The sequence below is a fragment of the Streptomyces sp. NPDC055078 genome (assembly GCF_053607985.1).
In genome coordinates, this window is the sequence record NZ_JBSGUP010000002.1 from 1 (window position 1) to 57,298 (window position 57,298).

General features: G+C 69.5%; 58 protein-coding genes and 4 pseudogenes (1 of these 62 cut by a window edge). 47 read left to right on the forward strand and 15 right to left on the reverse strand.

Annotation, left to right across the window (positions count from 1 at the left end):
* Positions 1-51: 51 nt before the first annotated feature.
* Together ACWF94_RS00310 and ACWF94_RS00315 are read left to right on the forward strand one after the other, a co-directional pair.
* Positions 52-720: a HEAT repeat domain-containing protein gene (locus ACWF94_RS00310; RefSeq protein WP_453483189.1), complete on the forward strand. Its 669-nt coding sequence runs from the start codon at positions 52-54 to the stop codon at positions 718-720.
* Between the two features lie 1,087 nt (positions 721-1,807).
* Positions 1,808-2,024 (forward strand): annotated as a pseudogene (locus tag ACWF94_RS00315) (transposase family protein); the annotation flags it as partial.
* 196 nt (positions 2,025-2,220) lie between these two features.
* Here the strand turns inward: ACWF94_RS00315 and ACWF94_RS00320 are convergent.
* The 6 genes from ACWF94_RS00320 to ACWF94_RS00345 form a co-directional block, all read right to left on the reverse strand.
* Entirely contained in the window at positions 2,221-2,943 is a 723-nt protein-coding gene (locus ACWF94_RS00320) for a hypothetical protein (RefSeq protein WP_453483191.1), read from the reverse strand.
* 60 nt (positions 2,944-3,003) lie between these two features.
* Positions 3,004-3,681, reverse strand: coding sequence for a hypothetical protein (locus ACWF94_RS00325; protein WP_453483193.1), 678 nt, complete (start codon positions 3,679-3,681; stop codon positions 3,004-3,006).
* A gap of 50 nt (positions 3,682-3,731) precedes the next feature.
* On the reverse strand, positions 3,732-4,349 hold the full coding sequence (locus ACWF94_RS00330) for a DUF3631 domain-containing protein (RefSeq protein WP_453483195.1): 618 nt from the start codon (positions 4,347-4,349) through the stop codon (positions 3,732-3,734).
* Complete coding sequence (locus ACWF94_RS00335) at positions 4,346-4,831, reverse strand: hypothetical protein (protein ID WP_453483197.1); 486 nt, start codon at positions 4,829-4,831, stop codon at positions 4,346-4,348. The genes ACWF94_RS00330 and ACWF94_RS00335 overlap by 4 nt, the downstream gene beginning before the upstream one ends.
* Complete coding sequence (locus ACWF94_RS00340; protein ID WP_453483199.1) at positions 4,828-5,490, reverse strand: DUF4913 domain-containing protein; 663 nt, start codon at positions 5,488-5,490, stop codon at positions 4,828-4,830. The genes ACWF94_RS00335 and ACWF94_RS00340 overlap by 4 nt, the downstream gene beginning before the upstream one ends.
* Before the next feature lie 167 nt (positions 5,491-5,657).
* Positions 5,658-6,413, reverse strand: a complete 756-nt coding sequence (locus tag ACWF94_RS00345; protein ID WP_453483201.1) for a DNA-methyltransferase — start codon at positions 6,411-6,413, stop codon at positions 5,658-5,660.
* A 528-nt stretch (positions 6,414-6,941) separates the two neighbouring features.
* On the opposite strand from ACWF94_RS00345, the gene ACWF94_RS00350 reads away from it, so the two are divergent.
* From ACWF94_RS00350 to ACWF94_RS00385, 8 genes are all read left to right on the forward strand, one after another.
* The gene (locus tag ACWF94_RS00350) at positions 6,942-8,063 is read left to right on the forward strand and encodes a C40 family peptidase (protein WP_453483203.1); all 1,122 of its coding nucleotides are present in this window, start codon (positions 6,942-6,944) and stop codon (positions 8,061-8,063) included.
* A gap of 78 nt (positions 8,064-8,141) precedes the next feature.
* Positions 8,142-8,450: a DUF6112 family protein gene (locus ACWF94_RS00355; RefSeq protein ID WP_453483204.1), complete on the forward strand. Its 309-nt coding sequence runs from the start codon at positions 8,142-8,144 to the stop codon at positions 8,448-8,450.
* Entirely contained in the window at positions 8,450-9,136 is a 687-nt protein-coding gene (locus tag ACWF94_RS00360) for a hypothetical protein (protein WP_453483206.1), read from the forward strand. The genes ACWF94_RS00355 and ACWF94_RS00360 overlap by 1 nt, the downstream gene beginning before the upstream one ends.
* A gap of 37 nt (positions 9,137-9,173) precedes the next feature.
* The gene (locus ACWF94_RS00365; protein ID WP_453483303.1) at positions 9,174-10,571 is read left to right on the forward strand and encodes an SCO6881 family protein; all 1,398 of its coding nucleotides are present in this window, start codon (positions 9,174-9,176) and stop codon (positions 10,569-10,571) included.
* 94 nt (positions 10,572-10,665) lie between these two features.
* A complete protein-coding gene (locus ACWF94_RS00370; RefSeq protein ID WP_453483208.1) occupies positions 10,666-12,138 on the forward strand; it encodes an SCO6880 family protein in 1,473 nt (490 codons plus the stop codon).
* The gene (locus ACWF94_RS00375; RefSeq protein WP_453483309.1) at positions 12,135-12,728 is read left to right on the forward strand and encodes a hypothetical protein; all 594 of its coding nucleotides are present in this window, start codon (positions 12,135-12,137) and stop codon (positions 12,726-12,728) included. The genes ACWF94_RS00370 and ACWF94_RS00375 overlap by 4 nt, the downstream gene beginning before the upstream one ends.
* Positions 12,729-12,804: 76 nt before the next feature.
* The gene (locus ACWF94_RS00380) at positions 12,805-13,263 is read left to right on the forward strand and encodes a DUF6238 family protein (protein ID WP_453483305.1); all 459 of its coding nucleotides are present in this window, start codon (positions 12,805-12,807) and stop codon (positions 13,261-13,263) included.
* A 29-nt stretch (positions 13,264-13,292) separates the two neighbouring features.
* Entirely contained in the window at positions 13,293-14,798 is a 1,506-nt protein-coding gene (locus ACWF94_RS00385; protein ID WP_453483209.1) for an ATP-binding protein, read from the forward strand.
* Positions 14,799-14,938: 140 nt separating this feature from the next.
* On the opposite strand, the gene ACWF94_RS00390 is transcribed toward ACWF94_RS00385, so the two are convergent.
* On the reverse strand, positions 14,939-15,355 hold the full coding sequence (locus tag ACWF94_RS00390; RefSeq protein ID WP_453483211.1) for a hypothetical protein: 417 nt from the start codon (positions 15,353-15,355) through the stop codon (positions 14,939-14,941).
* 319 nt (positions 15,356-15,674) lie between these two features.
* On the opposite strand from ACWF94_RS00390, the gene ACWF94_RS00395 reads away from it, so the two are divergent.
* The 8 genes and pseudogenes from ACWF94_RS00395 to ACWF94_RS00430 all read left to right on the forward strand — a co-directional run.
* Positions 15,675-16,244 carry a hypothetical protein gene (locus ACWF94_RS00395; protein ID WP_453483212.1) on the forward strand — a complete coding sequence of 190 codons (570 nt, stop codon included), beginning with the start codon at positions 15,675-15,677 and terminating at the stop codon, positions 16,242-16,244.
* 375 nt (positions 16,245-16,619) lie between these two features.
* Complete coding sequence (locus ACWF94_RS00400; protein ID WP_453483214.1) at positions 16,620-16,784, forward strand: hypothetical protein; 165 nt, start codon at positions 16,620-16,622, stop codon at positions 16,782-16,784.
* A 64-nt stretch (positions 16,785-16,848) separates the two neighbouring features.
* Positions 16,849-17,703: a hypothetical protein gene (locus tag ACWF94_RS00405; protein WP_453483216.1), complete on the forward strand. Its 855-nt coding sequence runs from the start codon at positions 16,849-16,851 to the stop codon at positions 17,701-17,703.
* Between the two features lie 50 nt (positions 17,704-17,753).
* Positions 17,754-18,299 carry a hypothetical protein gene (locus tag ACWF94_RS00410; protein ID WP_453483218.1) on the forward strand — a complete coding sequence of 182 codons (546 nt, stop codon included), beginning with the start codon at positions 17,754-17,756 and terminating at the stop codon, positions 18,297-18,299.
* Positions 18,300-18,568: 269 nt separating this feature from the next.
* Positions 18,569-18,820 (forward strand): annotated as a pseudogene (locus ACWF94_RS00415) (glycosyltransferase); the annotation flags it as partial.
* A 291-nt stretch (positions 18,821-19,111) separates the two neighbouring features.
* Positions 19,112-19,978: a glycosyltransferase family A protein gene (locus ACWF94_RS00420; RefSeq protein ID WP_453483220.1), complete on the forward strand. Its 867-nt coding sequence runs from the start codon at positions 19,112-19,114 to the stop codon at positions 19,976-19,978.
* Between the two features lie 254 nt (positions 19,979-20,232).
* Positions 20,233-21,156 (forward strand): hypothetical protein, encoded by a 924-nt coding sequence (locus ACWF94_RS00425; RefSeq protein WP_453483222.1) that lies wholly within the window; start codon positions 20,233-20,235, stop codon positions 21,154-21,156.
* A gap of 18 nt (positions 21,157-21,174) precedes the next feature.
* A pseudogene (locus tag ACWF94_RS00430) lies at positions 21,175-21,279 on the forward strand (YnfA family protein); the annotation flags it as partial.
* An 88-nt stretch (positions 21,280-21,367) separates the two neighbouring features.
* Here the strand turns inward: ACWF94_RS00430 and ACWF94_RS00435 are convergent.
* The gene (locus ACWF94_RS00435; protein WP_453483223.1) at positions 21,368-22,081 is read right to left on the reverse strand and encodes a cation transporter; all 714 of its coding nucleotides are present in this window, start codon (positions 22,079-22,081) and stop codon (positions 21,368-21,370) included.
* On the reverse strand, positions 22,081-22,416 hold the full coding sequence (locus ACWF94_RS00440) for an ArsR/SmtB family transcription factor (protein WP_453483225.1): 336 nt from the start codon (positions 22,414-22,416) through the stop codon (positions 22,081-22,083). Before ACWF94_RS00440 ends, ACWF94_RS00435 begins: the two co-directional genes overlap by 1 nt.
* Positions 22,417-23,077: 661 nt before the next feature.
* On the opposite strand from ACWF94_RS00440, the gene ACWF94_RS00445 reads away from it, so the two are divergent.
* The 6 genes from ACWF94_RS00445 (at position 23,078) to ACWF94_RS00470 (ending at position 29,398) form a co-directional block, all read left to right on the forward strand.
* Positions 23,078-23,302, forward strand: coding sequence for a hypothetical protein (locus tag ACWF94_RS00445; protein ID WP_453483227.1), 225 nt, complete (start codon positions 23,078-23,080; stop codon positions 23,300-23,302).
* A 38-nt stretch (positions 23,303-23,340) separates the two neighbouring features.
* Positions 23,341-23,796, forward strand: coding sequence for a hypothetical protein (locus tag ACWF94_RS00450; protein WP_453483229.1), 456 nt, complete (start codon positions 23,341-23,343; stop codon positions 23,794-23,796).
* Positions 23,793-24,974 (forward strand): hypothetical protein, encoded by a 1,182-nt coding sequence (locus ACWF94_RS00455; protein WP_453483231.1) that lies wholly within the window; start codon positions 23,793-23,795, stop codon positions 24,972-24,974. Before ACWF94_RS00450 ends, ACWF94_RS00455 begins: the two co-directional genes overlap by 4 nt.
* Before the next feature lie 23 nt (positions 24,975-24,997).
* Entirely contained in the window at positions 24,998-26,263 is a 1,266-nt protein-coding gene (locus ACWF94_RS00460; protein WP_453483233.1) for an MFS transporter, read from the forward strand.
* Between the two features lie 602 nt (positions 26,264-26,865).
* Entirely contained in the window at positions 26,866-28,659 is a 1,794-nt protein-coding gene (locus ACWF94_RS00465) for an Hsp70 family protein (protein ID WP_453483234.1), read from the forward strand.
* Between the two features lie 10 nt (positions 28,660-28,669).
* On the forward strand, positions 28,670-29,398 hold the full coding sequence (locus ACWF94_RS00470; RefSeq protein ID WP_453483236.1) for a hypothetical protein: 729 nt from the start codon (positions 28,670-28,672) through the stop codon (positions 29,396-29,398).
* Positions 29,399-29,719: 321 nt separating this feature from the next.
* On the opposite strand, the gene ACWF94_RS00475 is transcribed toward ACWF94_RS00470, so the two are convergent.
* The 3 genes and pseudogenes from ACWF94_RS00475 to ACWF94_RS00485 form a co-directional block, all read right to left on the reverse strand.
* A complete protein-coding gene (locus tag ACWF94_RS00475) occupies positions 29,720-29,899 on the reverse strand; it encodes a hypothetical protein (protein WP_453483238.1) in 180 nt (59 codons plus the stop codon).
* A gap of 37 nt (positions 29,900-29,936) precedes the next feature.
* A complete protein-coding gene (locus ACWF94_RS00480; protein WP_453483240.1) occupies positions 29,937-31,253 on the reverse strand; it encodes a hypothetical protein in 1,317 nt (438 codons plus the stop codon).
* A 104-nt stretch (positions 31,254-31,357) separates the two neighbouring features.
* Positions 31,358-31,744 (reverse strand): annotated as a pseudogene (locus ACWF94_RS00485) (hypothetical protein).
* 291 nt (positions 31,745-32,035) lie between these two features.
* On the opposite strand from ACWF94_RS00485, the gene ACWF94_RS00490 reads away from it, so the two are divergent.
* From ACWF94_RS00490 to ACWF94_RS00575, 18 genes are all read left to right on the forward strand, one after another.
* Positions 32,036-32,422 (forward strand): hypothetical protein, encoded by a 387-nt coding sequence (locus ACWF94_RS00490; protein WP_453483242.1) that lies wholly within the window; start codon positions 32,036-32,038, stop codon positions 32,420-32,422.
* Between the two features lie 99 nt (positions 32,423-32,521).
* Positions 32,522-32,947 carry a hypothetical protein gene (locus ACWF94_RS00495; protein WP_453483244.1) on the forward strand — a complete coding sequence of 142 codons (426 nt, stop codon included), beginning with the start codon at positions 32,522-32,524 and terminating at the stop codon, positions 32,945-32,947.
* The gene (locus ACWF94_RS00500) at positions 32,944-33,789 is read left to right on the forward strand and encodes a relaxase/mobilization nuclease (RefSeq protein WP_453483246.1); all 846 of its coding nucleotides are present in this window, start codon (positions 32,944-32,946) and stop codon (positions 33,787-33,789) included. The genes ACWF94_RS00495 and ACWF94_RS00500 overlap by 4 nt, the downstream gene beginning before the upstream one ends.
* Before the next feature lie 13 nt (positions 33,790-33,802).
* A complete protein-coding gene (locus tag ACWF94_RS00505; protein ID WP_453483247.1) occupies positions 33,803-34,495 on the forward strand; it encodes a hypothetical protein in 693 nt (230 codons plus the stop codon).
* 23 nt (positions 34,496-34,518) lie between these two features.
* Positions 34,519-35,283 carry a hypothetical protein gene (locus ACWF94_RS00510; RefSeq protein WP_453483249.1) on the forward strand — a complete coding sequence of 255 codons (765 nt, stop codon included), beginning with the start codon at positions 34,519-34,521 and terminating at the stop codon, positions 35,281-35,283.
* Positions 35,284-35,575: 292 nt separating this feature from the next.
* Positions 35,576-35,806 carry a hypothetical protein gene (locus tag ACWF94_RS00515; protein WP_453483251.1) on the forward strand — a complete coding sequence of 77 codons (231 nt, stop codon included), beginning with the start codon at positions 35,576-35,578 and terminating at the stop codon, positions 35,804-35,806.
* 168 nt (positions 35,807-35,974) lie between these two features.
* Positions 35,975-36,400: a hypothetical protein gene (locus ACWF94_RS00520; RefSeq protein WP_453483252.1), complete on the forward strand. Its 426-nt coding sequence runs from the start codon at positions 35,975-35,977 to the stop codon at positions 36,398-36,400.
* A 287-nt stretch (positions 36,401-36,687) separates the two neighbouring features.
* Positions 36,688-37,074: a hypothetical protein gene (locus ACWF94_RS00525; protein ID WP_453483253.1), complete on the forward strand. Its 387-nt coding sequence runs from the start codon at positions 36,688-36,690 to the stop codon at positions 37,072-37,074.
* The gene (locus tag ACWF94_RS00530) at positions 37,071-37,874 is read left to right on the forward strand and encodes a DUF317 domain-containing protein (protein WP_453483255.1); all 804 of its coding nucleotides are present in this window, start codon (positions 37,071-37,073) and stop codon (positions 37,872-37,874) included. Before ACWF94_RS00525 ends, ACWF94_RS00530 begins: the two co-directional genes overlap by 4 nt.
* 246 nt (positions 37,875-38,120) lie before the next feature.
* On the forward strand, positions 38,121-38,669 hold the full coding sequence (locus ACWF94_RS00535; protein ID WP_453483257.1) for a hypothetical protein: 549 nt from the start codon (positions 38,121-38,123) through the stop codon (positions 38,667-38,669).
* Between the two features lie 43 nt (positions 38,670-38,712).
* The gene (locus ACWF94_RS00540) at positions 38,713-39,552 is read left to right on the forward strand and encodes a DUF317 domain-containing protein (protein ID WP_453483259.1); all 840 of its coding nucleotides are present in this window, start codon (positions 38,713-38,715) and stop codon (positions 39,550-39,552) included.
* A gap of 61 nt (positions 39,553-39,613) precedes the next feature.
* Positions 39,614-40,132: a hypothetical protein gene (locus ACWF94_RS00545; protein WP_453483261.1), complete on the forward strand. Its 519-nt coding sequence runs from the start codon at positions 39,614-39,616 to the stop codon at positions 40,130-40,132.
* Complete coding sequence (locus tag ACWF94_RS00550) at positions 40,129-40,899, forward strand: DUF317 domain-containing protein (RefSeq protein ID WP_453483263.1); 771 nt, start codon at positions 40,129-40,131, stop codon at positions 40,897-40,899. The genes ACWF94_RS00545 and ACWF94_RS00550 overlap by 4 nt, the downstream gene beginning before the upstream one ends.
* Positions 40,900-40,930: 31 nt before the next feature.
* Positions 40,931-42,718 (forward strand): type IV secretory system conjugative DNA transfer family protein, encoded by a 1,788-nt coding sequence (locus ACWF94_RS00555; protein ID WP_453483265.1) that lies wholly within the window; start codon positions 40,931-40,933, stop codon positions 42,716-42,718.
* Positions 42,719-43,037: 319 nt separating this feature from the next.
* Positions 43,038-43,913 (forward strand): hypothetical protein, encoded by an 876-nt coding sequence (locus ACWF94_RS00560; protein ID WP_453483267.1) that lies wholly within the window; start codon positions 43,038-43,040, stop codon positions 43,911-43,913.
* Positions 43,910-45,196: a DNA cytosine methyltransferase gene (locus ACWF94_RS00565; protein WP_453483269.1), complete on the forward strand. Its 1,287-nt coding sequence runs from the start codon at positions 43,910-43,912 to the stop codon at positions 45,194-45,196. The genes ACWF94_RS00560 and ACWF94_RS00565 overlap by 4 nt, the downstream gene beginning before the upstream one ends.
* Positions 45,196-46,320: a DnaB-like helicase N-terminal domain-containing protein gene (locus tag ACWF94_RS00570; protein WP_453483271.1), complete on the forward strand. Its 1,125-nt coding sequence runs from the start codon at positions 45,196-45,198 to the stop codon at positions 46,318-46,320. Before ACWF94_RS00565 ends, ACWF94_RS00570 begins: the two co-directional genes overlap by 1 nt.
* A 25-nt stretch (positions 46,321-46,345) precedes the next feature.
* A complete protein-coding gene (locus ACWF94_RS00575; RefSeq protein ID WP_453483273.1) occupies positions 46,346-47,743 on the forward strand; it encodes a DUF317 domain-containing protein in 1,398 nt (465 codons plus the stop codon).
* 71 nt (positions 47,744-47,814) lie between these two features.
* On the opposite strand, the gene ACWF94_RS00580 is transcribed toward ACWF94_RS00575, so the two are convergent.
* A complete protein-coding gene (locus ACWF94_RS00580; protein ID WP_453483275.1) occupies positions 47,815-48,396 on the reverse strand; it encodes a double-stranded RNA binding motif domain-containing protein in 582 nt (193 codons plus the stop codon).
* A gap of 355 nt (positions 48,397-48,751) precedes the next feature.
* Here ACWF94_RS00580 and ACWF94_RS00585 point away from each other — a divergent pair, with 355 nt between their 5' ends.
* Together ACWF94_RS00585 and ACWF94_RS00590 are read left to right on the forward strand one after the other, a co-directional pair.
* A complete protein-coding gene (locus ACWF94_RS00585; protein ID WP_453483276.1) occupies positions 48,752-52,984 on the forward strand; it encodes an SNF2-related protein in 4,233 nt (1,410 codons plus the stop codon).
* Positions 52,981-53,616, forward strand: a complete 636-nt coding sequence (locus ACWF94_RS00590) for a hypothetical protein (protein WP_453483278.1) — start codon at positions 52,981-52,983, stop codon at positions 53,614-53,616. Before ACWF94_RS00585 ends, ACWF94_RS00590 begins: the two co-directional genes overlap by 4 nt.
* 129 nt (positions 53,617-53,745) lie before the next feature.
* Here ACWF94_RS00590 and ACWF94_RS00595 read toward each other — a convergent pair whose 3' ends face one another.
* Positions 53,746-54,720: a DUF6602 domain-containing protein gene (locus ACWF94_RS00595; RefSeq protein WP_453483280.1), complete on the reverse strand. Its 975-nt coding sequence runs from the start codon at positions 54,718-54,720 to the stop codon at positions 53,746-53,748.
* Between the two features lie 284 nt (positions 54,721-55,004).
* Here ACWF94_RS00595 and ACWF94_RS00600 point away from each other — a divergent pair, with 284 nt between their 5' ends.
* The gene (locus ACWF94_RS00600; RefSeq protein ID WP_453483282.1) at positions 55,005-55,130 is read left to right on the forward strand and encodes a hypothetical protein; all 126 of its coding nucleotides are present in this window, start codon (positions 55,005-55,007) and stop codon (positions 55,128-55,130) included.
* Between the two features lie 119 nt (positions 55,131-55,249).
* Here the strand turns inward: ACWF94_RS00600 and ACWF94_RS00605 are convergent, their stop codons facing one another.
* A complete protein-coding gene (locus tag ACWF94_RS00605; protein ID WP_453483284.1) occupies positions 55,250-56,122 on the reverse strand; it encodes a hypothetical protein in 873 nt (290 codons plus the stop codon).
* 635 nt (positions 56,123-56,757) lie between these two features.
* Between ACWF94_RS00605 and ACWF94_RS00610 the strand changes: the two genes are divergently transcribed.
* Positions 56,758-57,036: a type II toxin-antitoxin system Phd/YefM family antitoxin gene (locus ACWF94_RS00610; protein ID WP_453483286.1), complete on the forward strand. Its 279-nt coding sequence runs from the start codon at positions 56,758-56,760 to the stop codon at positions 57,034-57,036.
* A protein-coding gene (locus ACWF94_RS00615; RefSeq protein ID WP_453483288.1) for a PIN domain-containing protein crosses the window boundary here: on the forward strand, positions 57,026-57,298 show its 5' portion. The gene runs 183 nt beyond the window's last position; only the first 273 of its 456 coding nucleotides appear in the window; its start codon is at positions 57,026-57,028; its stop codon lies beyond the right edge, outside the window. Before ACWF94_RS00610 ends, ACWF94_RS00615 begins: the two co-directional genes overlap by 11 nt.

Below are 57,298 nucleotides of genomic sequence, written 5' to 3' on the forward strand. Positions count from 1 at the left end.
GGACCCGCTCCGTCGGCGGGTCCAGACTCGTCACTCGTTCACAGGAGAACCATGGAATATCTTGACCTTTCACCCTACGAGTACACGAAATTCCCCCTGCTGATGCTTTGCATTGGATGGCTAGGCCGCGAACACGGCACGCAAGGCGCGAATGAACCCCCAATGGAGCCTAATTTTCTCGACCGCTTCAGAAGGGCCTCACGTCGCGCAGGCAGCATCATGCTCGGTGTGCACGATTGTGAATTCTGCCCACAAGGTGACGAATTTGTGGGAAACGGTGAATTTCGATACTACATGAGCGACGGTTCCGTGTACTCCGCTCCAGTCATGGTTCTGCATTACATCGAGAAGCATAATTATCACCTCCCCGCCCAATTCCGGGAGAGCCTGACGGTCACCGATGGGCTTTCGTGGGATTGGCGCGCAAAACTCCTTGCTAAAATCGTGACAGACGATTCTCAGGACCTAGACTTTCGATGCGAGGCAATTGTCGACATCGCCAACTGGAAGGACCCGAGGGCCCTAGACGCCCTAATGAAGGCAGCTAGGGATGAGGAGCTAGTCGACGTTACGGGGGAAGAGATCGGCCGTTCCCTAGGGCTTACCATTCTTGGGTGCCCCAGCGAAAGTGAGAATATTAACACAGCGGGCCTCGCCCCTCGGGTGCATGCAGGAATATCCCAAACACTCGAAGAGATCGCAGCAGATAGTGAGGGGTAGAAGTGGCGCGAAATCGGTGGCGAACTATCCCGGTTTCGCGTTAGGCGACTGAGGTTCACCGAGGACTCAGGTACGAGACACGACAGCGGTTGACGTTGCCCTCCGTAGCCACTTCACCTCCACACCCGCCAGGTTGGCAGAGGACCAATGGCCGCCTACTCGCACAGATGAACTCGCCGCACCCGATCCATCGCCCGTCACCACTCCGCACTACCGCTGTCCTGGCGCGTTCGGGGAAGTGTGCTGCTGGTGGTGAGACTGCTGCTGCGCGTGCCGGTCCGCGCGGCCCTGGTCTGTCTTCGTGGGCGTGGCTGCCTTTCCTGAGCGGGGGCGGCCGGGCACTGCACCGAGCCGGTGGCCTTCACATCTGCGGTCCACGCACCCTGCACTACGTCCTCCGGCAGGGCAGCTCCCTTGGCTGCCGCATGGGCTCGCAGAGCGGCGAGGAAGGGCTCAGCCATGAGGGGTGTCCTTGTCCGGTGGGACTGTAGGAGACTGGCTACTCAGCTCTTCCGCCGCGGCACGTGACTTGTCCGCCAGATGGAGGAGGCCCTGGGCCTACTTCTGCTCTGCGTACGTCTGAATGGCGAGGAGCGTCTTTGCGGCGGTTCACTGGTCGAGCGTGAGTGCCGGTGGCTGCTGTGTGATGGCAGGTGGGGCCGGTGTATCCGCAGCGGTGTTCCTGACGTGTCCTCCGCCGCGCTGCCGTCGGACACGGTGGCGTGTACGTCCTAGCGTGTGCTGTGCCCGGATGTACGCGAAACCCCCGTCGGCGAGCATGCCAGGGACCCCGTTTTGCCACGGCCGCTGAGGTAGAGCTCCATTGCGCGGTTGGCTCGCTGCCCGGCTTCTTTCCTGTCTGTTTCCCCGCCGACGAGTCGCTGGTTCTCTCAGAACAGGAGACTGATCATGTCACTGCGTGAAATCTCCCCTTGCGGTTGCAGTCACGTGGGAGTGCGGCACGTACTTCATCGAACCACTGAGCCTTTCCAGTCTGAGGGCGTTGGCCAGGTGTTGGAGGGGTCTGCGGAACGACGAAGCTGCCGTGTTCTCGACCAAGATCACCTGCACTCACCGGGAGGTTCGCGTGTTTGTCTGCCCGTTGTCGATCGACTTGTCCAGTCGTACCCGGCGGTGCCTGACCGGAGACGACTCGCAGTCCGGCGAGGCGAGATCGGGACGCGATGGTGGCGCTTGACCGCAGGTCGTCAGGCTCTCGTCGCTCTGGCCCATCTGCGGTGCGGTGATACCTCGCCCAGCTCGCCGCAGGCTTCGCTATCTGCTTCACGACCGTTTACCGCTACAGACGCTGCGTCGGCGAGCAGGCCATGGCCACCCTGAAGTGCTGGCGACTCCTTCGGAAGCTCCGTTGCAGCACCAACCGCATCGCAGCAATCGTCGCTCCTCGTCCTCCATCACGCGTCAGCATGAGGTTGGAGAGGGCTCAATGACGCCCTGAACTCCCCCGCGAATCAGGGCAAAAGGTCCGGGAGTGGGGATTCAGCGGGCACGGCCCGGCAGGGGTGCGGTGGACGGTCCGGGTGGCAGACTGGGCGCCGTCGTACGTCGCGCGGGTGGTGGAAGGGCCGGCAGTGGGACGTCCGCGCCTCTCCAGTGGTCCTCCCACCAGGCGGTGGCCTCGTCGAAGGTGGCGAAACCCCCTTCAACGAGTGTGTGCGTCCAGGCGTCGGTGTCGGCTGTCTCCAGCAGCACCCGGAACGGCAGTGGTTCCTTCTCGTCCACGGCGCGCAGCAGCACCGTGGTCTGCGGTGCGGTGGGGCCGTCGTCGGTGTAGCTGGTGAGGAGGGCGAAGTGGTCGCCGTCGGCCATCAGGCGGTCTTCCAAGGCGCGGGTGGCGTCGTCGGCGGGTGTCGTGCCCAGGTCCGTGGGCAGGCGGACGGCGTCCTTCGGGCAGCCTCGGGCGATGAGCCAGGACTGGGCCATGGACGGCAGCGGCAGCCTGGCGTGCTGGAAGCGGAACGTCCGCGCCTCGGGGTCGCGTTGCAGATGGAGCGCGATGAGCTGGGGCTCTCCGGGGAGGCCCCAGGTGGCGGTTCTGTCGTGGAGGACGTAGTGGCTGTGCCGTCCGTCGTCGCTGTGATGGTCGGCGAGCTTCGTGAGGTCGTTCTGGTTCATGGCAATGTGCTGCCAGAAGGCTTCGTCGGCCAGGGGTTTGACGGCCTCGTAGCCGTCGACGCGGAAGTCCGGCGTGAGGGAGGGCATAGGCGTTTCCGGTTCGGCAGCGGAGGAATGCCGCCACGGTGAGGGGGCGGGCGTGCGGGTTCAGCGGCGGGAGCGGGCTGCGGCGGGCCAGGCTCCCGCCCGCGGAGCGGGCCGGCCGACGACAGGAGTCTGCGGGTGCCGCGTTCCGGCGAGGGCGCTGCGGCCGGTGTCGGTGAGGGTGACCGGCTGCCCGGCGAGGACCGGATGGGTGGCGTCCCGGGCGACGAGTCCGGTCTGCTCCAGCCGCTGAAGCTGCTCGTATCCGACACGGGTTCCGGAGGCGGTGGCCACGGAGAGCCGCTGCGTGAGGAGGTGTTCGTGGAGTTTGGCGCCCTGGGCGATGGCCAGCAGGGCGGCGATGTCCCGTGCGGGCAGGTCCGCACCGGCAGGGAACTGGGGCCGTGCGGCCTTCTCGACCGGCTCCAGTGCAGTCAGCACGCTCTTGTTCTGCGCGTCGCGGGTGGCCACAGCCTCCGACAGTTGGCCGACCGTGCGGTCGATCCGCTCGAACAGCGCGGAGTCGACCGGGAACTCTCCGCTCGCCAGGCGGTGGAGCAGGACGCGGTAGAAGGTCACCGAGGTCTCGGCCGCCGCGAGGGCACGGTGGGCGTCGGCCAGGCGGGCGCGGGGCTGGTCGAGAAGACCGCGGTCGCGGTGGTTCCACAGAGTGCCGACGCTGTGGCCCACGGCCGCTTCGATACGCTGGTCCAGCGCTGTCAGAGCCTTCGGCACCGGCATGGACCCAGGGCTCGCAGGTCTGGCGGAAGCCTCTTTCAGGTCGGCGCGCATCAGCAGCCCGCCATCGCCGCGGCGAGCGCGGCGCGGCGGTAGGACTTGCGGCGGCGGCCATCCGGCAAGGTGACATCGCGGGTGGATATCTCGTACGGGGCGAGCAACTGGGCGAGCCGTGCCTGGGTCAGGTCGGCGTAGCGCCAGCGGCCCTCCGCCACACCGGGCTGGCGCCGCAGCGCGGCCACCATGTCGGCGGAGGCGAGGGCGTCCGGATCGCCGAACTCGGCGAAGGCCTCCAGCGCGGCGTGGAGGATGCCGGACGGACGGGGATGCTCGCCAAGGCAGGACAGGAAGTCCTCGTCATCGCCCTCCTCGTCATCCTCTTGGGCAGTGTCCGGGCGGCAACAGCAGTGGGAGGAGAGCAGGAGGGCGAGTTCGTGACCGGCGGCGAGGCGTTCGGCGAGTGCTTCGGTGAGCTGCTCCAGCTTCTCCCCCGTACGGTCGAGCGGGTCGAGGGCGCGGTTGTCCGGGCCGGTGAGCTGCTCGTCCAGCCGCTGGACCTCAAAGAGGGCGTCGAGGATGGCGCGGTGGTGCGGGTTCTCCGGGGGCAGTTCGGCACCGCGCAGGGTGGCGGCGAGCCGGTCGATGAGGGTGGGGAACGTGGTCGTCGTCAACGGACGGGTCCCTTCGCAGTCGGTGCAGGGTGAGGGAGGCCGGGCAACGCGGAGGAGGGCGGGCCCGGCTTGGGAATTCGGCCTCGGCTGGTGACCAGTTGAGGGGATCGGGTGCGGGCAGCGTGCGTCAGAGCGCTCATGGGGCGGCGGGTGATGCCGAGGCGGGCGCGGGCAGTGTCGTACGCGTTCTGCCGGGCGCGGGGCCGGACCGCCACCACGTGGATCTCGGTGCGGTGGGCCGATGTCGGCGGTGCCGGGCGCTGGGCGTAGACGATGCGCCACTCCGCGCGGTGATCGACGTAGAGCTTGCGGAACCCGGCCAGGTCACCGGTGAGCTTGCCGCCGAACAACTGGGCGGTGACGACGTCCTGGAGCTGGGCGAGCGCCAGGTCGCGGATGTCGCCGGGGGCGGTGAGGAGATCGGTCAGGGCGCGCGGGTCGAAGCTGAGGCCGAACGCCGGTGGGTGCGGTTGCCCGGTCATGAGCCGGCCTCGCCCGGCACTGCGGCTGTTGCCGGTGTTCCGGCTTCGGTCTTCGAGCGGTCGGAGGGGCTGGGCCCGGCCAGCAGGCGGTGGGAGGGCCGGTCCGGGTCGGTCATGCACGCGGACAGCGGTCCGCCCGGGGCGCGGACGGCCGCCATGGCGTGGGTGAGGAAGTCCCGGTGCCAGACAAAGAGGCCGGCGAGCCCTGCTTCGGGGTCTTTGTGCTGCTGGTAGGCCATCCACAGGGCGTGCAGCCAGGCGACGATGTCCTGGTGTTCCTGCCACTGCTCGCACCACGGGGAGGCGGTGGTGACCTCGGCGCCGTAGGCGGGCATGAGGAAGTCGTCCACCCAGTCGGAGAGCGAGTCGAGTTCGTTCTCGTACTCCTCGCCGGCGAGTTCCAGGATCGGTTTCGGCTCGGGTGGCGTGGGCGGGGGCATGCCGGGCATCGCCGCGAAGCCGGGCATGCCGAAGCCCGGGAACGGGGCCGGGCGGGGGGCGTGGCCGGGGGCCGTTGAGAGGCTGTCGAGCTGCCGGGCCTGCTCCGCCGTCTGGTCCAGCAGTTTGCGGACACTTGCCTCGATGGATTCCAGGCCGGAATCGGGCAGCGGTACCGGCGGAATTGCCCCGTCGTCGCGGGACTCTGTGGATTCGGGCACGAAAGAGATCTCCTTGAAGCCGCGGCCGGTGAATCTGGATTGCGGCATCAACGATCCGAGGATTCCCCGGTTTCGCTAACCGGGGAGCGGGTGCTATATGTGCTCCGCGGGCGGTCCGGACGGGCCAGTGGGCACCAGCAGGCCCGTCCGGAACGTAGCTGCGCGGGCTATGCGGTGAGGCCGAAGTCGTCCTGGGTGCGGGTCTGCTGCAGGGTTTCGGTGAGCCGGTCCGCGGCGACCTGGGCGTAGTGCCTGGTCTTCTCGACGCCGATGAAGTCGCGGCCCTCCAGCAGGGCCGCCACCCCGGTCGAGCCGGAGCCGGCGCAGAAGTCGAGGACCGTGCCGCCGTCCGGGCAGATGTGCACCAGCTCACGCATCACCGAGACCGGCTTCTGCGTGATGTGCTGCCGGTTCTTCCCCGACGGCTGCGAAGCGCTGTAGAGGCCGGGCAGGTAGACGGGGTTCCGGGCGGCGTCGATCGGTCCGTTGCTGGCCCAGACGATGAACTCGCAGTTCTGGGTGAAGCGCCCTTTCTGTGGCCTGGCCTGCGGCTTGTGCCAGGCGAGGACCCCGCGCCACAGCCAGCCGGCCGCCTGGATCGCGTCCGTCGTGACCGGCATCTGCCGCCAGTCCGTGAACAGCAGCGCCGTGCCACCGGTCTTGGTGAGGCGGTGGGCTTCGGTCATGATCTGCGTCAGCCAGAACCCGTACGACCTCTGGTCCATGTTCTCGCCGGTGAAGTCCGGCAGGTCATGGCCGGCGTCGGCGGAGGTGTACTTCTGCCGGGCGCTGCGGGACGTGCGTTCCTTCGCGGTCCGGCCGCCCGAGTTGTACGGCGGGTCGGTGATCACGCTGTCGACACAGTCGTCCGGCAGCCCGGCGAGGACGGTCAGGGCGTCGCCCTGGTGGAGGGAAAAAGGCAAAGGGGGTACCCCAGTGTTCGATTCGGGAATGGGGGAGAGAAAGTCACTCCGGCTCGCCGCCTGGCCCTGCACGGTGAATGCGGGCATGCCAGGCGTCCGCGTTCGAGGCGGGTTGCGAGGGGGAGGTCTCAAAACTCTAGGGCACGATCCCCGGTTGGCCGCTATCGCCGCCCGAACCCATCCGGCGAGCAGCAGCTGAGGTGGCCGGCTATTTCGCCAACCGGGGATTGGGGTTTACTGTTTTGGAACTGCCCGGCGAACACCGCCGACGGCCCGACCCCCCGCTCACGCCTTCACGGAACCTTCCCATGCCCCGCTGCACCTGACGCATGCCCTCCGGGAAGCGAGCGGCAACTCGCATCCCGTGCCGGGGCTCCCGTTTCACCCACCACCGGCCACCCGCGCCCTCTCACACACGGACACCGCGCGGCCGGACCTCACTTCAAGGACACCCGCTGTGACACACCCCTGCCCTGCTCCGCCCGCAGACCGGCCACCGGCTGACAAACCTGCGGGAGGCGGCACCGGTTGAAAGGCGCAGCCGCCGCCATCGGCGTCTTCTGCCTTTCCCCCCTTCTCCTCGCCGGAACCGCCGTCATCGCCGCGGCCGGCAGCGGCGCAGCCCTCAGCACCGGTTCCTGCCTGTCCGGATCCGATATCGACGCCGACGCGGTCGCCCAGCAGGTCACGGCCATCCTGGGCGGCGAGGGCGCCGACCAGGACATCAAGGTCGAGGGCCTCGACCTCCCCGGCGAGCAGATCCCGCACGCGAAGACGATCGTCGCCACGGGCATCTCCCTCGACGTTCCCGAGCGCGGGCAGGTCGCGGCACTGGCCACCGCCCTGCAGGAGTCCCGGCTGCGGAACCTCGACTACGGCGACCGCGACTCCTTGGGGCTGTTCCAGCAGCGGCCGAGCATGGGCTGGGGCACCCCCGACCAGATCCGCGACCCCGTCTACTCCTCCACGAAGTTCTACGAAGGATTGCTGGACACACCGGGCTGGCAGCAGATGACCATCACCCAGGCCGCCCAAGCCGTCCAGAAGTCCGGGTATCCCGACGCGTACGCACAGTGGGAGCCGCTGTCCCGCGCCCTGCAGAAGGCGATCGTCCAGAACCTTCCCGACCAGGGCAACGACCCCGGCGGGACTCCCGGCGAGCCCGCCGGGGGCGGTACCGGGTGCGTGCCCGGCGAGGACGGTTCCGGGTTCGGGCCCATCCCCGACGGTGCCGTGCCCGAGGGGTATGAGATTCCGAAGGACGCCGATCCGAAGGCCCGCAGGGCGATCACCTGGGCGATGGGGCAGCTCGGCACCCCCTACCAGTGGGGCGGGACCTGCACCGACCCGCGCGGTCCCGACCCGATGGGCCGCTGCGACTGCAGCTCGCTCACCCAGCAGGCTTATCGCGCCGCCGCCGTCACCCTCACCCGCACCACGTACACCCAGGTCAAGGAAGGCAAGGCCGTCTCGCCGAAGGCCATGCGTCCCGGCGACCTGATCTTCTCCCGCGGCACCGCCGCCGTGCCCGAGCACGTCGGCCTCTACCTGGGCTCCGGACTCGTGATCAACGCCCCCCGGACGGGAACGAACGTCCGGGTCGAGGCGATCAAGGACTGGCGCATCCTCGCCGTCCGCCGCGTCCTGTGACGACCGCCCCCCTTCCTCCGCTTCCCCGTTTCCCGCAGACCCGGGTGGTCTGTGTACGCAAGGAGTTCCGCCATAGCCATGTCTCTCGCCGACCGCGTCGTCCCTTTCGCCTTCGACCCGGGCATCACCCCGAAGGGCGGCGGACTGCCCGGCCTCGACGTGCTCCGCAACGTCGTCTCCTCGATCAACCTGTTCGGGATCATCGCCGTGGTCGGCGCCCTGGCCGTCTCCCTCGGCGTGTGGGCCTGGGGCCACCACTCCGGCGGCCACCAGGCCGAGGCAAGCGGCAAGAAGGGCGCCCTCGTGTCCGCCGGCGCCGCGCTGGGACTCGGCGCCGCGAACGGCATCGTGGCCTTCTTCTCCGCGCTGGGCACGCAGGTCGACTGATGAAACGACCCCGCATAGCGCTCCACCGGAGCACCGCCGGCTGGTCGGCCAACCGCCGCATCGCGGTCGTGGCCTCCGTGATCGCCGTCCTGGTCACCGTCGCCGGCCTCGCCGCCTACGTCACCGGCCGGGGCGACCAGCGCGCCGAGCCGACCTCGCCGTCAGCGCCCGCGCGTCCCTCCGCCCCGTCCGCAGAGGGGGAGCGCAACCCTTCGCCGGACCGGGGTTCGGTGGCTTCGCCGCCGCAGATCGCCGATCCCCTCGCCTACGGCAAGGCCGCCGCCGCGATGCTCTGGTCGTACGACACCCGCACCACGAGCCGGGAGCAGCAGCTCGCCGGGATGCGGGCGTGGATGACGCGCGAGACGAAGTACAGCGACTGGTCGTCGATCCGGGCCCAGGTGCCGGATCCGGTGCTGTGGTCGCGGCTGCGGGACAACACCCAGCACGCCACGGCGCAGATCACCCGGGCCACGTTCCCCTCGGCGTTCAAGCAGGCCCTCGCCGACGACCCGGCGGCGCTGACCGAGGCGTACATCTACGCGGTCACCGTCACCGGCAAGCAGACCATCGCCTGGAAGAGCGGCGGGGGCGGGGCCGAGGACCGCTCGGTCACCCTCGCCGTCCAGTGCCGCCCGGGTGCGGACTGCGCGCTCGTGTCCATCGCTCCCCGCGTCGCCCCGTAGCCGACCGTCACCATGAGAGGAGGGGGTGTCACCCCTCATGGACTTCTGTGATCTTCCACTCGCTTCCACCGTGTGCGGTGCCGCCGACGCCGCCAAGTTCGTGTCCGACCCGGGCGCGGCGATCGGGAACTGGATGGCCAAGAGCACCGGCGAACTGGCCGCCGCGGCGGCTGATCTCGCGGCGGACGCCGTCAACGCCACCACGGACATCGACCTGAACGCGGGCTGGTTCCGCGACAACTACGAGACGTTGCTGCCCATCGGTCTGATCGTGCTGGTCGCCACGTTCTCCGCGCAGCTGATCCGCGCAGCGTTGAAGCGCGACGGGCAGGCCCTCACCCAGGCGTTCACCGGCACCGCCTCCGGCGTGATCTTCGCGTTCGCCGCCATCGCCCTGACCACCGTCGCCATCGAGGTCACTGACGCCTTGTCGGACGGGCTGTTCAGAGCGGCGAACTCCTCGATCGAGGACGCGGTGCGGCGGATGGTCAAGGTGAACCAGATCGGCGCACTGTCCGGCCTGGGCTGGCTGGTGACCGTGTTCGCCTCCCTGGGCGCCGCCGTCGGTGCGTTCCTGTACTGGTGCGTGATGATGGTCCGCAAGGTCGGCATCCTCGTCCTCGTCACGTTGGCCGTGTTCGCCGCGGCGGGCGGCGGCTGGGAGGCCACCCGCCGGTGGCGCCGCGGCTGGATCGAAGCCACCGCCACCCTCATCGTCAGCAAACTCCTGATGACCGTGGTCTTCCTGCTCGGCATCTCCGCCATGGGCAAGACCGAAGCCAGCGACGGGCTTGCCGCGCTCTCCGACGTCATGGCCGGCATCGTCATCATGATGCTCGTCCTGCTCTGCCCCTACGCGACGTTCAAGTTCGTCCACTGGGCCGCCGAGGGCACGTCCGGCGAGGACATCCACCGTGCCGGTGGCGCCGGTGCCCAGCTCGCCCGGCAGCACGCCGAACACGCCGGCCGGAAGGCCGCCGCGATGGCGGCCACCGCCGGAACCGGCGGCGCAGCCGGTGCCACAGGGGATGCGGGGAGTGCCGCGCCGCAGGGTCCCGACTTCGCCGACGGCCAGTTCCCAGGCGATATCGCCTCCTCGTCCGCCAGCGCAGGCAGCGGCGGGGAGCAGGGTGAGGGTCAGGACAGCGGCGGCCTGGCTGTGTCGCCCGCTGCCGACGCGATGGCCAAGGGCGTGGCGCAGGCCGTGCAGGACGCTCCCGTCAGCCCCGGAGCAGGCGGCGGATCCGGCGGGCGGCAGGGCGGCCCGGCGTCGCCGACGGCCGCCGAACAGGACGGCAGCAGATGGTCGGCGCCCCCGGCCACTGCCGCACCGCCGCCGCAGGGTGCCCAGCCCGCACCGGACGCCGCAACCGGCACCGGTCCGAGCGTGACTGGCGGGCCGGCAAGCCCGCCGCCCTCGCCCACCGGCTCCTGACCCCTTTCCGTCCGCTGCCGGGCGGAGCACCACAGCACAGACTGCGGATGCTCCGCCCGGCCCCCGCCCCGCGCTTCCTGGAACGGTTCCCGTCTTGTCTGAACTCTCCGCAGCCCCAGCACCGGTCACGGTGAAGTTTCCGCACCGCTCGCGGCGCGGCATCCTCCTGGGCCTGTCCCTGCCCCAGCTGACCCTGGTCTCCGCCGCGCTCGCCCTGCTGATGGTCACCGTCGTGTCCACCGGCCTCACTGGCGCCCTGATGCTGACCCCGCTGTGGGCGACGGTCACCGCCCTGGTCCTGGTCCGCCACCGCGGACGCTCCCTCATCGACTGGGCGCCCATCGTCCTGCGCCACGCCCACCGACGGCGCACCGGGCAGACGATGTGGCTCGCCCGCCCGGTCTCCCGGCCCCGGCAGGACGGCGTCCTCCATCTGCCCGGCACCGCCGCCTCACTGCGGGTCGTCACCCCCCACGGGTCGCAGGCCGCCGCCGTACACGACCCGCACCGCCAGACCCTGACCGCCGTCGCCCGCATCTCCTCCCGTGCGTTCGCCCTGCTCGACCCCGCGACGCAGAACGCGAACGTCACCGGGTGGGGCAGGGCCCTAGCAAGCGTCTCCCGCACCGGACACATCGCCGCGGTCCAGGTCCTGGAGCGCACCGTCCCCGACTCCGGCGACACTCTGACCCGGCACTGGGTCCAGCAGGGCCGCCCCGACACCCCGGTCGCCGGGCAGGTGTATGCCGACCTCGTCGCCTCCGCCGGCCCGGCCGCCGCCCCCCACGAGTCCTACCTCGTCATCAGCCTCGACCTGAAAGCCGCCAGGAGACTGATCAGCCAGGCGGGCGGAGGGCTGCCCGGGGCGTTCACGGTGATGGAGCAGACCACCTCCTCCGTCACCCAGGCCGCGCGCGGTGCGGGGCTGACGGTGAACGGGTGGCTCACCGCTCCGGAGATCGCCGCCGTCATCCGCACCGCCTACGACCCGGCATCCCTGTCCCGGCTGCAGCAGTGGTCCCAGAACGGACGCGCCGAAGCAGCCCCGGCAGCCGCCGGGCCGGTGGTCCAGGTCGAGGAGTCCGACCGGGTGATCACCGACTCCGCCCGGCACGCCACCTACTGGGTCGAGGACTGGCCCCGCACCGAAACCTCGGCCGGGTTCCTCCACGGTCTGATGTTCACCGCCGGCGTACGCCGCAGCCTCTCCCTCATATACGTGCCCAAGACGCTGGAAGCCGCGCTGCGCGACGTCCAGCGCACCAAGGCGACGATCATCGCCGACGCGGCCGAACGGCGCCGCCGGGGCATGGTCGACTCCGAGGCCGACAGCATCGAATACGCCGACGCCAAGCAGCGTGAGCGGCAGCTGATCGCCGGGCACTCCGACGTCGACCTGACCGGCCTGCTCACCGTCTCCGCCCCCACCGACGCCCTGCTCGACGCCGCGTGCGCGCAGATCGAAACCGCCGCCGCATCCGCCCAGGTCGATCTACGGAGGCTCGACTTCCAGCAGCCCGACGCCTTCACCACCGCCGCCCTCCCCCTCGCCCGGATCGCCCTGTGACCACACCACCCCCGGACCCGACCTCGCCACCGGACCTCGCCGAGGAAATCCGCACGCTCCTCGGCCCCCTGCACGAGATGCACCGCCGCCACCAGGCCCAGCTCGGTGAACACCGCACCCCGGACGGAGAGGTGTTCGAAGACCGCTACCCGCAGTACGAGGAAGCCCGCCTGGACACAGCCATCGAAGCCAGCGACACTCTCGACCTCATCCGCAACCGGCTCGAACAACTCGTCAGCGCTCCCATTCCGGGCCCGTTCACCATCGCCCTCAACGGCCTCGAACGCCACGACGGCGAGCGTCCATCCCTGTGGGTGGTCAACGGCACCGACCTCGCCAGCGCACGCCAGAACCTCACCCGGCTTCCGTCCTTCCGGCAGTGGCTGGAGGACACCCGCGCGCCAGGAGACCCCGCCGACCGGAGCGACGTGGTGTTCATACCGGAGGAGAGCCACCCCGGAACACCCCCACTCGGTTCGTACACCGACCTGCGGCACGAACAGAACCCAGCCCGAACCGCCGCCAGCGCCCCTCACACCGGCCTTCCCACACCCCGCCCGGCCGGGACCACGCCACGGCATTCGCGCTGACCACGCCCAGGAGCGGCGCTCCCACCGACGCGAGCCGGACCGTCCGATCACCGGCCACGTCGTCCCGGCGATAAGGATCCACTTGCCCTCTTCCCCCGACGCATCCCCCTATCTCCGGGCCGCGACCGCCGGCCTGCGCCACCACACCCGGGCCCTCACCACCGGAAATCCCACCGCGCCCCAGGCGGCGGACCGCGCCCACCTGGACACCCTGCACGCCCACCTCACCGCGCTGCACCGCCTCCTCGACCAGCTCACCGAGCAGATCAGGCCCCCGCATCCAACCGCGGGACGACACCTCGCCGCCGCGCACACCCGCCTCTGGCAGGCCAGCACGGCAGTCCACGACGCCTTCCACACGCTCCCCCCGGGGCCCGGCGGCACCGGTTCGGACTGCGATCCGGAACGGCTGCCGGAAAGCCCGCCGGTGCTGACCATCTGCCAGCGCCACCTCACCGCCGGACACGCCGTCCGCCGCAAGACCACCCCCGCCGACCTCACCCCGCTCCACGGCCACACCACCCGCGCCTCATGACCGGACAGCACCGCCGAAACGAGCCCTTGATGTCCCACCGGCCCGCCCGCCAAGCTCGCTCCACCGCCAGCCCTCTGTTCACCCCTCACGGCACCGACCGCGCCACCCGCAAACAGGCCCGCCGCCAGCTCACCGAAGCCACCGCCCAGGCCCGCTCCACCGCCCACCCCGAAGGAAGCGAACCGACCGAAGAAGACATGCCTCCCCCGCTCTACGGGCCGGGCGGACGACCGGGCCCCGCGTCCGCCCGCGGCAGCAGGCTCAAGCTCCCCGCGCACCGCATGACCACCGCCACCGCCTCCGGGGCCTACCCGTTCCTCGCCGAAGGAGGGCTCGGCGCCGACGGCATCTACATCGGCCGCGACGTCCACGCCGAAGCCGCCTTCAGCTTCGACCCCTTCACCCTCTACGGGAGGATCGACGGATTCACCAACCCGAACGTGCTCCTCGCCGGGGTGATCGGACAGGGCAAGAGCGCACTCGCCAAGTCCTTCGCGCTCCGCAGCATCGCGTTCGGCTACCGCGTCTACGTCCCCTGCGACCCGAAGGGCGAGTGGACCCCGGTGGCCACCGCGCTTAGCGGCACCTCCATCGCGCTGGGCCCCGGGCTGCCCGGCAAACTCAACCCCCTGGACGCAGCGCCCCGCCCGGCCAGCGTGCCGGAGCGGGAATGGGCGGGCGAGATCCGCAAACGACGGCTCCTGCTGCTCGGTTCACTGGCCCGGACCGTCCTCGGCCGGGACCTGGCCCCGATGGAGCACACCGCGCTCGATGTCGCCCTCGACGCGGTCGTCAGCCACGCCGCCGCCACCGTCCGCACTCCGCTCCTCGGGGACATCGCCACCACCCTCAACAACCCCGCCCTGCTGGACATCGCGGGCGGCACCATGTCCGGGCGGCTCGGCGACGCCGCCCGTGACCTCGCCCACGCCATGCGCCGCCTCGTCCACGGCGACCTGGCCGGCATGTTCGACGCGCCCTCCACCGTCGCCTTCGACCCCAGCGCGCCGATGCTGACCATCGACCTGTCCCGGCTCGGCGGCTCCGGGGACGACACCGCCCTCGTCCTCGCCATGACCTGCGCGTCCGCCTGGATGGAATCGGCCTTGACCGACCCGGACGGCGGACGCCGGTGGATCGTCTACGACGAAGCCTGGCGCCTCATGCGCCACCCCGGTCTCCTCCAGCGCATGCAGTCCCAGTGGAAACTCTCCCGCGGCCTCGGCATCGCGAACTTGATGGTGATCCACCGGCTGTCCGACCTGCTGACCGCTGGCGACGCCGGCTCCCGCGGACGCGCCCTGGCCGAGGGCCTCCTCGCCGACTGCTCCACCCGCATCGTCTACCGGCAGGAAACCGACCAGCTCGCCGCCGCGGCGCAGCTCCTCGGCCTCACGAGCGTGGAGTCCGAGGCCATCGCCCACCTCAACCGCGGGCGTGGCCTGTGGAAGGTCGCGGGCCGGAGCTTCATCGTCCAGCACATCCTCCACCCCCATGAGAAGCAGCTCTTCGACACCGACGCCCGGATGCGCTGAAAGATCCGTGAGTTCACGAACACCGACGCGCTGATCCCCATGAACCCGAGGAGGACGGGCCGATGACGACCGTCACTCAAGGGTCGGTTCGGCCAAGCCGAGGCGCGACATGCGAACTACGCCCCCGCTGTCGGGATATCTCACACCCGTCCCTCGTCGACGGCAACGCCATCGACGAGCCGGTGGATCCGCTTCTGTTCCGCGCGCTCATCGGTGGCGTCGTAGTGCCGCACTTGGTTCCACCAGCGGTCGTGATCGAAACCGTCGCAGTGGTTGAAGGGATGCGCGGTGCTGCGCAACCGCTGCCACTCCCGCACAATCGCGGCCCGCTGCCACGGATCGGGCCGCCCCAGCCGGAGGAGGGTGTGCAGGAACCCGGCCGAGTCACTGACCAGGATGAGCAGGGACTGCATCGCGAAGGACGTCTCGCCAGTCTTCCCCACTACCTCGTATACCCGCCCCAGCTGCGTGTTGAGGAACGCCTCCAAGGCGATGACGTCATCGCGCGTGAGGTCGGCGGCGTAGGTGAGAGTGCGCTCGGATTCGGAGCCTGTCACGCGGGTCGATCCTCCTGCCGGGATAAGAGCAACTCGGACGGTCACCGCCGAAACAAGATCTCAAGGACTCGCGTAAAGGGCCAACGGGCTATCGAGGTGGCCACTGGCCAGGTTACGGACGACGGCAAGGGTCATCGGCCGCTCGGTTCACAGAACTGGCGCGTGCCTCAGAGATACAGCCAGGGCTTCAGGATTCCCGACGGAACGACGGATTCTTCATCCCGTCGATTGAACCCCCGCCGACCTGCACCTGCAGGTCACACCAACGGGCCCGCGGGAATCAAACCCGCGGGAGTAGAGACAAAACAGCAGGAGGCTCATGAAACCCGATGTACAGCGCGAACTGATACCCCGCGACGACACCCTCCACCTCATCGGCGCGCTTAACGCGATGAAGGCCAAATTCCGCGACTCCGCCCAGCAGTGGCAGCTGCTGGACGAGAGCGGACACGTGCCGGCCAGGCCCTCCTACGCCGAGCTGCTTCAGCATGCCGCCGACGCACAAGACCTCTCCCGCGACGTCGTGCGGCTGACTGCCGAATTCGCCCGGAGCCCGCACAGTGCGAACCGTGCCGGCCGAGCCATCCTCGCCCACCTCGCCACAGCGGCCACCCTGTCCAGCCACACAGCACCGCGCTTCATCGACACCGCAGTGACCGCCCTGACCCTGTCCCCACCCGCCAGCCCGATCACCAGGCGATACCTGGAGAACTCCATGGTCGTCGACCATGCCGCGGGGCGCTCCTACCTGCGGCGCACGTCCGAATCTCTCCGGAATGCGGCCAAGGAAATCGACGACCACCTCGACTTCCACCGCTTCTTCCCAACGCCTTCCCGTCAGGAGAGTCCGGCGCCCCCGCCGCCCAGGCCGAGCGGTCGCCACCGCTAGGGCCTCTCGTCTGGAGCTTTCTGGGCGCGCGTGCCCTGGCCCCGCGCCTCTCCCCTGTAGCCCTTCGGGCACGGGAGGTGCCCCCAGCGTTGTCGTCCGTCGCCTATGGCCCCCTCGGCACTGCGGCCCGGGTGGCGGTGCCCCTGACGGAGCCGGAGGAGTACCCCCACCGGAGTGACTCCCTCCTCAGCCTTGCGATCTATGGCAGGAGCCCCCACTCCCTCATCCAACCTGATCCAAACGAAGGACCCTCGCCCGCGCCGAGGAACCCGAACCGACATCACCAGCTAAAGGAGCCCCCTGAACCGCCCCGCCCACTTCAGCGACGCCGACTGGGCCGAGTACCAGCAGTGCCAAGCCGAGCACGACGATCTCATGGCGCAAGTTGCCGAACGCGAAGCACAGATGGAGCACGACCTGATCGCCACCTACGACGAGTACGAACTCGACTTCGCCCCGGTTCCGGAGCCAGAGCCAACTCACCGGACACCACCGCTGCACCGCCAACCCCCCTCCCGCACGAGGAACCGTGGCCGCTGACGGCGAAATCCCCCCAGAGACCCGTCGCACGCATCGGCTTGCTGCACTTCCCGACCACCGCCACATGACTACCCCGTTGTGGCAGGAGCTGTGGCGCCGCCACGCGCACGTCACCACGCCGCTGCGGCAGCGAGGGCTGCAGTGCGACATCGAGTTCGGCCTCAGCGCGTACATCGTGCGCGTATCACTCCCCGACGACAGCTACCTGATCATCGGCCCGCCGCAGGAGCCCTCCTCCGACCGTTCACCGGGGGACCCGGAGGGGTGGATCGTGACCCGCGAGCACCATGACGACCAGGCGCTGTTCGAGGTGATCTACGACTCCGCGCCCCCAGCCGACCCCGGTGCCCCTGAGCGGACCGAAGCCCGCCACGGCGGCAGCGCCTCGCCCCTGATCGAGGCGATCGACCAGCGACTCACCCAGCTCGGGCTGCTGCCCGCTCCCTTCCCGCCCGCCGGGAGCACGCTCGTGAACACCGCCACTCCGACGCTCCGCGGGCCCAAGGCCCCGAACCTCTCCGACACCGCGGACCACACCTCCCCCTACGTCTACGGCGACGCGCTCCTCGCTCTTACCGATCAGCTCAACGGAGCTGAGACGCATGCGGACGCCGCCGCCCTGCTGCACCAGATCCTGGATCCGACCAGCGGCCTCCTGGAGCGGCTCGGCGATTTTTTCGAAGCAGCCGGGGAGAAGGCCCGGGAAGCCGAGACGGACGACGGCTTCGATCTGCGGGACGGTCTCGACGAGGCCGCAGCAGACCTCCGGCAGCTCGGCGAACGTCTCCACTTCGCCGTCGAGCAGATGCGCGACCTGGGCGTTCCGCAACAACCGCAGCCGTCGGCGCACACCACGGCCCGTAGCGCCTTCGCCCCTGTTCCGCGCCCTGCATCCCCGCAGTCCGGCCGGGCCCGCTGACACCCCGGCCCCTGCCATCGCCAGAACATCTCTCCCCCTGGAGGAATGGGTTGTCCCATCCCGATTCCGAGCTGTACGACAACGTCGGCCGCGACGCAGAACAGATCGCCGCAGCCCGCTACGGCATCGCCACCCGCGACGATCTGTTCCGGTGGGCGAGCCGGGACGCCGAGCCCTTCCTGGCCGGGCACCCGCTGCCGGACGAGCCCCTGCCGAGCCCTGACCTCGCCCCGTACCAGACCGCCCTCTCCGCAGCCGAAACCCCTGCCGAGGCCAGCACCGTCACCCAGCACTTCCTGAACGCCGCCGAACCCGTACTCCGCGCCGTGAGCGACTACCTCCTGACCGCCGCCCGGTGGCACGGCCAGAACCGCGGAGCAGCGAAGGGATCACCGCCCAAGCTGCTGATGGAAGCGGCCGGCCGCAGCCTGTCCGTGCTGGCCATCGCGGACGAAGCCGATCGGACGATACTCCGCGCCGAGTACGACCCCGCTCCCCCTCCGCACCTCCCGCCACCGGGCCAGACCCGGGCGTCGTCCGGCCTCCCCCCGACTCCACCGAACTCCCCGCCGACCGGCCCTGCGCCCGGCCAGTAATCCCGACCTAAGGCCCCTTCTGACCACCCGTCCCTTCATCGCCCGCCCTACCAGAAGGAACACCAACGCCCGTTCGGGTGCCTGCTCGTGCCGCACGCCGATGCACGAGCCGGAGACCGCTGACCTGGCCCGCCCACCGACCGAACCAGAAGCCCCGTTCCTGCCTCACCCCGAGCCCGGAGAGACCGCTGCACCCGCACACCCGCCCCGAGATCACGATCGTCATCGCCACCCAGCTGCGAGAAGACCGCCTGGACCACCTCACCGCGATGCACGCCAGCCTGACACGGCAGAGCGTGCCGTGGGAGGCCGTGATCGCGCTCGACGGAGCCGACCCCGCCCGGCTCCCCGCCGCACTCGCCCGTGATCCCCGCATCCGCCCCCTGGTGCTGCCCCGCCCCGTCGGCGCCGCCTGCGCCCGCAACCTCGCCCTCACCACCGTCCGTACCCCGTACGTCAACTGGAGTCTGAGGGTGCGGCTGCGCGCGCTGAAGGCCACCGGGGTCGGCTGGGCCGCCGGATAGAGCCTCGACCTCTACCCCGACGGGAGGACTACTGCGCTTATCCCGGCGCTTCCCGTGTCCCTCGCAGGTTGTGTCACTTAACTGCCGCCTGACGCAGACAAGTTGTCGCATACGCGAGCCGCAGCATGAGTCCCATTTTATCGGACTCCGACCATCACTACGTGACGCACATCACCCACGTCTATATCGCCCATTCGTGGAGTTCCCTGGCCGAGTTCGTTCGAACCAGCTCGTCGCTTTCGCCCCGGCGGGGCTGTCCGAACGTCGCGTTCAACTACGCGTCGTCACATGAACTTTGCCGCCGCCATCTGTACGGAGAAGACTTTGCGCGACCAGCACCAGCCGTCCGTCGCGGTGATCACCCCGACCGGCCTCGCCCCGAGTCGGCTGCCCTTCCTTGAGGAGCTGTACGACAGCCTGTGCGCCCAGGGGGACATCTCGCTTGAGTGGATCATCGCCCCCAACGGGCCGAAGGCCGATCCCGACCTCATTCCGCGCGGAATTATGAAGGACCGAAGGGTCACTGTGGTGGCCCGGACCGGACCGGGACCCGCTCCCGCCCGCAACACCGCGTTGAACTACGTCAGCGCACCGCGTGTCGCCTTCGCCGATGATGACGACCGGCTTCCGCCCGGTTCGTTGGCCGTGCGCAATGAGAGGGCCATCGCCACCGGCCTGGGCTGGGTCGCGGGCCGGTCGGCCGACTGGGACCCGGTGTCCGGAAGCCTGAACACCTGGGTGTGCCGGACCCCCGTTGGACGCCACGCGCCGGGCGATGTCTGGACGTTCTGGCCGGACCCCGAGGCCAGCAAGCCGCCCCTGGGCCACTGCATGCTGCTGACCGACACCCGCCTCGCCCAGGCGGTCGGCCACGGCGGCCTCCACAAGGGGGAGGACTACTCGTTCCTGATGGGTGTCTGCGCGAGATCGGCGGGCGAACTGCTGCCCAACGTCGTGTATCACCGCAGGGTCCACGCCGGTCAGTGGACGGCCGAGGACACCTACCGCGATCAGGCGGAGTTCGACGCGCGGAGGCACTCGTGGCTCAAGGGAAAGGCGGAGCGCGAGTTGCAGGTCGAGCACCCGTGTGTGGGTTCCGCAGTTTCGCAAGTACTTCCGCGTGATCATGAGCACCGATCGAGCATTTCCGCGTGATCATGGGCTCTTGGGCGCGTTCTCACCTTCACCCGATCGGGGACTTTCGGCTGCGTATCCTTGCTTTCCCGGCATGCGTGAGGTGACATCGACGCGGGCATGGTGACGCCCGGCCGCGTGATGGGCAGTGCCCCCCCGTACGCTCCCTCGCTGAGTACCGGCCAGAACGTCCACCTTTCACCGAATGAGCGCCTCGCAGCACCGGAACACAGCGCCACCGCCGGGGGGGGCCGGTCCGGCGCGGAAAACAAATCATGACTCAGGCCGCCCTGACATTCACCAAGGACCGCCGGCGCTGCACCGGGGAATCGCACCAAGCGCTGTACCCCCTTCTCAAGGACGGCCAGCGCCCGCTGGGCATCCCTGCAGCTGACCAGCCAGAACAGGCCCTGCTCGAAACCGCAGTCTTCCTGGCATGCTGCAAACTCGGTGGCTTTTGCGAGCACCCCCTGGGTATCGCCCAGGTCCGCCCCGGCCCCGACCAGCTGTTCCTGCGCCTGGTGAATGAGCCCTATGTGATCAAATACTGGGCCGAGTTCCTCCTCCCCCGCCCCAGCCAGGACACGTTCGTCGGCCCTCAGGACCAGGTCATCGGTGTGCCCGGACTCCGATACCGCCACGAGCGAGGCGGCATCTGCCTGTATCGCCCCGGGCAGCCAGCCGACATCGTGCTCACCGGCTTCAACCCTCAATGGTGGACCCGCACCGCCAAACGAATGGCCCGCGATTACGGACCGCTGCTGGTCGCCACCGCGGACTGGACGTCAGTGGAACGCGCCGCCTACGAGGTAGCTGCAGCCTCGCCCTGCGATCCCCCGAGCATCTACTCGCCCCTGCTGCGACGCATCCGAGCAACGGCCGGGGCCGGCCCTATCAACGGCACTGACGCCTGGCACGCCGTGAACGGCAACGTACGACTGGAGACCACCGACGGCCCGCCTTGCCCGGACCTCATTCACCTTTTCGGTGACGGCCCCACCGGACTCGGCTGGCAGGTCGACCACAAACAATGCACCTGCTTGTGCGACCACATCCACACGGGCACTGGATGCAACGTTGACTTCCGCGACCCTGTCTCGGGGCGGTCCGTGCACTACTCCAACGGCAAGTGGGGCCGCACTCTCGACGACCAGCGCAGCAGGCGGGTACGGGAAATGAACCGCACCGCGTTCACGTAAACGGAGCCAGTCACCCGGGGCATGGTCGCCGACGGCTGCCTGCCCGACGGCTTCGACGTCATCGGCGCGCTCGTCTGCCTCGCCGGGATGGCGGTCATCATGTACGCCACGCGCGGCCACTGACCGGCCGCGCGACTCAGTCACCAGCCCGCGGGCCGAATCCCCTGTCGGCGGTGGCCCGGGTGCGGGCGGGACGGCGCGGATTCTACGATCAGCAGGTGCAGCCCGGCTCGCAGCCGCACGCGTCCGCCTCAACCGCGGCGGTCCCGACGGGAACCGAGGCGTGGGCGGTGGGTGCGCAGCAGCCCTTGCCCTGCCGGGCGTCGCGGCCTTCCTTGACGGCGATGGCGGCGATGACGAGGGCGGCGATCGGGTCGGCCCAGGACCAGCCGAGAGTGGCGTTGAGGACCAGGCCGGCCAGAAGGACGGCGGAGAGGTACGTGCACAGCAGGGTCTGCTTGGAGTCGGCGACCGCGGAGGCGGAGCCGAGTTCGCAACCGGCCTTGCGCTGGGCGGCGGAGAGGAACGGCATGATCGCGAGGGACAGGGCAGCGATGACGATGCCGGGGACCGAGCGGTCGGCCTCGCTGGTGCCGGCCAGGGCTCGCACGGCGTCGAAGGTGACGTAGGCGGCCAGCGCGAAGAAGGAGGTGGCGATGATCCGCAGGGTCGTCTTCTCCCGGGCGTCGCGCACGGTGTGGTCGCGGGCGGAGAACTGCCAGGCGACCGCAGCGGCGGAGGACACCTCGATCACCGAGTCCAGACCGAAGCCGATCAGCGCCGTCGAGGAGGCCATCGTGCCCGCGGTGATCGCGACGACCGCCTCAATGACGTTGTAGGTGATCGTCGCGGCGACCAGCAGCCGTACGCGCCGGGCGAGCGCGTCACGCCGGGCCGGGGACGGCCCGAGGGATATCGCGGTCATCAGCAGCAGTCCTTGGTGGCGGCGTCCGGGCAGGTCTGGTCCGACTCGACGGCGACCACAACGGCGAGCAGGTCGTCCAAGGCGTGGCCGAGGCGTTCGTCAGCAAGCTCGTAGCGGGTGCGGCGCCCGTCGGGCACCGTGACGACGAGGCCGCAGTCGCGCAAGCAGGCCAGGTGGTTGGACAACCGGGTCCGAGATACGCCGAGCGTCTCGGCGAGATCGGCGGGGTAGGCCGGCGCCTGACGCAGGGCGAGCAGGACGCGGCAGCGGATCGGGTCGGCGAGCGCGCGGCCGAAGCGGGCCAGCACCTCGATGTCGGAGACAACAGTCAGCACCCCACGACAGTACATGCAACCCTGAATTCAGGGACTCTTGTACTCAGGTGTGCGGCTGGATGGCCGCGACGTAAGGAGCTGCGGTCAGCAGATGCCACCGCATGATGCCGTTGCCGAGCACGCCGAGACGCTGCCGCCAACGGCCGTCGGCACCTGGCCAGAGGCCGTCAACATCAGCGGCGACCGTCCGCCCGGCGGCGCAACATAGCCCGTGATCGCCGGTTAGGGAAACCGGCCTTCGTCGCGATCATTGAAGGATCCCACCCACCACACAAGGAGGGCATCAAACCTGTTCTCAACCGCTCCGACCACACCGGTCCGCCGCCACTACAGAGAGCGGCACTCGCACACCACCGGGGTCGGACTTCTGCTCATGATCACCCGTCAGATGCTGTGCTCACAGATCGCGGAAACCGTAATCCTCCCCGGCACGAGTGCTCATGAGAATGCGGAACCTACACGAGAACCTGGTCCATGGCTGAGGCGCAGATCATCCTGGCGCGCAGCCGGGAGTCCGTGATCGTCGCCATCGCCTCGGGCGAGCAGTACCCGTGGGCGCACACCGCCCTCGCGGAGAGCGGCAGCGCTGATGGACCGGTACCGCCCGGTCAGCAGCCCGTGGCCCGACGACGCCGCAGCGCTTTCCCACCTGACTGGAACCTTGACCGATGCCGAGAATCTGCTGGCCGACGTGGTCCACGGCAGTCCGATTCCGCCCCGGGAGCGCAACACCCGTGCGTGGCCGGCCGTCGAGACCTGGTTCACCAGCGGGGAGACCTTCCTGCGCCAAGCCCGCCTGAGCGCACCGCACCGCCGTCCGGCCCTCGCTGTTTCCGCGCCGTTCCGCTCCCTTGCCGCGGCCTGCCCCACGCACCGCAGCCGCTGACCAGCTCCACCACCGACCATGTAAGGAGATCCCCGCCCTTGGAACCCGGGACCCAGTTCGCCTTCGGCAGCCACGAGGAACACGGCTTCGTCGCCGCCTTCACCTCCTCCATGCCGTCACACCTCGCCCACTGGTATCTGGAGCGCGAGCAGTTCGAGCCCGTCCCCGGGGAACACGGGCTGTACCGGCTCAGCGAGCCCGAGCGCGACGGCCCCCGCCGCACCCGCCAGGCCGTCCACGATCTGCGCCGCCAGGGGTACACGGTGCAGGCCGACATCGCTCTCGACCCCGCCTCGGCCGGCCGGCCGCGTCCGGACCGGCCGAACGGACTCCAGGAACGCCGCAGCCGTCTCGCCCAGGCCGCCGCCGGACGGACGACGCAGCGCGCCGCATCGCCCACCACCTCCCCGCCGTCGGCCCGGCAGATCCCGCCGAAGCCCCCCTACGCACCGACCGTCCACCTGACGGTCGCCGGTGGCGGACGGTCCCGATGACGTCCGGCAGCGACCCGAGTCCCGACGGCTCCCCGCCGGTAGCACCCGACCTCGCGCAGCGGGCCCGCGACTTCCGGCTGCGGATGTCGGCCATCGACCGCGAGACCGAGACCGCGCTCGACATGACACGCGACCGCTACGGCCGCACCGTTCACGCGGGCGCCGCGGCAGCCGCGCAAGCTCACCGCGACAAGCTGGCCGTGGAGGCGTACACCGAGCACCTCGCCCCGTACGCCGTCCTACTGCTCGATGCTGCCCGCCGCGCGCTCGACGAGCTGCCACCCGCCCGGCACCTCACCGGATGGCGGAGCGTGCTGGACGGCCTCTCCACCTCCGCCGCCGAGATCCGGCGGGCGCTCGACCAGCCCACCGCCCCCGGCTCCTCGCCCGAACGCGCGCAGCGCGCGGCCCTGTGGCCCCACCTCGCCGCCTGGGCGGACCACGGCTTCATCGCCGGCAACCTCGCCGACCAGAACCAGAACGACAGGATCCCGCTGACCGACGAGGAACAGCAGGCGTGGACCGAGCGGGCCCAGGCGGCGCGGAGGCGCGGCGAGCTGGAACTGACCGAGTCGTGGTATGCCGCTGACGGCCGGCCGATCACCCTCGCGTATCTGGTCGAGGACGACGCCTCGACGGTGGTCGCCCTCAGAGGCGACCCGGATGCACCGGGCTGGCAGGTGATCGGACATTACGCCCACGAGTACGAGGCCGGACAGGCGCTGCCCGCCCCGGTCCCGCCCGGTGTGCTGCGCGCGGACGTCTCCCGGTTCAACCGCCCGGAACCCGCCCCCGAGGTGTCGCTACAGGAACTCATCCGGGACGTCGTCGAGGCCCAGGCCGCCGGTGACGCGTCCAACGCGCTGCTCACCGCCACCCAGCGCGGCTACGACGCAGGCCCGATGATCCGTCTCCAGGAACTCCTGGAGACCAGCGGCCAGTTCGCCACCGCACTGGAAACCGTGCAGGGCCAGCAGATCGCCGCCCGGCTCGCCGTCCTCGGCCGGCAGATCGGCTATCTCACCCGTGAAGTGCACGAGGCAGCCGAGGACCTCGGCGCGACCGTCGCCGTCCTGCCCCCGCACCGCACCCCCCGGCCACGGCCCCGACCACGCCCCGCCCTGGACACCACAGCCCCCGCGCCGCCCCGCGTCACCACGACCGCCCGTCACCGCTAGGCGCTCCCGAGAGAAAGCACCCGTTGTCCCCGACCGCACCCCCGGCCCCGGCGCCGCGCATCACGTACGGCGCGGTACTGGGCAGCCCCTACGTCGCCCGCCTGCTCGGCGGCACCCTCACCGGCCGCCTCCCCAACGGCATGGCACCCGTCGCCATCCTCCTGTGGACCACCACGTCCGGAGGCAGCATCGCCTTCGGCGGGCTGCTCAGCGCCCTGTACGGGCTGTCCTCCTCGCTGGCACAGCCGGTCAAGGGACGCCTGATGGACCGCCACGGACAGACCCCGGTGCACCTCCCTGCCGCCCTGCTCAACTCCGCGCTTCTGGTGGCCCTGCCGCTGGCCGACCCGCACGGTGGGCCGGCCCTCGCCACGGCGATCGTCGTCACCGCCGGCCTGACCACCCCGCCCCTGGAGTCCGGGCTCCGAGCCTTGTGGCCGAGCGTGCTGCCCGACCCCCGGCTGCGGCACGCCGCGCTCGCCCTCGACACCGGCACCCAGGGCCTGCTGTACATCGTCGGCCCCCTGCTCGTCGCCGCGCTCGCCTCCGCGTACAACCCGTCCCTCGCGCTGGCCGTCGCCGCCGCCCTCGGCCTGGCCGGCACCGCCGCGGTCGCCCTCGCGCCGCCGTCGCGGCGCTGGCGGCCCGAACGGTCCGGGAGCCAGGACGCGGCCCCGGCGCGGCGGCTGGCCAATCCCGCCGTGCTGCTGTTCGTCTCCCTCACCGGCATCGGGTTCGCGATCGGAGCCATGAACGTGTGGTCCATCGCCCTGGCCGAACAGCACCGCCAGGACATGCTGTCCGGGATCATCCCCGCCGCGTTCTCCACCGGCAGCTTCCTCGGCGGCCTCCTCTACGGAAGCCGCACCTGGTCGGGCACCACCTTCAGACGGCTGATCATCGCCGGTGCCGCGTTCCTGACCGGGTGGCTCCCGCTCCTTGCCCTTCCCGTCCCGTATGCGGCCACCGCCGCGGTCACCGTGCCCGGCGCGTTCCTCACGGTCGTGGTCGCCTGCGCCTACGTGACCACCGATGCCCTCACCCCCGCGGGCCGCACCAGCGAGGCGTACGCGTGGCTGATCCTGTCGATCGGCGTCGGGCAGTCCGCCGGTACCGCCCTCGCCGGACGCCTCGCCGAGCAGCCTCTGGCCAGCGCTGCGCTCCCCGCCGCCGGCGCGGCCTTCGCTCTCACCGTTCTTCTCGCCGCACGCCGACGTCTCCGCCCCACCGGACCCGTGCAGCGCGGCCGGCATCGCCGCCCGCTCCGAGGCCGGCACAAGACGCCCTGATCACGGCGCAACACCCCCTACTTTCCAACCCGTTTGAGGAGATCCATTTATGGCCGTTGTTGGTAAGGCGTGCTGTTCCAACCTGCGGAATGGTTATTGCTAGTGCTTGATCACGAGATCCCGTGTGCTTTCAGGACGCTCCGCACTGTGTTGCGAGAGTGCCCGGTGAGATCTGCGATGGATACCTCGGAGAGGCCCGCCTTCTTCGCTTCAAGGATCAGGCGGTCGCGTTCCTGGCACATGCGCCGGTACTCCGTGAGCTTCGCGCGGATCACCGCGTCAGCCGCAGGTTTCGGCAGCGGTGTGATCCAGGTAGGGGAACCGGGCCCGCACATCTGTGATGACCTGTGCCTATCGATTTCCATGCGCGGCAGCGTAGAACCTGAGGTGGCGGGCAGGGTGGTGCCGACACGCTGTGCATAAATGCGCAGTCTGTGCAGGATTGCACAGTCCTGATGGTCTGGGCGGGTGAATGTCCTGCCCCTGGCAGCGCAGGAAGTTGAGGGGGGCGCTCACCTCCTGGGACACCTTGACTGTCCAGCCGCCAGCAGGCCCGCCGAAGGAGCCCACCCCGCGGCACCATCCGAGTCAAGGAACCCCAAATGTTCGACCCCCGCGTCTTCGCCGCCGTGGACATGGGAACCTACGCGATCGGCGGAGGCTGGACCACAGCCTCACCGGACAACGAGGCCCCGGAAACGCGAAAGATCCACTTCTTCAACAACTGGGAATCGCAGCCAGCACCCACCGTCAAGAACCTGTCGGCGCTCCTCCTGGACGCCGACGGCGAGATGATCGCGTGGGGCTACGAAGCAAGGCGAATGTGGCTTACCCAGGGCATGGCCCTGCGCACGGCAGGGGCCAAGTACTACCACGGCTTCAAGATGGATCTCGGAGCCCTGGAGGAGGACGGCAGCACGGAGAAGGCCGTGGAAGCGGCGGAGGATGCGAGTCCGGCTGACGGCGCTTCCGAGCTCGAACGCACCGACCACGCCAGCGGCGTGAGCCCCCGGGACCTCCAGACAGCGGCCCTGCTCGCGATGCTTCTGCGCCAGGTCGTGCAGACGATGCTCCAGCAGATCACCACCAGCGGCTACGACGAGGACGACATCCGCTGGGTGCTGACGGTGCCCGCCTGCTTCAGCGACTATCAGAAGGCCATCTACCGCGATGTGATCAAGAACGCCGGACTGCCCGGCGAAGACGGGCGGGTCCTGCTCTCGCTGGAACCCGAAGCCGCCGCCCACTACGCCCGAGTCTCCAGAGCACGTCACGGTGATTCCGACCCAGGGCTGTTGGCCCCGGGGGCGCGCTTCATGGTTGTCGACTGCGGTGGCGGCACCATCGACATCACCGCCTACGAGAACGACCAGGACGGCAAGATGGTCGAGATCGGGCAGGCTCTCGGCGACCGCCTGGGCTCGGACTTCCTCAACCGCCGGGTCGAAAGCGAACACCTCCTCGAAGGCTTCGGCAAGGACGTCATGGACGACATCCGGGAAGCCTGTCCCGACGCCCTGCTGCACATGATCGACCAGTGGGAGCGTGCCAAGGTCGCCGTTCGGCTCGACCAGGAGGACAACCTCAACCTCCTTATTCCCACCGCCATCGACCGGAAGATGGGAGCGACGGGCCGCCGTCGACTGGCCCGGCGTCAGAACAAGGTCGACGACGCCATCGTCCTCACCCCCGCCCAGCTGCACGCGCTCTTCGACACCGTCGTGCCAGGTACATTCGAGCTCGTCGAGGCCCAGCTGAACGAGATGGAGTCCACCCAGAGCGACTCCGGCATCCCCAACGTGATCGCCCTCGCGGGCGGCTTCAGCAACTCGCCGTACCTCCAGCAGGCCATCAAGGAACGCTTCGGGGCCCGCGCCACCATCATCGTGCCGCCGAACCCCGACATCGCCGTCCTGGCCGGCGCCGTCCACTTCTGCTACGACCCCCAGACCCGCGCACGTCGTAGCCGGTTCACCTACGGCATCGACACCGCCATGTCGTTCGAAGAGGGCATCGACCCCGAATCGTCCCGGGTGAAGACCCCGGACGGAGACAGGTGCGCGGATCGGTTCAAGATCTACGCCACCGCTGGACAGTCGGTGCCGACGAACGCCGAGGTCTGCCACACGATGATCCCCCTGTTCGAGCAGCAGAAGCAGGTCGTGTTCGGCGTCTACGCCACCCGGGACACCGAACCCCGATACATCACCGAAGACGGCTGCGACCAATTGGCAGAGGTCACTATCGACCTCAGCCCAGTCATGCGCTTCGACCGCAAGGGGCGCGCAGTGCGCACCTTCATGAAGTTCGGCGAGACCGAGATCAAGGTCCGCGCCGAACTGGTGCAAGGAGGCGGCGAGGCCGTCGCGCAGGTTCGCTTCCACTCCAACTACTGAGCCGAGACCCATGTTCTTCCGTGAACCCAGGAAACCTTCGCAAGAAGAGTGGCTGACAGGCCCCGACCGGGGCCCGGGCATCCTCCCAGACCCCGGACCAAGCATCAAGGAAGAGCTGGAGGCCGCCCACCAGCGGATCGTGGCGCTGGAGTTCGAGGTGCGTCGCGGCGCTACCGAGCACCAGCGCATGTGGCGGCACATCAACCGCCTCGAACGCCAGCTGGGCACCCTCCTCGCCACCCAGCTGGACCGGCGCGGCGATCTCGCGGGAACGCAGCACTGCGAGCACCAGGAGCTCTCCCGCCAGACCCGGACACTGGTGGAACAACAGTTCCAGAACTTCTCCCGCCAGTACAGCGACAGAACTGACCTCGCCCGACACCGCCCCAACCGGGAACGCACCGCGTTCCTCATGTCCCAACTCATCCGGCACCTCCTGGACAAGAGGCCGGCCTCCAGTTGGTCCATCCAGCAGTCCCTCCGCCTCGCGGACGACCCCGGCACCGAGGCCGCGATCAACCGCCTGCGGAGCGACTGCGTCGCCCTGGCGGAGCGCATCGCCAAGATCGGCCTCGCACACGAATGGAGCTACACCTACACCACAGGAGCACCCCTGGACCCTGAACGGCAGGAAGCCTGGGCATCGTGCGACCCCGAATCGCCAGTCTCCTTCGTCGTTGCGCCGGCGTATCTCGTCGACGGGCGGATCTACGGCCGCCAGCTTGTCTATACCGCCTGACCGGATCGGGCCCCACCACTGTGGGGTCCCGGCCCGTGCTCTCTAGGCGACGCCCTTGACCACCCGCGACGAAGCTGCCGGTCCGGCCGGCGGGAGGGATCAGATTGAGTTGCTGTAGGAGGTTGGCGGCCGGGCTTGGTGGCGGCAAATTGGTGTGGGTGTCGGATAATCTTGTGCCTGATGAACTGTGGGAACGTATCTCTCCGCTGCTCCCGCCCCGGCCTGCATTACTTCCTCGCGCGCCATCTCGGTGAAGTTACCGGTCCGGCCGAGCACCGGCATCTCGATATCGCGGGTGTTGGCGGCGTGGCTGGCTCGGCCTCAGCGTCGGCTGATCTCGGCGGCGTAGTCGGCGCCGAAGCCCTGGCTTTCGCGGGTCCAGTTGTCTCCGGTGGACTGGTGGAAGCCGAGCAGTCGGCTGGTGACGAAGGCGGGCAGCTCCGGGACCTCGGCCAACTCGGTGCCGTACGCGCGGTAGTCACGGCGGGCGGCCGGGCTCACCGCAGCTCGGCAGCGAGTCAGCCGAACGACCAGTAGGTCACAACGCCGTGCCCTGCGCAATAACGATCTGCTCCGCGATAAACCGAATCAGAGGAATTTCCCGACCCAATTCCTCATCGTGGGCATAGGGTGCATATTTTGGAAATTCACCCTCCTTTGCATGCACTAGAGCATTTCTCACCTTGTATATCCTCCTCGCAACTGCCCCACGGACGACATCTTCATCATTTCCGCGAATGTCAACTTTGCCCGCTCCGGCAAAAGGAACCCCATTGTTGGCGTAGTGGTCAGCCAGAGTGGCGTCATGCGCATCAAGATCAGCAACAAGGCGAGGCACATCAAGGAACCTGTCGAGCACCAATTGAAGCGACCGCTGCTCGTTCACTCCCCCCTCCCTCTTAACCTGACGTTGAACCTTATCGACGATCCGGATAATCGACTGGATATCCTTAGTGCGCCGAGCCGAGAAGGAAGGGTCGGTAATACCCGACCGCACCTGCCTCACCAAGTCTTCATTGAACACCTTCTCGAAGAAATGTTCAGCGATGTGATAGTACGCCAGGTACTCCAGCAATGGAATTTCTGCTGCGACACCCATGAGGTAGTGGTGCACTAGATCCGCTTCATACGTCTGCCTAGGGGCATCCATAGATCCAGTCTGGGACCTCCTGACCCGCTGGATAGCCCGGGGGCGGAACCACGGCTCCAGGCCAATCCGAGCTGCCGCATCAGTGTTGTAGGCGGCATGAAAAAGGAAAGAATTGGCAAGCGCTTCAAAGTCCGATCGCGCCTTTACAGCATCAATGCGCAGCGTAGTCGCGCGAAGCCCTTCCGATATTACATCAAACAGAGATTCAATTCCCGGGCCCTTCCGGCCCGTCCTAATACTTCCCCGCATTGCCGGCTTGTCGGCACCTCTGATCCGATTCAGCACCATCCTGCCCCTCGCCGTCGCCAGGAAGCTATGGTTCTGCGCAACCATGCAAAGCAGATAGGCCGTGAACTCTCGGGACGGCCTGCCGACTCTGAAAGTCAAGGCATTTTCACCTTGACCATTAAATTCACTGTCCTCGAAGTACCTGTCGAAAGTGCCGATCGAGTCGAGTGAGATCAAGGAGAATTCCGCCCTATCGTCCCAATGGAAAGAAGTCTCAGTCTTGCGCTTCGCCTGATTCAGGCGGTCTACAATAGCGGAGACCTCGACGCTCTCTACGCCAACGATAGACGCACCATCAGGCAGACTGATGGGTGATAGCAGGGTGAAGTCTTCGCCTTCCCTATCACCGCCACGGCGGAACACTATTCGCAGTGCCTCCATGATGGATTTTTCATCTACGACAGGTTGTTCTCCCATAGGAATCCTTCCGATCCATGGAGCGCTGGTGCGGGAACGCCCCCTGCGAGAATTACCTTAACAAGCGCACAACCCGCTGTTTCGAGAAATGGAGCCTTCCATCCTCACTCCGAGCTGGCCAGATGCGGGGTGAGGACGGCTTGGACGAGGCTGGTGATCCGGCGAGCACCGCAGTTTGCGTAGGAGCCGCCAGGACTTGAGGGTGGCGACGGCCTTCTCAACGAGGGCCCGGATCTTCGCGTGGGACCGGTTGATCGACTGCTGGCCCGCGGAGAGGGTCTCCCACCGTGGTGTGCCGTCGTGGTGCCGACGCTGAACCCGGCGGCGAACCGGGCATAGGCGTGGCAGATGGGCGAGGCGAGCAGGGCCTGGTGGCCGGCAGTCAGGCGCCGCCACCGGCAGCCGATCGTGCGGCGGTGGCGCCGCAGCTGCTGTGCGAGGAAGCGGAGGGCGAAGCTGGACACGTCGACGCCCGGCGGGTAGACAAGCACGTGAAGCCTCTGGTGGAGCCGGTTCTCTTGGTCGAAAACCCATCTACCAGGGGCTTCACCATGTCGTCAGCCCAACTGCGGGACTCCAGAATCTGGTTGGAAAAGACTCAACGCAGGGCTTATCAGGGTTCCGCAAGCTTGCTGACGTCCCGTCACTCAGCTGCAGTGCGCTTCGTCCCGTCGCCGGATGTACAGAGCGTTACTCCCGACCATCGCAAGCCCGCTCGTCCTGCTCCGCATCGGCAGAGCGCCCTGTCCAGTCGCAAGCTCCCTCCCATCCATCCGAGTGAAGTGCAGATAAGCACCGAATGCTGGAAGGCGGCGCGCGACGCCGACACCGAGTCCAAGGAGGAGTGGCTCGCGGCCAAGCGCGCCGCCGAGCAGGAGGCGGCCCTCACCTGGGCGAAGCAGTTCGACATGCCGCAGCTGGAAGGCCCGGAGAAGGCCCTGGACTGGGGCGAGCGATCCCGCCACCAGCTGATGACAGCCGCGCACACCGCGCTCGTCGTGGAGGGGACCTGGGACGAGGCCGACTGGGCGGCGCTGGAGGAGAAGGCCCGCGCCATCACCCGCGCCGGCTGGTGGATCGACCAGCGCGACGCAGAGGGCACCGACGTGCTCGAACTCCTCGACGCAGCCACCGAGGCGGACCGCGGAACGGAGAACCAGTTCCGCTGACGGCTGGGGAACATAGCCGGGAAACGCCGGTTAGCCAAACCGGCGTTCCTCCGGACCATTGTTCCTCCCACCCCGCCGCCAATTGCGTGGAAGGAACCCATGTCCCAGCCCCCGACCAGATCGGCCTTCGCGCCGACGCCCGACCCGCTCACCCCCGACCGGGACATCACGCACCAGCACTTCCGGGCCGGTGACACCGTCGTCGTCCTCCAGGGGGTGGCCGGCGGGGAACTGTGGGGCGACGCCATGCACGTGGTCGCCCCGTCCTGGCACACCCCCACCGACGAGGACGGATGGCGGCTGCGTGATGCGACCGGCGGAGCCCAGTCCTACGTCACCGCCCACCCCCGCTACCTCGTGCACCTCTCGCGCCGCTGCCCGGACTGCCTGATCCACCTGCGGGCCATGGAAGTGGCCCTCCTTGCGCGGTTCGCCGACCGCGACGAGCTGATCGACTGCGGCTGGTACACCACCACCGCCCTCAACCAGTTGGTGCACATCGCCGACATCCGGGGCGGCCGGTGATCCCCCGCCTCCACGAGCGGACCCACAGACCGCACGACCCGCTCGCCGAGGCACTGGGGAGGCCGGTCTCGCCGAACGAGAGCCTGACGGAGTACACGGTCGTCGCCCACTGGCCGGGCCTGGATCACTTCACGCTGGACGACGAGCAGAAGACCTGGACGTCCGTCGAGTGGGCCGAGCACCTCGAAGACCCGTACCTGGAGCATCCGTTCGCCGCCAGCCCGGACGGCGACCGGCGGGCGATCCTCCACCTCGACGTCCGGCTTCACCCGGACGACCGCGAACTGACCGGCCCCGAGTGGTCCGAAACCGCCTACCGGCTCGCGCGGGCCGCCGGCATCGAGATCCCCGGCCAGGAACACGGGTGCCGGTGGATCGCCGTTCAGGCCCAGCCCGGACGCCTCGACCTGATCGCCAACCTGATCCACCTCGACGGCGCCCGGCACTCCCCGCCCACCGACATCCTGCGCCGCCTCTCCGGCGAAGCGCGCCGCATCGAGCAGGACCTCCACCTGATCCCCGTCCGCACCGGACCCACGACGCGGCCCGCCATCTGTACGGCGCCCACGGCATCGGCCCAGCTCGCGAGCGTCCTCATGCAGCTCGCCGACGAGCAGGCAGGCCCGCTCGCCACGGTCCGGGGACTCGTCGAGCACACCGCGCACCGGATCGCCCGCCAACCGGGAGCCGTCGGCGCCGACACGGCGCACCGCCTGGAGCTGATAGCCCGCCGCATCCACGCCATCCAGCAGGACCTGGACACCACCGCGGCCCACCTGGTCCAGCCCCGGGTCGCCACCGTGCCGCCCGCCCTCCGGCACACCGCCCACCGATCGCTTTAGGAGAAACGTCTCCTTGCCCCGTTCCGACCGTTTCCTGGACATCCGCCGCGACCCGCACTCCGACGAACTCCTCGCCCGCGGCGGGGACTCCGAGGCGCACAGCATCCTCCAGCGCACGGGATTCATCGCCGTCGTCCGCGTCCACGAGACCTACCACCGCGCCCCCACCGGCCTCACCGAAGACGACGAAATCCGCTTCGCCACCGACGCCGTCGCACGCATCCGGGCCGCCGGGTACCACGTCGGCTGCGACACAGACTTCGACACCGCCGCGCGCCCGGCCGGTTACCTGCCGCTGGGCTCCTCCGTCGCGCACCTCGCCGAGCGCATTCGCGAGGCCACCACCACGGAAGAGGCTGCCGACGCCCTGATCGAGCTGACCGCCGCCCACGACGGCATCCTCGCCGCGCTGGAGGAAGTCCTCACCGCCACCGCCGACTTCCACGACGGGCTCGGCGCGCCGGCCGATCCGTACATCGCCCGGCGGTTGCGCTACCTCGCCGACAATCACCTGGGCGTCATCCGCAGCGATCTCGCCGACACCCGCAACACGCTCGCCGACCGGCACGCCCCGCACCCCGGCCGCAGCACGTGCAGCGGGGAAGTCCACGCCACCGAACGCGAGCGCTCCGCCGTGTGCGCCTGTCCGCCCCCGCCGCGCACGCTCCCGGCTCCGCCGCCGGTGGCCGCCGGACTGCGCCGCTGACTCCCACCTCGCCCAAGGACACCATGCACGACCACGACACCTCCGAACGCCTCGCCTCGTTCGCCGACGTCCTCGCCGGCGAACTCCCCGGCACCTGGACCAGCTCCCACCTGCCGGCCGACGCCAAGGACGACCTCGCCGAACTCGCCGACAGGATCTGGGACCTCGACCTGATCGCCGCCTCCCTCGCCGAGCACCCGCTCCGGCAGGCCGCCGTCCTGAGCCGCCCGGACGGCGCCCAGGTCGCCGTCCTCAACCGTCACGATGAACGCGACGGCTTCCTCATCGCCGCCGTCGCCCCTCGCACCCTGCCCGACGAGGCATACCGCACCGTCCCCGAGCCCAACGGCATCGCCCTAACCGACGACCCGTTCCTGAGCGCCGAGCAGATAGTCGGCGACCTGCTCGCCCGCTACGACAGCGCCCTCGCCCAGGTCCGGCACAACGCGCTGGGCGGCATCCAGCCCTCCCAGCCGGACCGGGTCGTCCTGACCTGGCAGCCAGACGGCAGCGTCGCCACCGTGCCCGTCGACGACCGTGCCAGCGCGACCCTCGTGGCCAACGGCTTCGTCCAGGACCCGCAGAGCGGCATCTACCGCCTCAGCGGCGACGACACCCAAGCGCAGGCGCGCGCCCTGCGCGAAATCGGCCCGCAGCTGGACGCGCTCGGCATCGACACCGCACTCCAGCACCCCGCAGGTCGGACCGCGCCCGCCTCCGCCCCCGCTTCCATGCCGCCGGTCCCCGCCAGCCCCCGCACCCGCACGCCGACCACCAAGGCTCGATGACGCTCAAGGAGCCCGACTTCCGGATGCGGGAGTACAACACCCTCACCAAGGACCCCGGCACCCGGCTCGTCGTCGCGATCGGCGACGACCGGGCCGCGGGAATTCTGCAGGCCACAGGACAGTTCGTTTCCGCTGCCGGGCCCACGGCCCCTACACTGACGGCCGCACGCCCTGCTCGTCGAGCAGCGGCGTCAGGGTGCCACCGCAGCCGCGCACGCGCTGCTCCTCGCCGGATTCAGCGTCGACCTCGACCCCATGGTTGTGTCGGTGGGGAAGCGGCATACCCAACCCCATGCTCAACGTCCTCGGCACCCCTGACGGCGACCAGCAGGCAGCAAACCGCTACCCCCAGCAGCACGCGGAGCGCGCCGCCGCAGCCGACGAAACCGTGACATCGGGGACCTGCTCACCACGATCGGCGCCCCTACGGGCGGCTGCCGCGTCCCGTGGAGCCCCCACCTGGGTGGTCTGGCTCCAGCATCTGGAAGACGCCGGGCAGTACCCGCACCCGCCGAACAGCTGATGGACACCACCAGGCCCACCTGCCACTCCTGGCAGCGAAAGATCCGCATCACCGCCGTCATCGCAGGGCGAGCGGCAGCCGCCACCACAACCACCGCCCTGCCGGTCCCTGCCGCATCGCCGGCTCTCCGGCGGTGACCCCGCAGACCAGATTGGAGATCCCCTTCCCTTGGGAAACCGAGCAGATGACGAAGGCACCGACGTCGAGATCTACCGCAAGCCGCTGAGTACCACCATCCACGCCGACACCCCCACGGGCGCCCCGGAGCAGCTCCTGGTCCTGCTCGACCAGCTCGGCCTGCGGCGCCAGAGGCTCACCACCGCAGGCCCGGCCTACGTGTGGCACGAGGCCCCCGCAGACCTGTCCGAGGACGAGCAGAAACGTCTCGTCACCCGGGCCGTCCCGACGCTCCTCATGGCCGGATACCTCGTCAGCATCACCGACGACATCTTCGACCCGGCCGCCTACCAGGAAGCCGTCGCGGAGTACCGCAGCCGCAGCGGCGCGCCAGCCACGGCTTCTCCTTCCGGGCCAGCTGCCGCACCAGCACCAGCACCGGCGGGTGGCGGACCGCGCTCCAGCCGCAGCGTCTGAACGACCGGCCGGGAGCCTGCCCCCTGCGGCGGGGACCGGCCATCCCGTACACGCATCGTCCTGGAGTCCCGGCTATCGCTGACCGCACACCGCCGCCCATCGCCGCGTCCCGGCCGCCCCGGCTGGCCGTCTTCCTCGTCCGCCGCTACCTGCGCGCCTGCACCCCTGCCAGCCCTGGACGGCCGCATCCGCTCGCCCCCGCCGACTGGGCGGCCCTCCACGAGTCCCGCCGCGGCCAGCACCTCTGATACCTCGTCCCTTTCTTCTCCGTCTCCTCCGGGAGGGCCATGACCGACTCGCCCTATCACGTCCGCCTCGCCGGTGAGGTCGCCCGGCAGATCGACCAGCTCGCCGCCCACCTCTCCCAGGCCCCGCCCGGCGAGGCCGTCCAGATCATCGCCACGGTCCTCGACCCGGACGAGGGCGTCCTCGGCCGGATCACCACCCTGGTGGCCACCGCCTCCCACTACGCGAAGGACCGTGCTGAGAGCGGGGTGTTCCCGTCCGAGGTGTGGCTCGCTCTGGGCCGCGCCGCGAACGAACTGCACGATGTGGGCCTGGACCTCGATGAACACACCGACGCGCTCCGGCAGGTCGCCCGGCGACCGGCACCCGACAGCACAGCGATGCCCCCGAAGCCGCCCTCGTCCCAGCCTCCGGGGCGGGGCCGGTGAGCCACCAGCCCTGGCCCCACGCGAATCAGCAGCCGCAGCAGCACTACCTCATCGAGCCCCGCTACCTGGCCGGCGGCGGCGACCATCGGTATGTCACCGAGTATCTGCGCGCTTCGGGCTGGAAGGACCTCTCGAAGACGGGCGGACCGCTCGTCTTCGACAGCCCCGACCGAGGCGTCCGGATCGGCTTCGCCCCGCAGGTCCAGCCCGGCGGCTGGACCATCCGCGGGAAGCCGAGCGGGCATCAGGCGGCGTGGCACGCCACCTTCGGTCTCCAGGCCCCGGTGGAGATCGTCGCGGGTTTCACCGACGCGCTCACCCGACCGCGCTCCGCTCACGCCCCCAACCCCTGGGCGCCTCTGGAGCGCCGGGGGTGGCAGGCCCCGCCCGGTCGGCATGTCACCGCTGTCAGCCCGGACGGGAACGCCCGGCTCCAGTGGAACGAGTCCGCCCCTGGCGAACCACTCTGGTGGGCCTCGGCCCGTAACGAGTACGGCAGGGTCTGGGACGCGGTCTTCACCCCCACCACGCCCCTGCACCTCGTCGAAGCGTTCAGCGCGGCGCTGGCCGACCCGAAGCCGGTGATGCGGCCCCGTGGGATGTTCCCGCCCAGCAGCCGGATCCGCACCACCTCCGTCTCCGTCCTGCCCGCCGAACTCTCCGCCTGGCAGCAGGCCCGCATCACCGCCGCCCGCGCCGCCACCTGGGCCCGCAGCAACTGGACCAACGCCCGGCCCCGCAAGACCAAGCCTGCCGCAGCCCCGTACGGCGTCGCCGGACCGGCACGCGCACGCCGCTGAGACCCACGCGGCCCGGCCGTCCTGGACCGTGAGCGGCCCCGCTCCTCATCCGGGGCTGTTCCGGCGTGAGAACTCCTGGCACCGGCCCCGGGGTTCGCGCACCCGTGCGGGACGGCGCTTCCCGGCCGATACGCCCCCGGCAGGCCGCCGAGCCAACGCCCCGGGGCGGGGCCCTGCCCCTGAAGGAGAGTCACCATCGACCTGATCACCCAGTCCGACAAGCATCTCGCCCGCCTCGGCCGTTTCTTGCGCCAGGCGAAGGCGATCACGGACGCCTTCGACCGAGATCCCGCGCAGGAGGAGAGCGGTGACGGCTGGCCGGCGGACAGCGAGGCGTACGGCTGGGCCGCCCACCGCCGTGACCGCACCCTGTGGGAAGCGTTCCGGCCGGTTCGCGAACACGCCGACGTCCTGCTGGCCACCGCCACCGCGCAGCTGGCCCTGCTTCCCGCCGCGTCCCGCACCGAGTGGGAGCCCCGGATCGGCGCCTTGTCCAGCGCGGCCGAAGCGCTGGACGCCGAGCACGACATCGTGCTGGAGCGGCTGCGGACCGCCCTCATCCCGTCGGACGCGACGGTGGACGCGGTCGATGCGGTCCTGACGGAGTTCTTCGACGAAGCCTGGCCCGCGCTCGATGCGTGGGCGGCCGGTGCCGACGCCGTCATCGGACTCGACTCCGCGGTCCGCGTTCAGCGGGGCTCCGCCCAGCGCCGGGCCGCCAACCTGGCCGCAGTTCGTGGTCCGGCCGGTGGCGTTGCCGCGCCGCATCGGCCCCGGCGGGGAGGCGGCCGATGACCGCCCCGCCGACAGTCGGGTCCGCAGACGGACGGAGTGCGTCGTGCTGAGGCGGGAGCAGGTGGATCGGTTCGCCGCCGAGAACACCGGCTTCCTGGACGATGTGTCGCCGCGGTATCTGGCCGGGCCCGGTGACGCCCGCCATGTCACCCACGCCCTGGCCGCCGCCGGGTGGCGGGTGAGGTCCGATCCGCTCGCGCCGGTGGTCGACCTGATCAGCCCCGACCATCGCTACCGGCTGCGGCACGAGCCGCAGACCATGGCCGGCGGCGCGATATGGAGCCTGCACAGCGACGCCCCCGAGGCGTACTGGTACGCGCAGTTCACCGCGATCCCCGTGGAGATCCTCGCCGGCCTCACCGACCAGCTCTTCCTCCCGCCGCCGGCCGTCGGGCCGTACGGGGTGTGGGATCTGCTGGCCGATGCCGACTGGTCCCAAACCTCGCACGGGGACGGCACCGTGGCCCGCTCCCCCAGCGGCATGGTCAGCGTCAAGCACCGGCAGATCACGACGGGCTACGAGAGCCGCGCATGGCGGATCGAGGCCCGGCCGGCCCCGGACGAGGGGCCTCGGATCTGGGGCGCCTGGATCGTGTACGAGCCCCCGCCCCACCTGATCACGGGGCTGGCCGCCGCGCTCACCGACCCCTCGCCCCTGCAGCGCACCTGGGCACAGCCCGAGGCCCATTACAGCGCCCGGCGCACCGAAAGCCGGGTGACCCCTCAGGCGTACGTGAAGGCTCACCGCACCCGCGTCGACGCCGTCCGCGCCCGGGTCCGCGCCGCCCGCCGCGCCAACCCCCCGACCAGCACAGCACCTGCACCCCCATCCACATCCACATCCACTCCTGCTCCTGTTCCATCGCTACGACAGGCAAGGTGACATCGCCATTTCCCCGCACGACCCCCGCCCTGATGACCTGCTGGCCGTCTTCCTCGCCCGCATGACCCAGCTCCAGGAAGCGTGGGAGTCCCGCATCGACACCCACACCGACCCGAGCGGCGTGCCGTACGACGACGAGGCCCACCAGCAGGCCGAAGTACGCCGCGACGCGGAAGCCTGGGACGCGTTCGAACCACTTGCGCTGATCGCCGCACGGCTCGTGGCCTCCGGCGAGCAGCACCTGCCCCGCCTTCCCGCCGGCATCGTTCAGCCACGGTGGGGCTGGCAGCTCTCGGTCCTCGCCGCCGTCACCCGCCGGCTCGACACGGTCAGCGCCTCGGCGCAGGAGGCTCTCAGTGACCTGCCGCCCGGCGCCGGGCCCGGCAGCGACGCGTACGAGACGGTGATCGCCGAGCGGAACACTGCCGTATGGCCCCTGCTGGAGGAATGGGCCCTGCACGCCCCGGCCCTCCTCGGCATCCGCACGGCAACGGCCGGGACGGACCGGCCACGGCCGGCCACCAGCGCCCCCGCCCAGCCCGCGACCACACGTCCCTCCTCGCCGGCGGTGCGGCGATGACCGGACCCGGGACCGTCGTCGTCGACTTCATCGCGCCCCGGCACCTGGCCGGCGGCGGAGACCCCGCCTGGATCACCGTGCCCCTCCATCGTGCGGCCGGCTGGAGCCACGGAAACGACCTCCTGATGCCCCGCGTCCTGCTCGCCGCCCCCGGCCAGAAGGCACTGCTGAAGCTGGAGCCCGCCACCGACGGCCCGTGGTGGACTGTTCACCACGCCGCCGACGCCGGGCGGCCCGCCTGGTCCGCGGCCTTCGGCGGACGCACCCCGGTCGAGGCCATCGCCGGCTTCACCGACGCCCTCACCCACCCCCACACCGCCCCCGCCGACCCGGACCCCTACGCCCCGCTGCTCGCGCAGGGCTGGCTCCCGAAACGCGACCAAGACGGACTCTCGTCCCCCGACGGCTTCGCCCACATCGACCACTTCCCCCAAGGCGACAACGGCCACTGGTACGTCACGACAGCCATCGGCGCAGAGCCCGAGGACCAGATCTGGCAGGCCCGCTTCGACAGCGCCACCCCCCTACCGCTGATCACCGGCTTCACCCGCGCCCTCGCCGACCCCACACCCCTGGCCCGGGACCCCCTGAGCCTGGCCCCCAGCGCCCGGGTCCGCGCCCAGGTCCACGTCCGCGAGATGCCCGCAGCCCGGACGGCCTTCGCGCTGGAACGCCGCGTCCAGCAGCTCACCACCGCGGCCCCGAGCTCACCGGAGGCGAGTCGGCGCGCTCCGTGCGTTCCTCCCCCTCACCGCCGAACCCGCTGACCCAAGTCTCCTCTCCACTGGACCGCCTCGCTTGCCGAACTCCCCTTCCGCCTCCAGCAGTCCCGGCACCGACCTGGCCTTCAAAGCCCTCCTCGGCACCTTCGCCATCGCCGTCCCGGCCGCCAACATCGCCTGGCTCAGCGGCAACATCACCGCCCGGCTCACCGGCCGGCCACCAGCCCCCTACCGACCCGCCGACGCCCTCCTCCACCCCGACCAGGTCTGGCCGGGCGCAGAGGAAACGTCCCTGCTGATCGCCACGCGCATCGTGCCCGCCGTGTTCCTGACCTTGCTCGCGGTGATCGCCGCCATGTGGTGGAAGCGGCACAGAGGCGGCAGCGGCGGACGGAAGGTCGCCGGGATGGCCAAGGCCCGGGATATCGAGCCGCTGCTCGCCAAGGCCGTCACCACCAAAGCCCGCTCCCTGCGGCCCAGTCTCAAGGACGCGAAGTCCATCGCCTCGGCCGACGCCGGGATCCTCCTCGGCAACCTGGCCGGCACCCGGAACGAGGTCCGCATGGGGTACGAGGACGTCGCCGTCGCGATCATGGCCCCCCGCTCCGGGAAAACCACCTCGCTGGCGATCCCCTCCATCCTCGCCGCACCCGGCTCCGTCCTCCTCACCTCCAACAAGGCAGCGCAGGACGCGTTCACGACGACCGTGGACGCACGCGCCTCTGTCGGCAGGGTGTGGTCGATGGACCCGCAGCAGATCGCCCACGCTGCCCGGGAGATGTGGTGGAACCCCCTCGCCTCCGCGACGACCCTCGACGGAGCCGGCAGGCTGGCCGGGCACTTCCTCGCCGCGTCCGTGGACGCGAGCCAGCAGGGCGACTTCTGGTCCAAAGCCGGATCCAACATCCTGTCCCAGCTGTTCCTGGCCGCAGCGCTCGACGAACGGCCCATCACCGACGTCATGGACTGGCTCGCCTTCCCCGCGAACCGCGCCCCGCTCGACATCCTCCGCGATCACGGCTTCACCGCCGTCGCCGCCCAGCTCAAAGGCACCGTGGAGGGACCGCCCGAGACCCGCGACGGCATCTACGAAACCGCCCGCCAGTACGCCGCCGCCCTCCTCAACACCGAAATCGCCCGATGGATCACCCCGCAGAAGAGCATCGCGGAGTTCAAGCCGGGCGAGTTCGTCACCAGCACAGACACCCTCTATCTGCTGTCGAAAGACGGCGGCGGCGGCGCGAGCGCGCTGATCGCGGCATGCGCCGACTCCGTCATGCGGGCCGCGACCGCCCAGGCCGAACGCGCGGGCGGACGCCTAGACCCGCCGATGCTCGCGATCCTCGACGAAGCCGCCAACGTCTGCAAGATCAGCGACCTTCCCGACCTGTACTCCCACCTCGGATCACGGGGAATCATCCCCATCACCATCCTCCAGTCCTACCGCCAGGGCCAGAAAGTATGGGGCGACGCCGGCATGGACGCCCTGTGGTCCGCCTCCACCATCAAAGTCATCGGCTCCGGCATCGACGACCCCGACTTCGCCGACAAACTGTCCCGCCTGATCGGCGACCACGACGTCGAAACGAAATCCACCTCCACATCCGACTCCGGCACATCCACCAGCATCAGCATGCGGCAGGAACGCATCCTCCCCGCCGACGCCATCCGCGCCCTCGCCAAGGGCACCGCCCTGCTGTTCGCGACCGGCATGCGCGCCGCCATGCTCGACCTGCGCCCCTGGTACCAGGAACCCGGCGCCGATCAACTGTCCGCCGCCTCCGCACGGGCATCGAAGGCGATCACCACCCGCGCCATCGCCAAGCACGCCCCCCAGCCAGGCGACTACGACACCGCCGCATAGCCGACTCGCCCCTCAAACCGCGTCCGCTCTCTTCCCGCATTCCGTATTCCGCCTGAGGGCCTCATCACCGTCACCGGCCATCACTACGTGTTCGTCGGTGCCCCCGCCGTCTGTGCCCTCACCCAACGCCAGGGCCCCGACCAGGCAGGCGAACTCGCCGCCGCTTATCCGCGAGCCCTGCGGCACGGGCTCGCTGAGCACGCCGACCCCGGCGCCCTCCAACTCCCCTCTCTCGCCACGCCACCTGTCAGGAACCGCCATTTCCCCCACTCCGCAATTCCGCGCCATTTCCCTCGGTGCGGGCATTCAGTCCAGCGCCATGCTCGCCCTCTCCGCCGAAGGCATCCTCCCCAGGGTCGAATACGCCATCTTCGCCGATACCGGCTGGGAACCCAAGGCCGTTTACGCCCATCTCAACCATCTGGAACGTGAGATAGCCGCACCCGCCGGGATATCCGTTCTCCGGGTCTCGTCGGGAAACATCAGAGAAGACGCACTCGACCCGGATCATCGGTTCGCGTCGATGCCCCTTTACATTCTCAACAAGGACGGCAAGCCTGGAATGACCCGGCGGCAGTGCACAGGCGAATATAAGATAAAGCCAATAAAGAGCCAGGTTCGGGAACTTCTCGGCTACCCCTATCCGGCGCGCATTCCGAAGGGCGTGTACGTCGAGCAGTGGGTCGGAATATCCACCGACGAGTTCCACAGGGCCAAGGACGCCGACGTCCAGTACATGCGCAACCGGCACCCTCTCATCACCGAGATGAACTGGTCCCGTGCCGACTGCATCCGCTACCTGACTACCAGAGGGCTGGCCAGCACGCCGAAATCAAGCTGCCTTGGCTGCCCCTTCCACGGAAACGCCCAGTGGAGAGAAATCCGCGACAACTCGCCGGAAGAGTGGCAGGACGTCGTCGCATTCGACGCAGCCATACGCGCGGGGAACGCCCGCGCGAATGCGACCGGCAACAAACTGCTGGGACAGGCGTTTCTGCACCGCTCCCGCGTTCCCCTCGACCAGGCGCCGATCGACCATGTCACCGCCGCCGAATGGGCCGCCCGCCAACAAGACCTCGACAGCGCCGGACCCGACGCGGACGAACTGGAACAGGGCGTCATCGACGGCTGCTCCCCCTGGGCGTGCCGGGGAGCCGACGAGTCGGTGCAGGACGATTTCGGTCTAGCCGCTTGAGCCACGGTGGGCTTGTTCTGGATCTCTTCGCGGGCCCGGGCGGCTGGTCGTATCCGCTGAGCGTGTTCGGTGTGCGGGACATCGGTCTGGAATGGGACGAGTGGGCCTGCCGCACGCGTGCGGCAGTGGGCCAGCTGACCATCCGGACCGATGTCGCCCTGTACCCCGCCGGGCCGTTCGTGGGCCGGACCCGGGGGGTGATCGCGTCCCCGCCGTGTCAGGCGTGGTCGATGGCGGGCAAGCAACTCGGGCTCGTGGACCAGCCGCTGGTCCATCAGGCCGTCGCCGACCTCGCCCAGGGGCGCGACACCCGCGAACAGTTGCTGAGCGCGTGTCGCGACGAACGTTCCCTTCTGGCTGCCGAGCCGATGCGCTACCTCCACGCCCTCAACAGCATCGGCGAGCCGGAGTGGGTAGCGATGGAAGAGGTCCCGCACGTCCTGCCCCTCTGGAAGCAATACGCAGCGGTCCTCCGCGCCTGGGGGTTCTCCGTATGGACCGGCATTCTGAACGCCGCCGACTACGGGGTACCCCAGACGAGAAGGCGGGCGATCCTGCTCGCCTCCCGCGTCCGCACCGCCGAACCGCCCCCTCCCACTCACGCCCAAGTCGCTGAGCTGGAGACGTTGTTCGGGCCCGGCCGAGCGCAGTGGGTATCCATGGCCGAGGCCCTCGGCTGGGGCGCGACCGACCGGCCGGTCCCGACCGTGTGCGCCGGGGGCGGCCCCGGCGGCGGGCCCGAGCCTTTCCCCTCGGGGTCCCGTAAGGCCCTCGCCGACGCCCGTGACCGCGGCGCCTGGACCCGGCGGAGCCCCGGCACCGGGATCGTGCTCAGATCCCGCCGGGAAGGGTCCGGATGGGCCGAGCGGCACGGCACCCGCGAGAACCGCCCCGCCGACATGCCGGCCCCCTCCTTCACCACGGAGGCGCACCGCTGGTCCTGGAGCCTGCGCAGCAACAACCAGGCCAACGCCACCGTCCGCTCGATCACCGAGCCGGCGGGGACCCTGTTCTTCGGACACCGCGCCAATGAATGCGTCTGGGTCGCCGAGCCCATTGCGGACGAGGCTGGCGGGGACAGCGGGGCGGTGGAGTCGATCCGGATCACCGCCCAGGAGGCCGGCCTGTTGCAGACGTTCCCGGCCGACTTCCCGTGGCAGGGGACCAAGGGCCAGCAGTTCTCGCAGATCGGCAACGCTGTACCGCCCCGGCTGGCGGCTCATCTCCTCGCCCCGCACCTCGGCAAGTCCCTCAGCTCCGGCGACTTCACCCTGGTGGCCTGATGCCCGACACGACCGACTCGTTCGTCGGCGATACCAGGCTGAGCGACCCTGCGCCGTCGCCGCCGGTGCACTACGCCGAGCAGGCCCTCCTCGGCGCCCTCCTCCTCAGCCCCGAGCGGCTGACCACCGTCGGCGCCCTGGAATCCGGACATTTCGGCGACCCTGCCCACGCGGCCCTGTTCGCAGCCATGAGCACGCTGTCCCCGCCCGATCCCGCCGTGCACACCCGGGAGCCGGTGTGGCTGAACTCAGCCCTCGACCACGCCCGCCGCCAGGCGCGCGGGCTGACCGCCTCCTACCTCCACACCCTGATCGGCATCTGTCCCGATCCCGCCCACGCCCCGGCCTACGCGCAAATCGTCCGCTCCGAGCACGCCCGCCGCACCCTGCGGTCCCACGCCGGAAATCTCGCCCGTACGGCTGGCGATCCGGCACTGCCGCACCCGGCCGCCGTCCTCGACCACGCCGACGGCCTCACCCGATACCTCGACCAGCTCGCCGGGCAGTTCGCCCCGCGCCCCGGCTCCCTGCCCCGCACCCCGCTTCCCCCGGAGCGGCCGAAGACAGCGACCGAGGATGTCCTGGACGAGGAACGGCTGCTTCTGGCCGTGGCGACCGCCCACCCCGACGAGCTGACCGGGATGCGATGGCTGCAGCCCGAGGACTTCGCCCTCCCCCTGCACGGACAGCTCTACCGCTGCCTCACGCTCCTCGCCCGCCGCGGTGCCGTCATCGACCCGGTCACCGTGCTGTGGGAAGCCCAGCACCACGGACTGACCGCCCAAGACGCCGATCCGGGCGACCTGCTGGCCCTGCTCTCCACCTCCGCCGGATCCACCGAGCACTGGGGCCGACGCATCCTCCAGCGCGCCCTCCTCCACCAGGCCCATACCACCGCCGAAGCGATCCGCATCCTCACCGAGGACCCGGCCAACACCGTTCACCAGCTCGTCACCACCAGCCGCCGCGCCCTCGCCGACCTGACCGCCATCCGCACCCGCTGGCAGCCCCCCGTCACCCCGCAGCCACCCACGCGCAGCCGGGCTCCGCGCACCACCGCCGCAGCCCGCGCCGGCCCCCTGCGCACCACGGCCGCTGCCAGTGCCACGCGCGCCAGCCGATAGTGCGGAACACGGAAGGACTCTGCTTTTGTCACGCCCCCCGATCGCCCATGTCCGTCTCGACCGGCATTCCGAACATCCCGACGCGGTCACCGCCGCTCTCGCCGGCACCGGCGAGGGCGCCGACACCGCTCGCGCGCTGCTGGCCGGTCACGGCTTCCGGCCCCGGGACGCCGTGACCATGATCCTGGCCCGGATCGACCACGAGGAACCCCACCACGCCAACCGGGCGGCGACCGTCCTGCGGTCCGCCGGGGCCGCCGTGGAGATCACCCCCCGTCTGCAGGACGACATCGACACCGAGTGGACCTGGGCCGAATACCCCATGCCCTGGCTGAACCGCGACGAGATCCGCAGGGTCTCGAACGAGGCGCAGAAGATCCACGACGACATCACCGCCGGCCGCCTGGTCATCCACCGCCATGCCCACGACGGGCACACTATCGTCGCGGTCGGCACCTACCCCGGCGGTCAGAGCATCCACCTCCACGGCGAGAACCACCTGCGGCAGACCACCCTGTTCTACGACACGACCGCCGAAGCCCTCCGCGAGTTCGACGACCTCTACACCGACGCCGTCCGCCCCGGACCGGCACCCGCCACCGAGATCGAGGAGCACGCGGCAGCCGCCCTCGCCGGCACTTCGATCGCCGGAGCACGCGCGGCCACCACCACCGCGTCGACCGAACCGGCGGCGCCGCCAACCGAGACCGTTCCGGTGTACGCGGCCGAAGCTGGTGACCACGAAGCCCTTCTCTGCGAGTTCCTCGAAGCCCAGGGCGAATGGGAGAAGTACCGGCCCTGGGACGAGACGACCGTCGCCAGTCACGAGAGCCTGACCCTGCGGGCGGAGTTCGTCCACGAAGCCGGCCCCCGCGACACTGCCTGGACCGTCGCGGCCTACGAGTCCCCGGTCAGCGAGCGCATCTGGCACGCCACCGCCACCGCCGCCACCCCCGTCGAGATCCTGCGCGCCCTTCTCGACAGCCTCGCCTCCGAGAACCCCTGGGGCGGCGGGCTGGACGCCGAGATCACTGAGAAGACGCTCGCCGAGGCCACCCGTCCTCTCACCGAGAACGGCTGGCCGCAGAAGACCGACGGTCGCTGCGTGACCTGGACCGCTCCCACCAGCGAGCCGGCGGGGATGCGGTTCGACGCCTTCGTCGCCCAACGTCCGAACGGCACCCTGCCCGCCTGGACCCTGTGGGGCGGCAACACCCCCCACCAGCCCACCTGGGCCATCCACCTCTCCTCACGCGCTCCCGCCGCGCTCCTGCAGGACCTCACCTACGAACTCGCCCACGGCGTCGCCATCCGTTCCATCACGATGCCCGCACCGGCTCAACAGCCGAACTCTCTCGTCAGCACCGCGTCCCACAGCCTGCCGCCCGACGTCGCTCGTGCCCGCACTGACCGCACACGGTGACCGTCGGACCGAGTCCAGGTCACCCCGGACCGAGACGAGGACTTGAGGGACGGTGCGGACCTTCCCCTGCGTTACTCCTTATGCGGGCCAATCGTCGATGTCTGAGGCTTCTCGCCGAGCACGCGAACGAGCTGTTCGGCGGCCCGGGATTTCGCCTCGGACTTCCGTTTCGAACGGCCACTGGCAGTGACTGTAGTGTCTTCGTCGGCGCGGATAGCGGTGACGGTTGTAGTGAACAGGGGCGCGTGGGGCGGCCCCTCGTTGGCCGTCTGCCACCTCAGATCCAGAAGCATCCGGATCTGCGCGAGTTCGTTGACGGCGCTGACCGGCGAACCCCCGAGGCGTTCGGCAAGAAAGCCGACAATCGCGCTGGGGCGTTGCTGACGGGCATGCGAGGGGTCCTGGACTCCGGCGAGCATGCCGTGACCGTCGATGGCGATCCCGGCGGAGCCGAACCAGGATCGCAGCGTTTCGGTACGAACGTCGATGGTGTCGCCCGCCTGCCGGACGGTGAGACCACTGTGCATGAGGCCCAGGGCCCGCTCCACCAATTCGCGGGCGCGATCATTGAGGTGCAATCGGTCTTCCGGGCCTGTCGTCTTCTCGCGCATCCGGTCCGAGCCACGAGCAAGACAGGCGATCGTGCAGTACATCCCCTTCCCGATCGCCTTCTCGTTGTTGCCGGCGGCCCGGTGGACGAGGTACCAGCCTGCGGGAACGTACTGCCCGCGCTCCAGGCTGCCGCAGACGCGACACTGGAACGGGCGTACCGGGCGGCTTGGGCGGGGGACGGTGGCCCGATGGCGTCCGTGCCCTGGCGGGACATCCCGCGAGCCGTCGGCCTCAGCGGCTGAAGGTTCCGGTGACAGGACGGGCGACGCCTCCGCGACTCCACTCATGTGATTACACTCCGCACTCAATCATTGCTCTATGTAGTCTAGTGTGGCGGAGCGTGACCGGAACTTCGATGACCACATGCCCGCGCGCCGCGATCCGCGGAGGGCGGGCATGACCGCGGTGGGCACCTCGATGAGCTGGGTTCAAGCGCTCTACCGACGGGGTGTACTCAACCAGGACAACGCTGCGGAGGTCCGCCACCGGGCAGCCGCTGACGAACTGTCGCTGAGCGACCTGCGGATGCTCCTTCTCGTCCCCATCGACGGCGGCGGGGCTCAGGCCGCGCGTGAAGCGGCCTATGCGCGCGTGGCGAGGCGTCCCCATCTGGCTCCGAGCATTCTGTCCATGCACGCTCACGGTCTGGGCGTACCGGTCAGGGAACCGGAGTGGACCCCGGGCTCGTCCGCCACCGACGGGTTCACCGCCCGGGTCTCGATGGAGACCGGCGGTGTGGTGCACGAAAGCCGGTGGTGCACCGCCCGGACGAAGAAGGAAGCCCATCAGCGTGCTCAGGTCAGTCTGCTCGCGAGCCTCGCGGGAATCACGGACGAGGACCCCGCTGTCGCCGTAGCGGGCGGGCCGGCGCTGCCGTTGCGGGAAACCCCGTACGCGGTACTGAATGCCGCCGAGTTCCTGTCGGTGCTCGTCGGCCCCGGGGAGGAGGATCAGCGGGCGCTGGCGGAGCACGTAGTGGTGCGGGCGCGTTCCGGTCTGATGACCCTGTCGCTGGCGGAGCGGCTGCTCTTCCGCAGCACAGGCGCGGTGTGGCGGCGCGCTCGCGAGGAGGCCCTTGCCGCGGTACCGAATATGGATCATCAGACTGCGCTGGTCCTGCTGCAGCGTTTCGCGAAGGAGCAGGGGCTGCGGGCTCCGCGTGATGAGGTCGCCCCCGCTCCGGCACGAGGGCAGTACCTGGCCAGAGCGGCGGTCGGCGACGGCGACGACATCGTGATCGGACCGCCCTGCACGTCCCCGTCGAAGTCACAGGCCCTGCTCCTGGCCCGTGTCCACCTGCTGGCCAAGGTGACCGGTCTGCCCAGCCCTGAGAACCCCCCGGCCAGGGGAAGTGAGCTGGTGGTGTCGCAGACCAGCACGGCGGTCGGGGTTCTGCACGAGGCCCAGCAACGCGGCACGGTCCGTGCCGTCAGCGTGACTGCCGAAGACGGCGGCCTCCCGTTCACGGCCCGCGCCGCGTGTGTTCACCAGGGCAATACGCTCACCGGATCGGGCAAGGGGCCGAGCAAGGCCGCAGCGCGGCAGGCGGCGGCGGAGAGCCTCGTTCTGATGCTGAACCACCAGCTCATCGACCCCCTGCCGACGAGCCCGGCGCCCTCTCCCCCAGCAGCGGAATCCGCCGACGCCCCGGTGCCCGTCCTCCCAGTGCCACTGGCGAGGCCCGCGCGGGACGAGGCCGATGTGTCCGAAAGCAAGCTGCCGGTTCCGCCGGTCGATCCGGACACCATCGGTCTCCAGCGGCGCCTTGCCCCTGCGGCGGCCCCCGCCGACCTGGTGCGGCGGGCACTCGACGATGGCCGGGACCTCGCGTTCGACCAGTCCGCTGGACCCCTGGAAGCGGGATGGCTGCTCCTGGACCCGCCCCGCGACGCCGAGGTCGACCCGGACGCCGTCGTCTCACGGCGGCTTCTGCTGCCCGGTGGGGAGGTCGACACCGTCGAATGCTGGCGTGTGGACCTCTCCGAAGTCCTGCCCGCTCTGCTGGCCGCCCCCGACTCGGGCTGGAGCACGTCCGCAGAAGTGTGGGCCGAAGCTGCGCGTGCGGGACTGGAGGCCATCGCCGCCGGCTGCGTCTATCCAGCGATCAGCGAAGCCGAGTCGCCCCATGAGCGGCAGCCGGTGTGGAAGTGCGGCCCGCTGCCTGCCGCCGTCCTGGTGCGCCTGGACGAACTGGCCAAGGAACTCGTCCACCTGCCCCGCAGCCTGATGGCGACGGGCCAGGAACCCGACCGCGAAGAACCCGCCGAACCACTGGTCACGCTCAAGGCGGCCCTGGACGCACTCACGGACCAGTTCCTCCCCCCACCCGCCGCCGACCTGCTGTTCGGCCTGCGCCCCTTCGCCAGCTCTGTCCGCTACCCGCACCCGGTCCCGGCGATCCTGCAGGACTGGGCGGATGCCGTCCAGGACGAGGTCCTTCCCGACAACGCACCGCCGATGATCCTGCGCATCGACTCCCCCCGAAGCCCCACCTCCACCCGCACCCACGGCACCCTCCAACTGCTGGCACATCCCGGTGATCCCGGCTCCGCCGTCGAGGCCCGCGACGTCTGGAACGGGGCACACACCCTGCCCGATCCCGACCACGATCTCGCCTCCCGCACCGCCCGGGCGCTTCGGCGTGCCGGTCGCTGCTTCCCGCCGCTGCGGCCCCTGGGGGCGCAGGCCCGCCCCGATGCCTTCGTCCTCAGCCTCCAGGATGCCGTGCTTCTGAAGGGCAGCGTCGGTGACCAACTGGCCCGCTCAGGTATTCAGGTCGACTGGGCCGGCGACTGGGCGAGTCAACTCGGGATCACCGCCGTTGTCGGCACCGGTTCGCCCCTGCCTGCCGTGGAAGGCCGGATGGGTCTCGGTGAACTTCTCGACCGGCGCTGGCAGTTCGCCCTGGACGGCACAGTCCTGGAGCCCGCGGAGCTGGATGCCCTCGTCAACGCGGCGATGCCCTGGGTACGGCTGCGCAACCGGTGGATCCTTATCGACGACGGCACCCGCGACAAGCTCCGCCACCGGTCCCTTCCGTCCCAGCCCGCCCGCCAGGCGCTCCTCGACGTGCTCTACGGCACCATCACCCTGGACGGACGGACCTACGCCTGCACACCGGCCGACGGACTGGCCGACCTCGTCGAGGAGCTGAGAACGCCCGCCCGCACCACCGTGCCCGCGCAGCGCAGCGGACCCACCCTCTTCCCGTACCAGGCCAGTGCCGTCCACAGGCTCAGCCGCCTCCTCGACCTGGGCTTCGGCGGACTCCTCGCCGACGACATGGGCCTGGGCAAAACCGTCACCGCCCTCGCCCTGCACCTCAACCGCACCCAGCGGGCGCCCGCCCCGACCCTCGTGCTGTGTCCCCAGTCCCTGGTCGACCAGTGGTGCCGCGAGATCACCGTCCACGCCCCCGGCACCCGTACCGTCCGCTACCAAGGTCCCCAGCGCTCCCTCGCCGGCATGCGCGAGAACGCCATCGTGGTCACCAGCTACCACCTGCTGCGCCAGGACCACGCCTCACTGGCCGATATCACCTGGGGACTGGTGATCGCCGACGAGGCACAGAAACTCAAGAACGACCGGACCCAGGTCGCGCGCCTGGCCCGCAAGCTCACCGGCCGGCGTCTCGCCCTGACCGGGACTCCCGTGGAGAACCAGCCCGACGAACTGTGGGCGATCATGGACTGGTGCAACCCCGAACTGTTCAGCTCCCGAGCCCAGTTCAACGCACTTTATGCCCGGCCGATCGAGAACCCCGGCAGCAACCCTGATGCCCGCCAGGCAATCGACCGTCTCCATCAGCTTCTCCAGCCGTTCATGCTCCGCCGCCTGAAGAACGATCCGGACCTCGGTATCGCCCTGCCCCGGAAGAACGAGACCACCCATCTCATCGGTCTCTCACGGGAACAGATCGGGCTCTACGAAGGTCTCTCCCGCGACACTCTCAAGCAGCTGCAGACCTACCCCTCGAACCCCCGCCGGGGCGAAGTCATCCTCAACCTGATCACCAGCCTCCGCAAGATCTGTATCAGCCCCGCCCACTACCTCGACGAGCCCCTCGAAACCATCGCCGACAACCCCCACGAGGCAGGCCGGCGCGCCCCCAAACTCGAAGCCCTGCACCAGCTCCTCCATCCCATCCGGGAGCAGGGAGAATCGGCCCTCGTCTTCACCACCTACGTCCACGCCGACAAGATCCTCGCCGCCTACCTCACCGCCCGCGGCTACCGAACCGCCGTGTTCGACGGCCAGCTCACCCCCACCCAGCGGACCACGGTCCTCGACGCCTTCAACACCGACGCCGGGAGCGTCCTCATCCTCACCCCGCAGAGCGGGGGCCTCGGCCTCAATCTCACCCACGCCAACCACGTCATCCACTACAACCGCCTGTGGAACCCCGCCGCCGAAGAACAGGCCAATGACCGCGTCTACCGCCTCGGACAGAAACGCGACGTGCACGTCCACCATCTCGTCGCCGCCCACAGCATCGAAGAGCGGATCACCGCTCTCCTCGACCGCAAACGCGAACTCGCCAGAACCCTCCTGCCCCAGGGCGAGGTCGACCTCAGCGCCCTCGACGACTCCGAACTCCTCCGCCTCCTCACCCTGAGCGCACGCACATGAATCACGAGACAATCAGCAATCCGCCCCTGCCACTGTGGGAGCGCGACCTGCCCCCGGCCCCCGTCACAGTGGCCGGCGCCGCAGACATCGCCGACCTCGCGCGTGACGCCGCACAACGCGCCCGCGCCCTGCTGGACGGCCAGCCCTTCGATAACGACCCGATCGTCGATCTCGTACGCCTCCTGCACGGCCGCTCCACGGCTGACGCCGAAGCCGCCGCGGGCCGAGCGGGCATGCGCCTGGCCGAACTCCGCCGGCTCCGGGCTGCCTTCACCTTCGGTGGCACCACAGCCGTCCGCGTCGCCCTCCACCCCTCCAGCCCCGACGAAGCCGCGCTCGACGAGGCAGTCCGGGCGATCGAGTCCAAGCGCGCAACGGCCACCGGCCCGCTGGAAGTGACCGACAACCGCATCACCGACCCCACCACCGGTGTCCAGATCAGGCTCGGCCCCGACGACCTCTGGTATCCCTTCACCGCCAACGGAGACGACTGGGCACCCGCACCCCGCCCGGCATCGAGCCCCGCCGACGCGTACACCGCCGCCCGCACCGCAGTCCGCAACCGCGGCACCGTCAACCTGCGAGCCCAGCGATCCCCCGGACGAACACCGGCACCAAACCCCGCTTCCTAGAGGGCTCGATGGGCTCTGTTGGACGTGGCCGACGGTTCGTCCCGGTCCAGCAGTCCCTGTGACCTCTGTGCGGCACCGGCCCCAACGCACTTCTTCACGCGCGCACAGGTCATTGGCTGATTCGGTCATCTAGATCATGAACCGTGCCCACTCATCGCCGGTCCGCCAGCGCCTACCGTCGGCGATCCAACTGCGTCCGGTAACTACCCTCCGGACCTCCTCGCTATAGATGTCGTTCCCCCATAGCCTTCCCGGCCCGTTGCCGCCGAACGGGGCCACTTCATGAAAGTAGTTGGCAATCGGCAGCAGTCGTGGTTCCTCCCACGCCAGGCGTCGCATGAGGCCCGTCATGAAAGCCATCAGAGGCGTCGTCTTCACCTCCCGAAGCATGTGTGTCATCACGTAAGCCTCGGGAAGCTGGACACGCTCCTCGATCTTGCTCCAGTCACCCTTGCGGTCCCCGCGGGTAACCCACGGCATCTTCACGGGCAACCAGGTGGCAAGGTCCGCCACGCACACCATGTCGAGCATCTCCCGCGGGTGACTCAGCTCCTGGATGCCCTTGTACAGAGCCTTCTCCACGTTACGAAGCGGGTCGGAAGTCTCCTCCTTCCAGTCGTGCGAGTGGGCCAGGACACCATAGATAGGCGTACCGAACAGCTCTCGATAAGGTGTCCCGCCCCTCGGCGCCGTGATCCTCCGCACGATGGCGGCAGTGCGTGCAGCCTCGGCCAGGTGCTTTGCCTTCAGCGTGTTCTTGCACTCGAAGGCCGCCACTACGCCGTCGGCGAGATAGGTCTTCACCTCGCTGTCCACCAGGAACTTCGGGTAGTAGGGCGAGAGGATCAGCACGTCGATCTGCGGACTGATCTCGGGCGAGCCGTGCGGGTTCCCTCCACGGTGCTTGGAGCTGAGGATTCGCCCCTTGGTCACGACGTGATAGCCCTCGGGAAGCCAGTGCTCCAGCACGATGCGAGCCCAGTTGGCCTCGCCCTCATCGCCGGACGTACCGTGGTCGTCACTTCGCTTGCGGATGCGCTGATACTCGGACGCCAGTCGGGCCGCAGTCTGTTCGAAGAAGTCTTCCAGGTCGTGAGTGCCCACGAAATGCCCCCTGACGTCATCTCGGCTCTCGGCCCCCAAGCGGCTCCGGCCATCCCCCATACAAGGCAGCTGGCCCAGTCGTACTGCCCCGGAGACTCCTGGGCACCGGGCCTGACCCACGCACGCCATATCGGCGCGGGCCGACACCAACACTAATTGAAGGGGCTGACAGGCGGGCTCCGCATACGGCCTCGGCCCGGACTGCGATCTCGCGGTGGGCAGCGCCCCAACCGACCTCCAGGCCGCTGTCACCTTCCGCATCTCCATGGCCAACGTGAAAGAGCGTGGACGTCGTCGTCATCAAGGCCGCGACCGCCGCCGACGACCCGGCCTTCACCCTGCGCCACCATCCGCGTATAGCACCGGATCCCCGGTTGGCGAAACCGGGAATCCAGCGGACCATTGACTAATCCACCGCCAGTCCCCGACCCCCCTCATCGAAAGACAGCGGCACAACCACCACGAATCGCATCACACCCCTGCCCGGTCGCGGGCATCGACCACCTCGGGCAATCCGGGACAAGCACCGCTACGCCACCGCGTACGCCATGCGGAACAGGTCGTGGGCCTTCTCCAGGTCCCGCTCCGTGCGCAGCTGGACTTCCAGGTCGCCGGTTCCGTGGTGGCCGAGTCCCGTCACGTCCCGGGTGAAGCCGGGGACGAGGTCCACCGTGCCCGGGTCGGCCTTGAGATAGACGAGGAGTTTGGCCTGCTGCGGCGGGCAGACGCAGGCGAAGTTCCGCAGTCGCTGGTAGGCCCGGTACTGCTTGCGCTGTACGGGGACGATGTCGTTTCCGAGGCCGAGCAGCACCTCGTCGACCGCGGCGGCCAGCTCCGTCATCGCCCCGCCCGCCGTGCGCACGCCCCGGCGGCGGGCCATCCGGGAAGCAATGGTGTACCCGGTTACGGAGGCCACCGTTTCCAGCCCGATGTGGTGCTCGCCGTAGAAGCGGTAGCGCACGAGATCGATACTGCGGCGGTGCTCGCGCACGGCGTGGACGTCGTAGCGGGTGAAGTCACCGGCCACGCAGATCAGCCTCGGCGCGCTCCACAGGACCCCGGCCGCGGCCTCGGTGCCGAGCCGGTCGCGCACCAGGCGCTGGAACTCGTCCCGGTGGTCCATCAGCCAGGACAGATAGAACAGCCCCTGGTGGATCACCCCGGCGTCGGTCGCCCGCTTGTATTCGACGATCACCGGTGCGCCGTTCTCGTCGAGACCCAGCGAGTCGATCCGCCCGCCGTGCACCGGGCCGGTGCTGTACTCGCTCGCCAGGAACCGCACCCCCAGCATCGTCTCCATGTGGGCCTCGACGAGATCCTGCACATCCGACTCGACCTCAGCAAGACGCGGCGCAACCTCCGTCACGCCGCTTGTTGTATGAAACAGCCTCAGCCCCGACACCTTCCCCTCCCCGATCTTGCTACCGCTGGGGCTACAACACCGGGAGGAGACGGAATTGTTTCCGGCATGACATGGCAGTTCACTCACGTGCGGCGAGAACGGCTCACCGCCGGGCCCCTGCAGGCACCGGCAGGAATCGAAGCCCGTTTCCAACGTGCGACTCAGCCCCCGACGGTCCGTCGCACAGGCGCGGAGTGACGCAGACCGCCGGGGCGGACAGCGAAGGGCACGCGTATGGCCGCCGAGGAGATCCCGACAGCCCCAGCCCCCGCAACCCCACCATGATGGATACCGGACCCTGCCCCCGTATCGAGACAGTGAGCAGAGAGATCAGCCTCGAACCTGCGCATCCATCATTCCGAGGCTGTGGAAAATGCGTGGAACGGCACCCCCTACAAAAGGGCCTTTGGGGCGCGTTCATGCAGGTCAGAGATGTATCAAGATCGAACGAGTCGGGTTCCTTCTAAGCGCTTGGCCGCAGGTTCGAGTCCTGCCGGGGGCGCATACAGCCTCTCACCTGCGGAAGCGCGTGAGGGGCTCTTTCGCGTCCGGACGCACATCGCTCTATGAGCAAGCGCCTTCACCCGTCCACGATCGCGGGCAACGGTGTAGCACCAGGTAGCACACCCGCTATCATGGACAGCATGACAGCGCAGCCGGAGATCACTCAGCGCGATCTGCGCACCCGCTCCAAAGAGATCATGGACGCCGTCCAGGGAGGACAGGCGTTCACCGTCACCCGCGACGGGCACCGTGTCGGCGAGCTGATCCCGCTCCGCCGCCGTCGCCGCTTCGTTCCCCGCGCCGAGTTCGCGGCCATGTCACGTACCGCCCCTGACATCTCGCTGGGCGCCTTCCGCGACGACCAGGACGCCGTCGTCGAGCAGGAGTCGGACGACCCGTATGCCCGTTGAGTACGAGCAGGGCGTGCTCGACACCAACATCATGATCCTGCGCAAGTGGATCGACGCCGACGAGCTGCCTGCCGAGATGGCCATCAGCACCATCACCCTCGCGGAACTCTCCGCAGGCCCCCATCAGGTACGCGGCGGCGAGCAGAGCGACTACGACGAACACGCCGAGCGGGCCCGCCGTATGGACGTCCTGCAGCGCGCGGAGAACGAATTCGACCCCATCCCCTTCGACGTGGAGGCGGCCCGCATCTACGGCAGAATC

Excerpts from the sequence above, each read along its gene's own strand:
- ACWF94_RS00310 (WP_453483189.1), top strand. The coding sequence starts at position 52 with ATGGAATATCTTGACCTTTCACCCTACGAGTACACGAAATTCCCCCTG.
- ACWF94_RS00320 (WP_453483191.1), bottom strand. The coding sequence starts at position 2,943 with ATGCCCTCCCTCACGCCGGACTTCCGCGTCGACGGCTACGAGGCCGTC.
- ACWF94_RS00325 (WP_453483193.1), bottom strand. The coding sequence starts at position 3,681 with ATGCCGGTGCCGAAGGCTCTGACAGCGCTGGACCAGCGTATCGAAGCG.
- ACWF94_RS00335 (WP_453483197.1), bottom strand. The coding sequence starts at position 4,831 with ATGACCGGGCAACCGCACCCACCGGCGTTCGGCCTCAGCTTCGACCCG.
- ACWF94_RS00355 (WP_453483204.1), top strand. The coding sequence starts at position 8,142 with ATGTCTCTCGCCGACCGCGTCGTCCCTTTCGCCTTCGACCCGGGCATC.
- ACWF94_RS00360 (WP_453483206.1), top strand. The coding sequence starts at position 8,450 with ATGAAACGACCCCGCATAGCGCTCCACCGGAGCACCGCCGGCTGGTCG.
- ACWF94_RS00365 (WP_453483303.1), top strand. The coding sequence starts at position 9,174 with ATGGACTTCTGTGATCTTCCACTCGCTTCCACCGTGTGCGGTGCCGCC.
- ACWF94_RS00385 (WP_453483209.1), top strand. The coding sequence starts at position 13,293 with ATGTCCCACCGGCCCGCCCGCCAAGCTCGCTCCACCGCCAGCCCTCTG.
- ACWF94_RS00395 (WP_453483212.1), top strand. The coding sequence starts at position 15,675 with ATGAAACCCGATGTACAGCGCGAACTGATACCCCGCGACGACACCCTC.
- ACWF94_RS00400 (WP_453483214.1), top strand. The coding sequence starts at position 16,620 with ATGGCGCAAGTTGCCGAACGCGAAGCACAGATGGAGCACGACCTGATC.
- ACWF94_RS00405 (WP_453483216.1), top strand. The coding sequence starts at position 16,849 with ATGACTACCCCGTTGTGGCAGGAGCTGTGGCGCCGCCACGCGCACGTC.
- ACWF94_RS00420 (WP_453483220.1), top strand. The coding sequence starts at position 19,112 with ATGAACTTTGCCGCCGCCATCTGTACGGAGAAGACTTTGCGCGACCAG.
- ACWF94_RS00425 (WP_453483222.1), top strand. The coding sequence starts at position 20,233 with ATGACTCAGGCCGCCCTGACATTCACCAAGGACCGCCGGCGCTGCACC.
- ACWF94_RS00435 (WP_453483223.1), bottom strand. The coding sequence starts at position 22,081 with ATGACCGCGATATCCCTCGGGCCGTCCCCGGCCCGGCGTGACGCGCTC.
- ACWF94_RS00455 (WP_453483231.1), top strand. The coding sequence starts at position 23,793 with ATGACGTCCGGCAGCGACCCGAGTCCCGACGGCTCCCCGCCGGTAGCA.
- ACWF94_RS00465 (WP_453483234.1), top strand. The coding sequence starts at position 26,866 with ATGTTCGACCCCCGCGTCTTCGCCGCCGTGGACATGGGAACCTACGCG.
- ACWF94_RS00470 (WP_453483236.1), top strand. The coding sequence starts at position 28,670 with ATGTTCTTCCGTGAACCCAGGAAACCTTCGCAAGAAGAGTGGCTGACA.
- ACWF94_RS00480 (WP_453483240.1), bottom strand. The coding sequence starts at position 31,253 with ATGGGAGAACAACCTGTCGTAGATGAAAAATCCATCATGGAGGCACTG.
- ACWF94_RS00495 (WP_453483244.1), top strand. The coding sequence starts at position 32,522 with ATGTCCCAGCCCCCGACCAGATCGGCCTTCGCGCCGACGCCCGACCCG.
- ACWF94_RS00510 (WP_453483249.1), top strand. The coding sequence starts at position 34,519 with ATGCACGACCACGACACCTCCGAACGCCTCGCCTCGTTCGCCGACGTC.
- ACWF94_RS00515 (WP_453483251.1), top strand. The coding sequence starts at position 35,576 with ATGCTCAACGTCCTCGGCACCCCTGACGGCGACCAGCAGGCAGCAAAC.
- ACWF94_RS00525 (WP_453483253.1), top strand. The coding sequence starts at position 36,688 with ATGACCGACTCGCCCTATCACGTCCGCCTCGCCGGTGAGGTCGCCCGG.
- ACWF94_RS00545 (WP_453483261.1), top strand. The coding sequence starts at position 39,614 with ATGACCCAGCTCCAGGAAGCGTGGGAGTCCCGCATCGACACCCACACC.
- ACWF94_RS00550 (WP_453483263.1), top strand. The coding sequence starts at position 40,129 with ATGACCGGACCCGGGACCGTCGTCGTCGACTTCATCGCGCCCCGGCAC.
- ACWF94_RS00560 (WP_453483267.1), top strand. The coding sequence starts at position 43,038 with ATGCTCGCCCTCTCCGCCGAAGGCATCCTCCCCAGGGTCGAATACGCC.
- ACWF94_RS00570 (WP_453483271.1), top strand. The coding sequence starts at position 45,196 with ATGCCCGACACGACCGACTCGTTCGTCGGCGATACCAGGCTGAGCGAC.
- ACWF94_RS00580 (WP_453483275.1), bottom strand. The coding sequence starts at position 48,396 with ATGTACTGCACGATCGCCTGTCTTGCTCGTGGCTCGGACCGGATGCGC.
- ACWF94_RS00585 (WP_453483276.1), top strand. The coding sequence starts at position 48,752 with ATGACCGCGGTGGGCACCTCGATGAGCTGGGTTCAAGCGCTCTACCGA.
- ACWF94_RS00590 (WP_453483278.1), top strand. The coding sequence starts at position 52,981 with ATGAATCACGAGACAATCAGCAATCCGCCCCTGCCACTGTGGGAGCGC.
- ACWF94_RS00610 (WP_453483286.1), top strand. The coding sequence starts at position 56,758 with ATGGACAGCATGACAGCGCAGCCGGAGATCACTCAGCGCGATCTGCGC.